41 protein-coding genes (2 of these 41 cut by a window edge) are annotated in these 57671 nt (G+C 71.2%); 26 read left to right on the top strand and 15 right to left on the bottom strand.

Going from position 1 to position 57671, the window contains the following annotated elements; translation table 11 throughout:
• From WMF22_RS40560 to WMF22_RS40505, 12 genes are all read left to right on the top strand, one after another.
• Nucleotides 1–4061: the 3' portion of an amino acid adenylation domain-containing protein gene (locus tag WMF22_RS40560; protein ID WP_438033205.1), read on the top strand. 1480 nt of this gene lie to the left of the window's left edge; 4061 of the gene's 5541 nt are visible here — the last part of the coding sequence; its start codon lies off the left edge, out of view; it ends in the stop codon at nt 4059–4061.
• Nucleotides 4058–5839 carry an ABC transporter ATP-binding protein gene (locus WMF22_RS40555; RefSeq protein WP_438033204.1) on the top strand — a complete coding sequence of 594 codons (1782 nt, stop codon included), beginning with the start codon at nt 4058–4060 and terminating at the stop codon, nt 5837–5839. The genes WMF22_RS40560 and WMF22_RS40555 overlap by 4 nt, the downstream gene beginning before the upstream one ends.
• On the top strand, nt 5836–7575 hold the full coding sequence (locus WMF22_RS40550) for an ABC transporter ATP-binding protein (RefSeq protein ID WP_437295296.1): 1740 nt from the start codon (nt 5836–5838) through the stop codon (nt 7573–7575). Before WMF22_RS40555 ends, WMF22_RS40550 begins: the two co-directional genes overlap by 4 nt.
• On the top strand, nt 7572–8681 hold the full coding sequence (locus WMF22_RS40545; RefSeq protein ID WP_438033203.1) for a saccharopine dehydrogenase NADP-binding domain-containing protein: 1110 nt from the start codon (nt 7572–7574) through the stop codon (nt 8679–8681). The genes WMF22_RS40550 and WMF22_RS40545 overlap by 4 nt, the downstream gene beginning before the upstream one ends.
• Entirely contained in the window at nt 8678–10840 is a 2163-nt protein-coding gene (locus WMF22_RS40540; protein ID WP_438033202.1) for a methyltransferase, read from the top strand. Before WMF22_RS40545 ends, WMF22_RS40540 begins: the two co-directional genes overlap by 4 nt.
• A 20-nt stretch (nt 10841–10860) precedes the next feature.
• Nucleotides 10861–13173 (top strand): methyltransferase, encoded by a 2313-nt coding sequence (locus WMF22_RS40535; protein ID WP_438033201.1) that lies wholly within the window; start codon nt 10861–10863, stop codon nt 13171–13173.
• On the top strand, nt 13170–14360 hold the full coding sequence (locus WMF22_RS40530; protein ID WP_438033200.1) for a cytochrome P450: 1191 nt from the start codon (nt 13170–13172) through the stop codon (nt 14358–14360). Before WMF22_RS40535 ends, WMF22_RS40530 begins: the two co-directional genes overlap by 4 nt.
• Nucleotides 14357–15502 (top strand): Gfo/Idh/MocA family oxidoreductase, encoded by a 1146-nt coding sequence (locus WMF22_RS40525; RefSeq protein ID WP_438033199.1) that lies wholly within the window; start codon nt 14357–14359, stop codon nt 15500–15502. The genes WMF22_RS40530 and WMF22_RS40525 overlap by 4 nt, the downstream gene beginning before the upstream one ends.
• Nucleotides 15503–15532: 30 nt before the next feature.
• Nucleotides 15533–16264, top strand: a complete 732-nt coding sequence (locus WMF22_RS40520; RefSeq protein ID WP_438033198.1) for a VOC family protein — start codon at nt 15533–15535, stop codon at nt 16262–16264.
• Nucleotides 16265–16300: 36 nt separating this feature from the next.
• Complete coding sequence (locus WMF22_RS40515; protein WP_438033197.1) at nt 16301–17917, top strand: (2,3-dihydroxybenzoyl)adenylate synthase; 1617 nt, start codon at nt 16301–16303, stop codon at nt 17915–17917.
• A 287-nt stretch (nt 17918–18204) separates the two neighbouring features.
• Nucleotides 18205–18981 carry a thioesterase II family protein gene (locus WMF22_RS40510; RefSeq protein ID WP_438033196.1) on the top strand — a complete coding sequence of 259 codons (777 nt, stop codon included), beginning with the start codon at nt 18205–18207 and terminating at the stop codon, nt 18979–18981.
• A gap of 72 nt (nt 18982–19053) precedes the next feature.
• Entirely contained in the window at nt 19054–19743 is a 690-nt protein-coding gene (locus WMF22_RS40505; protein WP_437295287.1) for a tRNA-uridine aminocarboxypropyltransferase, read from the top strand.
• Nucleotides 19744–19768: 25 nt separating this feature from the next.
• Here the strand turns inward: WMF22_RS40505 and WMF22_RS40500 are convergent, their stop codons facing one another.
• The 3 genes from WMF22_RS40500 to WMF22_RS40490 form a co-directional block, all read right to left on the bottom strand.
• Nucleotides 19769–20671, bottom strand: a complete 903-nt coding sequence (locus WMF22_RS40500) for a CAP domain-containing protein (protein ID WP_438033195.1) — start codon at nt 20669–20671, stop codon at nt 19769–19771.
• Between the two features lie 600 nt (nt 20672–21271).
• Nucleotides 21272–21796, bottom strand: a complete 525-nt coding sequence (locus WMF22_RS40495) for a hemerythrin domain-containing protein (RefSeq protein WP_437295284.1) — start codon at nt 21794–21796, stop codon at nt 21272–21274.
• Nucleotides 21797–21979: 183 nt separating this feature from the next.
• Complete coding sequence (locus tag WMF22_RS40490) at nt 21980–22207, bottom strand: hypothetical protein (protein ID WP_437295283.1); 228 nt, start codon at nt 22205–22207, stop codon at nt 21980–21982.
• A 282-nt stretch (nt 22208–22489) separates the two neighbouring features.
• Between WMF22_RS40490 and WMF22_RS40485 the strand changes: the two genes are divergently transcribed.
• Nucleotides 22490–23773, top strand: coding sequence for a hypothetical protein (locus tag WMF22_RS40485; RefSeq protein WP_438033194.1), 1284 nt, complete (start codon nt 22490–22492; stop codon nt 23771–23773).
• Nucleotides 23774–23791: 18 nt separating this feature from the next.
• Here the strand turns inward: WMF22_RS40485 and WMF22_RS40480 are convergent, their stop codons facing one another.
• From WMF22_RS40480 to WMF22_RS40465, 4 genes are all read right to left on the bottom strand, one after another.
• On the bottom strand, nt 23792–24685 hold the full coding sequence (locus WMF22_RS40480) for a class I SAM-dependent methyltransferase (RefSeq protein ID WP_438033193.1): 894 nt from the start codon (nt 24683–24685) through the stop codon (nt 23792–23794).
• Between the two features lie 192 nt (nt 24686–24877).
• Nucleotides 24878–26431 carry an AAA family ATPase gene (locus tag WMF22_RS40475; RefSeq protein ID WP_438033192.1) on the bottom strand — a complete coding sequence of 518 codons (1554 nt, stop codon included), beginning with the start codon at nt 26429–26431 and terminating at the stop codon, nt 24878–24880.
• A gap of 137 nt (nt 26432–26568) precedes the next feature.
• Nucleotides 26569–27078: an AAA family ATPase gene (locus WMF22_RS40470; RefSeq protein WP_437295279.1), complete on the bottom strand. Its 510-nt coding sequence runs from the start codon at nt 27076–27078 to the stop codon at nt 26569–26571.
• Between the two features lie 229 nt (nt 27079–27307).
• A complete protein-coding gene (locus WMF22_RS40465) occupies nt 27308–28015 on the bottom strand; it encodes a TVP38/TMEM64 family protein (RefSeq protein ID WP_438033191.1) in 708 nt (235 codons plus the stop codon).
• 62 nt (nt 28016–28077) lie between these two features.
• Here WMF22_RS40465 and WMF22_RS40460 point away from each other — a divergent pair, with 62 nt between their 5' ends.
• The gene (locus WMF22_RS40460; protein WP_438033190.1) at nt 28078–28836 is read left to right on the top strand and encodes a TetR/AcrR family transcriptional regulator; all 759 of its coding nucleotides are present in this window, start codon (nt 28078–28080) and stop codon (nt 28834–28836) included.
• Nucleotides 28837–28875: 39 nt separating this feature from the next.
• Here WMF22_RS40460 and WMF22_RS40455 read toward each other — a convergent pair whose 3' ends face one another.
• Nucleotides 28876–29148: a DUF2277 domain-containing protein gene (locus WMF22_RS40455; RefSeq protein WP_437295277.1), complete on the bottom strand. Its 273-nt coding sequence runs from the start codon at nt 29146–29148 to the stop codon at nt 28876–28878.
• A gap of 387 nt (nt 29149–29535) precedes the next feature.
• Between WMF22_RS40455 and WMF22_RS40450 the strand changes: the two genes are divergently transcribed.
• Nucleotides 29536–32313 carry a hypothetical protein gene (locus WMF22_RS40450; protein WP_438033189.1) on the top strand — a complete coding sequence of 926 codons (2778 nt, stop codon included), beginning with the start codon at nt 29536–29538 and terminating at the stop codon, nt 32311–32313.
• A 112-nt stretch (nt 32314–32425) separates the two neighbouring features.
• Here WMF22_RS40450 and WMF22_RS40445 read toward each other — a convergent pair whose 3' ends face one another.
• Entirely contained in the window at nt 32426–33865 is a 1440-nt protein-coding gene (locus WMF22_RS40445; protein ID WP_438033188.1) for a PAS domain-containing protein, read from the bottom strand.
• Nucleotides 33866–34026: 161 nt separating this feature from the next.
• On the opposite strand from WMF22_RS40445, the gene WMF22_RS40440 reads away from it, so the two are divergent.
• The 11 genes from WMF22_RS40440 to WMF22_RS40390 all read left to right on the top strand — a co-directional run bounded on the left by WMF22_RS40440 (nt 34027) and on the right by WMF22_RS40390 (nt 45601).
• Entirely contained in the window at nt 34027–35604 is a 1578-nt protein-coding gene (locus WMF22_RS40440) for an ATP-binding protein (RefSeq protein ID WP_437295274.1), read from the top strand.
• Nucleotides 35605–35974: 370 nt separating this feature from the next.
• Nucleotides 35975–37534 (top strand): cation:proton antiporter, encoded by a 1560-nt coding sequence (locus WMF22_RS40435; protein ID WP_438033187.1) that lies wholly within the window; start codon nt 35975–35977, stop codon nt 37532–37534.
• Between the two features lies 1 nt (nt 37535).
• Nucleotides 37536–38240, top strand: coding sequence for a potassium channel family protein (locus tag WMF22_RS40430; RefSeq protein ID WP_438033186.1), 705 nt, complete (start codon nt 37536–37538; stop codon nt 38238–38240).
• 17 nt (nt 38241–38257) lie between these two features.
• Entirely contained in the window at nt 38258–39583 is a 1326-nt protein-coding gene (locus tag WMF22_RS40425; RefSeq protein ID WP_438033185.1) for a monooxygenase, read from the top strand.
• Between the two features lie 82 nt (nt 39584–39665).
• A complete protein-coding gene (locus tag WMF22_RS40420) occupies nt 39666–40655 on the top strand; it encodes a DUF2169 family type VI secretion system accessory protein (protein ID WP_438033184.1) in 990 nt (329 codons plus the stop codon).
• Nucleotides 40648–41913 carry a hypothetical protein gene (locus tag WMF22_RS40415; protein WP_438033183.1) on the top strand — a complete coding sequence of 422 codons (1266 nt, stop codon included), beginning with the start codon at nt 40648–40650 and terminating at the stop codon, nt 41911–41913. Before WMF22_RS40420 ends, WMF22_RS40415 begins: the two co-directional genes overlap by 8 nt.
• Nucleotides 41914–41942: 29 nt before the next feature.
• A complete protein-coding gene (locus WMF22_RS40410) occupies nt 41943–42488 on the top strand; it encodes a hypothetical protein (RefSeq protein ID WP_438033182.1) in 546 nt (181 codons plus the stop codon).
• Between the two features lie 64 nt (nt 42489–42552).
• On the top strand, nt 42553–42987 hold the full coding sequence (locus WMF22_RS40405; RefSeq protein ID WP_438033181.1) for a hypothetical protein: 435 nt from the start codon (nt 42553–42555) through the stop codon (nt 42985–42987).
• A gap of 29 nt (nt 42988–43016) precedes the next feature.
• Nucleotides 43017–43334, top strand: coding sequence for a hypothetical protein (locus tag WMF22_RS40400; RefSeq protein ID WP_438033180.1), 318 nt, complete (start codon nt 43017–43019; stop codon nt 43332–43334).
• A 22-nt stretch (nt 43335–43356) separates the two neighbouring features.
• Nucleotides 43357–44349 (top strand): hypothetical protein, encoded by a 993-nt coding sequence (locus tag WMF22_RS40395; RefSeq protein WP_438033179.1) that lies wholly within the window; start codon nt 43357–43359, stop codon nt 44347–44349.
• Nucleotides 44350–44557: 208 nt separating this feature from the next.
• Nucleotides 44558–45601, top strand: coding sequence for a hypothetical protein (locus tag WMF22_RS40390; RefSeq protein WP_437295266.1), 1044 nt, complete (start codon nt 44558–44560; stop codon nt 45599–45601).
• Nucleotides 45602–45664: 63 nt separating this feature from the next.
• On the opposite strand, the gene WMF22_RS40385 is transcribed toward WMF22_RS40390, so the two are convergent.
• The 6 genes from WMF22_RS40385 to WMF22_RS40360 form a co-directional block, all read right to left on the bottom strand.
• Nucleotides 45665–49513 carry a DUF6531 domain-containing protein gene (locus WMF22_RS40385; RefSeq protein ID WP_438033178.1) on the bottom strand — a complete coding sequence of 1283 codons (3849 nt, stop codon included), beginning with the start codon at nt 49511–49513 and terminating at the stop codon, nt 45665–45667.
• A gap of 244 nt (nt 49514–49757) precedes the next feature.
• A complete protein-coding gene (locus WMF22_RS40380) occupies nt 49758–52229 on the bottom strand; it encodes a hypothetical protein (RefSeq protein WP_438033177.1) in 2472 nt (823 codons plus the stop codon).
• On the bottom strand, nt 52226–54766 hold the full coding sequence (locus tag WMF22_RS40375) for a type VI secretion system Vgr family protein (RefSeq protein ID WP_438033176.1): 2541 nt from the start codon (nt 54764–54766) through the stop codon (nt 52226–52228). Before WMF22_RS40375 ends, WMF22_RS40380 begins: the two co-directional genes overlap by 4 nt.
• A complete protein-coding gene (locus tag WMF22_RS40370; protein ID WP_438033175.1) occupies nt 54763–55266 on the bottom strand; it encodes a hypothetical protein in 504 nt (167 codons plus the stop codon). The genes WMF22_RS40375 and WMF22_RS40370 overlap by 4 nt, the downstream gene beginning before the upstream one ends.
• Entirely contained in the window at nt 55259–57442 is a 2184-nt protein-coding gene (locus tag WMF22_RS40365) for a type VI secretion system Vgr family protein (protein WP_438033174.1), read from the bottom strand. The genes WMF22_RS40370 and WMF22_RS40365 overlap by 8 nt, the downstream gene beginning before the upstream one ends.
• Nucleotides 57439–57671 carry the end of a type VI secretion system Vgr family protein gene (locus tag WMF22_RS40360; RefSeq protein ID WP_438033173.1) on the bottom strand. Its footprint extends 1972 nt past the window's final position, so the window shows 233 of its 2205 coding nt (coding positions 1973–2205); its start codon lies off the right edge, out of view — the gene reads right to left on this strand; the stop codon is at nt 57439–57441. Before WMF22_RS40360 ends, WMF22_RS40365 begins: the two co-directional genes overlap by 4 nt.

Raw genomic sequence — 57671 nt, 5'->3', positions numbered from 1 at the left:
ACGCCGTCGAGCCGGTCGCGTTGCCCGGATGGCAGGCGCAGGAGCGCGAGCGGGTCAATCAGACAGGCTGTCCGCTGCCGGACTCCCTCTTGCACCGAGGGTTTTGGGAGCAGGCCGCCCGCGACCCCGGCGCGGTGGCGGTGATCGGCCACGCGGGCAGCTTGACGTACCGCGACCTCGCGCTGAGGGCGGCCTCGGTCGCAGAGGCGCTGCGAGACGGCGGCTGTACCGCGGGCGACCGCGTCGCCGTCGTCATGACCAAGGGGATCGAGCAGATCGTCGCGGTGCTGGGCGTGCTGCTCGCGGGCGCGGCCTATCTGCCGCTGGACGCCACGCAGCCACGGCTGCGCATCGAGAAGGTGCTGTCGAACGCGGCGGTGCGACAGGTCCTGACCCAGTCGTGGATCTCCGCGGCGGCCAAGCTGCCGGACGGCCTGCGGGTGATCGACGTGGACACGCAGGCGCCTGCGCAGGCCTTCCCCGAAGCGCCGGTGGGCGACCCCGACGCGCTGGCGTACGTGATCTACACCTCCGGCTCCACGGGTGATCCGAAGGGGGTCATGATCACCCACCGGGCGGCGCTGAACACCATCGACGACATCCACCGTCGCTTCGGGGTGACCGGATCGGACCGGGTGCTGGGCCTCGCCCAGCTCGGCTTCGACCTGTCCGTGTACGACATCTTCGGCACGCTCGCCCTCGGCGGGACGCTCGTGCTCCCGGATCCCGACCGCGGCGCCGATCCCTCCCACTGGGCGGATCTCCTCGTGAAGCATGAGGTGACCCTGTGGAACTCCGTGCCTGCGCAGCTCCAGATGCTGGCGAGCTACCTGCAGACAGAGCCTGTCGCGGTTCGCTCGTTGCGCATGGCGCTGCTGTCCGGCGACTGGATCCCGGTCACGCTGCCCGACCAGATCCGCCGGTTCATTCCTGACCTGACGCTCATCGGGCTCGGGGGCGCGACCGAGGCGGCCATCTGGTCGAATTACCATCGCATCGAGCGCGTCGACCCGGCGTGGACGAGCATCCCCTACGGGGTGCCGCTCGCCAACCAGGGCTTCCGCGTCCTCGACGCGTCGCTCCGCGACGCGCCGGTGTGGGTCCCTGGAGAGCTGTACATCACCGGGCACGGCCTTGCGGCGGGGTACCTGGGCGATCCGGAGCTCACGGCAGCGCGCTTCTTCGACCATCCCGTCGATGGACAGCGCCTTTACAGGACCGGAGATCTCGGGCGCTATCTCCCCGGCGGATCCATCGAGTTCCTCGGACGCGAGGACAGCCAGGTCAAGATCCGCGGGCACCGGATCGAGCTCGGCGAGATCGAGGCCGCGCTGCTCGCGCATCCGGCGGTCGGCGCCGCCGCGGCCGTGGTGGCCGGCAAGGACCCCACGGATCGCACGCTGCTCGGCTTCGTCGAGCTCGCGCGGCGCGGCGCGCCTGCGGACGAGGATCTGGCCACGTCGCAGGCTCGCCTCGTGTCTGCGGCGCGGCAGTTCGCCGACAAGGAGGTCAGCGGCGTGACCGCGGCCCAGGTGAGCGAGGCGACCCGAGCGCTGCGCGACGCCTCGTTCGCGTCCATGATGAACGCGCTTTCCGAGCGCGGGCTCTTCGCCGGTCCGCGCGACACGCACTCGGCCGAGGAGATCCTGCGCGAGGCGCGCGTCCACGACCGCCATCACTGGCTCGTTCGTCGCTGGCTGGGGCTCCTTTCAGAGGCGGGATGGCTCACGTACCACGAGGACAGCCGCCGTTACGCGCAGCGCAGGGGCGCCGGCGCGACGGCGGTCCACGACGCCTGGCGGCGGTTCGAGGAGCTTTCGTCGTCGTCCGGGCTGTGTACGCCCGAGTTCGTCCAGTACCACAGAGCGCACGTGGAGCGGCTGCACGCCTTGCTCGAGAACCAGCAGAACCCGTTCGAGCTGCTGTTCCCGCAAGGGAAGCACGACGTGGCGCTCTCGGTGTACCGCGACGACGCGATCGCGCGTTACAACAACCACGCGGTCGCGGCGCTCCTGTACCGGATCGCCGCGGCGCATACGGACGGCGCCCCCCTGCGGGTGATCGAGATCGGCGCCGGCACGGGGGCCACCACCGGCGTTGTCCTCCCGATGCTCGACGGCCATGACGTCGACTACCTGTTCACGGACCTGACGGCGTTCTTCCTGGCCGACGCGCGCGAGCGGTTCCGGGAGCGCCCGTGGGTCCGGTTCGGGCAGCTCGATCTGAACGAGGATTACCGCGCCCAGGGCTTGCTGCCGAGCTCCGCGGACGTCGTGCTGTGCGCCGGAATGCTGAACAGCACCCGCAACGTCGAAGCCGCGGTGGCGGCGGCGGTGGAGCTGCTCGGGCCGTCGGGGTGGCTCGTGTTCACCGAGCCTACCGCCGATCACCCGCACGTCCTGCTCACCCAGGGCTTCATGATGGACCCCTCGGGCGCGGACCGGGAGCGCGGCACCACCAAGTTCCTGTCCACCGAGCAGTGGCAAGGCCTGATCGCGAAGAGCGGCGGTGAGCTGGTGCTCCGCCTGCCGGACGACGACCATCCGATGGCGGCCTGTGGCATGCACATGTTCGCTGCGCGCTTCAAGACCGACCGGGCCCGGGTCGGGACCGACGAGCTCACGAGCTTCCTCGGGCAGCGGCTGCCAGCGCACATGGTGCCTGCGCATCTGCAGGTCGTCGACCGGCTGCCGCTCACGGCGAACGGCAAAGTCGACCGCAAGGCGCTCGCCGCCCTGCGGCCCGCGGCGTTCATCGACAGCGCCGGGAAGGAGGCCGATGCGACGCTGGACGAGCTGGAGAGCCGGCTGTGTGCGCTCTGGGCGAGCGCGCTCGGCATCGCGCGGATCGGCAAGGGCGAGAACTTCTACGACCGCGGCGCCGACTCGCTGATCCTCGCCAGGGTGGCAGGGCGACTGCGCGAGGAGGTGCCGGAAGCCGCGCCGTTCGCCTACGACACGCTCCTGCGGCAGATGCTCAACGAGCCGACCGTCGACGCGCTTGCGCGCGCGCTGCGCAGGCAAGACGGCGCCGCGCACGCGCCGAGCGGCGCTGGGCCGGGCGCGGAGGCTTCCTCCAGCGGCGGCAAGACCGCGCAGGTCGCGCAGCGCCGGGAGGGCAGCAATTCGTTGATCCTCTCGTTCGGCGGCGGGGACGGGCCGGCGCGGGTGATGTTCCACGCGGCGCTGGGCACCATGGATTACTTCCAGCACCTGGGGCGGGCGCTCGCCGCCCAGAACCTGGGGCCCGTCCTGGGCTTCGCTGTCGCCGACCCCGAGCTGTACCTCGCCATTCCCCCGAAGGAGCTCGTCGCGCGCGTGTCCGACGATTACGCGCAGCGGCTCATCGATGAAGGCTTCACGCGGTTTCAGCTCATCGGCTACTGCCTCGGCGGGCTGCTCGCCACCGAGGTGGCCCGGCGGCTGCTCGAGCGCGGGATGTCGGTGGACCTGGCGCTCGTCGACAGCATCCCCATGTTCATCGAGACCGACGAAGAGCTCGCGTTCGAGGCGATCTTCGCGCCGAATCTGAACCTGGATCCGGTGAAGGCCGTCTTCGGCGACGACGTCGACAGCGCCGACGTGTACCGCGCCATCGAGAAGCTGATGGTCGAGTACGATCGCAAGATTCCGGCCGGCGCAATGGCCAGGCTCGGCGGAGACCCCGGGCTGGAATCGGTCGCCGCCGCCGTGCGCAGGCAGTCCGCGCGCAGTCAGGACGAGCGCCTGGCCAGCTATGCGAAGGCGGCGGCCGCCCAGGCCGGGGTGCCCGTCGGACCCGAGCTCATCCCGGCGCTGTTCCGGACCTGCAGGCACAGCATGCGCGCCGCGCGGTTCGATCCCGAGCCGTACGTCGGCGATATGACGTTCTTGCGGTGCGACGAGGAGCAATCCTTCGGCATCACCGCGGGCGTCGGGCACCTGACGGCGCCGTTCTGGGAAGGCGTCTGCCTCGGCGAGTTCAAGCTGATCGACGTGCCCGGCAACCATTTCAGCGTCATCGAGCCGCCGCATGTGAATGTCGTGGCCGAGCACCTCGCGGTATCGTTGCGCCACACATGAGAGAGCATCGAGAGAATCGGCAGAAGGACGGGGCGCTCCGCGAGCTGCGCCGCCCGATAGCAGGGCTGACGCGGCTCGGGATCTTCCTGGGCGGCGTCGGGGCGCTGACGACCCTCGTCCCGTTCATCGGTATCGCCGAGCTCGCGCGGATCCTGGTCGCGTCAGGCCCGATCGACAGCGCGAAGGTGGCCTCTGTCGCGCTGATCATCGTTGTCGGCCTCGGCGTCGGATGGACATGCACCGGAACGGCGCTGTGGGTGACCCACCTGGCCGACCATCGGCTTCAGGCCATCCTGCGGCGCGCGCTGGTGCGCAAGCTGGGCGAGGTGCCGCTGGGGTGGTATTCCGACAAGACGTCAGGGGTGGTCCGCAAAGCGGTCCAGGACGACCTGGAGGACCTGCACCATCTCGTCGCGCACCACGATGTCGAGCTCGTCTCGGCCATCGTCCTTCCGCTCGGCGGCCTCCTGTACCTGTTCTGGCTGGACGTTCGGCTGGCGCTGCTCGCGATCGCCACGCTGCCCATCTACATCGTCGCTTACGCATGGATGATGCGGGGCTTCGCCGAGAAGATGATGCAGCTCGACGCGAGCTTCGCCAGGGTGAGCGCCGCGATCGTCGAGTTCGTGCACGGCATCGCGGTCGTGAAGGCGTTCGGCCAGACGGGCCGCGCTCACCAGAGCTACCAGCGCGCCGTCAGCGATTTCAGCGACCGGTACGCCGGCTGGGTGCGGCCGCTGCTCCGGCTCGAGGCGCTGACCTCGATGGCCCTGTCGGTGCCCGTGATCATGCTGGTGAGCCTGACGGTCGGCGCCTGGTTCATCCGGGAGGGCTGGGTGAGCCCCATCGACCTGCTCGCCGAGACCCTTGTCGCCGTGGTCATCCCGCAGACGGTGCTCACGCTGAACCAGGGGCTCACGGCCCAGCGCAAGGCCGTGGCGGCGGCGGAGCGCGTGGCCTCGCTGCTCGACGAGCCGTCATTGCCCATCACGACGACGCCAGAGGCGCCGCGCGGGGCGGGGGTGCAGTTCGATCACGTCTCGTTCAGCTACGACGGCTCGAGGAGCGTGCTCTCCGACGTGAGCTTCGCTTGCAGGCCTGGCACGGTGACCGCGCTGGTCGGGACCTCGGGCGCGGGGAAGTCCACGCTGGCAAAGCTGGTGCCCCGGTTTTATGACGTGACCGGCGGCGCTGTCCTGCTCGGCGGCGTCGATATACGGAACATCGCGCCGGACGTGCTGTACCGGAACGTCGGCTTCGTTCTGCAGGACGTCCAGCTGGTCCATGGAACGGTCGCCGACAACCTGCGCCTCGGCCGGCCCGAGGCCAGCGACGCAGAGGTCGTCGCCGCCGCGCGCGCCGCGCAGATCCACGACCGGCTCGTCGCGCTTCCCAGGGGATATCGGTCGGTGATCGGCGAGGACGCCATCCTGTCCGGCGGCGAGGCGCAGCGGCTGTCCATCGCGCGCACGCTGCTCGCGGACACCGCGGTGCTGATCCTGGACGAGGCGACGGCGCACGCGGATCCGGAGTCAGAAGCGCAGATCCAGGACGCGCTGTCCGCGGTCGCGCGCGGGCGCACCGTGATCGTCATCGCCCACCGGCTGGCGACGATCACCGGCGTCGACCAGATCGTCGTTCTCGACGAGGGCCGCGTGCGCGAGCGCGGCACGCACTCCGCGCTGCTCGCCGCGGACGGGCTCTACGCCAGGATGTGGCGCGCTCACGCCGAGGGCGACATGGCGGCTGCCGCTGCAGCGGTGGGTGAAGCCTCATGATCCGGCAGCTGACCAAGATCCTGGGACCGCAGCACGCAAGGGCGCTGCACGTCTATTTCGGCTGGCTCATCGTCTACTCCGTCGTTCAGGGGGTGGCGATGGCGTTCCTCGTCCCGGTCCTCAAGGCGCTGCTCGGCGGGGACCTGGGCGAGGCGCTGCGCTGGCTGCTCCTCCTTGCCGCGGTCGTCGCGGTGACGTGCGTGGCCCGTTACCAGCAGACGATGAAGGGCTTCGCGCTCGCGCTGGTCGTCCTGACCACGCTGCACGACCGGCTCGGCAACCACGTCGCCCGCCTGCCGATCGGCTGGTTCTCCTCGGAGAAGGTCGGCCGTCTCTCACGGAGCGCGACGGGCGGCACCATGATGGTCACCAACGTGTTCGCCCACCTCCTGACCCCGGTGGTGAGCGGCATCCTGACGCCCGCGACGATCGCGGTCGCCATGCTGTTCTTCGACTGGCAGCTCGGGTTGACGGCCATCGCTTGCACGCCGCTGATCTACCTGACGCACCGCTGGTCGTCGGCGTGGATCGGCCGAACCGAGGAGCAGGTCGACGCCGCGGGGGCGCTCGCCAGCAACCGGGTCGTCGAGTTCGCGCGCAACCAGCAGGTGCTTCGCGCCTTCGGCCGGGCCACGGGGGGTTATGCGCCGCTCGAGGAGGCGATCGATGGGCAGCGCGCCGCGGGCGGGTCGATGCTGCGCCAGACCTTCCCCAGGTTGCTCGCGGGCGGTCTGTCGGTGCAGCTCGCGTTCGCCGCGCTGATCGCTGTCGGCGTGGTGCGCGCGCTCGATCGGTCGATCGATCCGATCGAGCTCGTCGCGCTGCTGGCGCTGGCCGCCAGGTTCGTGGGGCCGCTGGCCGAGGCCGCGGGGCGGAGCGGGCTCTTGCGGATGGCGGGCAACGATCTGGAGCGGCTGTCCGCCATCTTCGACGAGGCGCCGCTGCCCGAGCCGGAGCGCTCCAGGCCCGTCGCGGCGCCGGGGGAGATCGAGCTCTGCGATGCCGTGTTCGGCTATCAGCCGGGCGCTCCCGTGCTCCGTGACGTGTCCTTCCGGATAGCGCCGAGGACGATGACGGCGATCATCGGGGCATCCGGCTCGGGGAAGACCACGATAACACGGCTGATCGCGCGCTTCTTCGATGTCGACGCGGGCTCGGTGCGGGTGGGCGGCGTGGATGTCCGCGAGCTCTCCACGGAAGACCTGATGGCGCAGCTGTCGCTGGTCATGCAGGACGTCTATCTGTTCGATGACACGCTGGAGGCGAACATCCGGGTGGGCCGGCTGGACGCCACGGACGCGGAGGTGCGCGAGGCCGCCCGCCTGGCCGGCGTGGAAGAGATCATCGGGCGCCTGCCGCAGGGCCTGAAGACCCGGGTCGGCGAGGGCGGAGCGTCGCTGTCCGGCGGGGAGCGCCAGCGGGTGTCGGTCGCCCGAGCCGTGCTCAAGGACGCTCCCATCGTGCTGCTGGACGAGGCGACGGCGGCGCTCGACCCGGAGAACGAGCGTTACATCCAGAGCGCGATGCGGACGCTGATGCACCGGTCGACCCTGCTGGTCATCGCGCACCGGCTGCCGACCATCGTGTCCGCGGATCAGATCCTCGTGCTCGACGGCGGCCGCATCGTCGAGGCGGGAACGCATCAGGAGCTCCTGGCGCGCAACGGGCGGTACACGGCGTTCTGGAACGAGCGCCGCCGCGCCCACGGATGGCGGCTGGTGGAGGCTGCGGGATGACGATCGGCATCTTGGGAGGTTATGGCGACGTCGGCGCGCAAGCGGTCCGGCGGCTCGCGTCGCTCGGCGTCGGGCCGCTGCGGATCGGCGGGCGAAACCTCGATGCGGCCCGTCGCTTCGCGAAGGAGCTGTCCGTGGGAGCGGTCGAGCACCAGGCGGTCGATTTCCGGGACGACGCGTCGTTGCGCCGCTTCGTCGGTGGTTGTCGGATCGTGCTCAACTGCGCAGGTCCATCTCACGCCATCGCGGACCGCGCGGCGAGGGCAGCCGTGGAAGCAGGCGCCGACTACGTGGACGCCGCCGGCGATGATGCGCTGTACGCGCTCCTGGACGACGAGGCGTACCGCACGCGCGGGCGCGTGGCCGTGCTCTCTGCGGGGCTGCAGCCTGGCCTCACGGCGCTCTTGCCGCGATGGGCGGCGCAGCGGGCTTTCAGCCAGGTCCACGGCATGCGCAGCTATTTCGGCGTGCTGGACCGCTTCACCGAGGTCGCCGCGGACGACTACCTCCAGGCGGCCACGGACGGGGTGAGCGAGCCGCTCGCGGCATGGCGAGAGGGACGTCGCTCCGGGGTGCTGACCCGGGCGCGCAACGTGGAAGTCCCGTTCTTCCCCGGTCCGGCGACCTTGCTGCCTTACCTCAACACCGAAGGGGAGCGGCTCGCGGCGTCGCTCCGGCTCGTTCGAGGAGAGTGGTATACGGTCATCACAGGCCAGCACATCCTCACGGCCTTCGACCGCGCGCGCAGCCTCGAACGCCGCGAGGCGGTCGCGGCGTTATGCCGGGCCAGCTTGCTCGACCTCGCTGGACGCGAGCCTCACGTCCTCCTCGTCGCGCAGCTCGACGGCCTGCGAGACGGCGCCCCGGTCACGCGCACGCTGGTCATGCGCGGGCGGCGCAACGCCGAGCTCACAGGGACCCTGGCCGCGCTCGCCACGCTGGCGGTGGACCAGGGCCAGGTGCCCGCAGGGCGCCACTTCGCCGCGGCGGCGCTCGAGCCCCTGTCGACGGTCGGTCGCCTTCGCGAGAGCGGCGCGGTGACAGCGCTCGATCTGCTGGATACGTCGATCGACGCGCTCGGCGCTACCGAGGAGGGCTCCCTGTGACCGCCGGGATGCCTCTCGTGCTGTGCGGCGCCGGGTTCGGTCCTCTGCACCTGGCCGCGCTCCAGCGGCTGAACGGGCGCTTCCGCCTCATCGGCCAGCTCGCCGACGATGGCGAGGGCGCCCGGAGGTTCGCCGATCAGGCCAGGATACCGCTGTGGACCCGGCCGGATCAGGCGCCCCTCGGCGCCGGCGTGAGCTGCTGGGTAGCGTCGACCGGGCACGGGGTGCCGGTGACCGAGCGCGCCGTCGACCTCCTGGGGCGGGGCAGCGCCGTGCTGGCGGAGGCGCCGCTCGAGCACGATGAGCTCGCGACGTGCCTGCGGCAAGCGCGCCTCTCCCGAGCTGCCTTCCGGGTGGCAGCGGTCGCCTCTGCCACGCCGGCATCCCGGCGGCTCCTCGGCGCAGCGCAGGTGTTGCGCGCGCGCACGCCGGTCAGGTACGTCGCGGCGACCTGCACGAGAGCGTCGATCCAGGCGCTGCTCCGCCTCCTGGGAGACGCGCTCGGCGCCCTGCGCCCCTGGCAGATCCGTGAGCCGGCGCCGCTCGGGAGCGGGCTTGTCGTGCTCGGAGGCAGCCTCGCGGGGGTTCCCATCGTCCTGCGCGTGCGCAACGAGGTGTCGTCAGAGGCGCAGATGCTCGTCGAGCTCGCCCTGGGCAGCGACGCCGGCGAGCTGAGGTTGACCGGGGTTCACGGCGACGTCCTCTGGACCGCACACGCCACGGGGTCTGGCGTGCTGCTCGGCGGAACGGACGCGCCGGCCGAGCGCGAGACCCTGAGCTGGCTGCGCGCGACCCGCGGCGAGCTGACGGCGTTTGCCAATGCCATCGAGAGCCCAGGCGCAGCCGCCAGCGAGGCTCAGGTTCAGCTCACGTTGTGCCGCCTCCGGCACGACATCCTCGCCGCGCTCGGCTCGGCGCTGGCGCGCGCCGACGCGGAGGCCGTCCCCGCCGCGGATCTGGCCGCCGCGGCCGTGGAGGCCGCCGCCGACGACGCCGGCGGTGAGGCGCCCGGCGTTCCGTCGGCCGGCGAGACACACGAGGCGGGCCTGAGGCTCACTCGGCTGCTGGAGCCCGCGCCGGGGAGGGACGCCCTGGCGCACCTCCCGGGGGCGATGCAGCGACTCGAGGCGATCAGCCTGCGGGCCATCGGGGAGCTGCTCGTAGCGAGCGGCGCCGTGCATCCCGGAGGCGAAGCGCGCACCGCGGAGGAGATCGTCTCGGCGCTGGGCGCGGCGCCGCGGCACGCATGGCTCGTCCGGCGGTGGCTCGCCGCGCTGCGCGACCACGGTGTGCTCAGCAACGTGGCGGATAAGTACGCGTGGCGACGGGCCCTGCGGGACGCCGGCGCGGCCGCCGACCTGCCCGACGCGTATGCCGCGCTCGGCTTCCCGCCCGCGATGGCGGAAGTCCATAAGGCCGCGCTGCTCCGCCTGCACGCGCTCGTGCGCGACGATCTCTCGATTCAGCAGCTCTTGTTTCGCGAGCGGCAGGACCTCTCCGACCTCGCCGCCTACCAGGACAACGTCTTCACCGCTTACCTGAGCGCCGCAGGCGCTCACCTCGTGCGCCGCTGCGCGGAGCTGCGGCACCGGCCGCTGCGCGTGCTCGAGCTCGGCGGAGGCGCCGGGCTCACCACGACAGCCGCGCTGCGGGCCCTCGACGGCGCGCCGATCGACTACCTGTTCACCGACATCGCGCGCGCGTTCACGGCCGCGGCGCAGGAGCGGTTCGGCCGCCATCGCGGGGTGCGCGCTGCCGTGCTCGACATCAACATCGATTTCACGGCGCAGGGGGTGGAGCCGCACGCGGCGGACGTCGTGCTCGCGGGCAATGTCCTCCACAACGCCGCGCATACGGGCCGGACGCTGCGCCGCATCCGCCGCGCGCTCGCCCCCGGCGGGTGGCTCGTCTTCACGGACTCCACACGAGAGAACTGCGCGATCCTGACGGCGATGCAGTTCCTGCTGTCTCCTGCGGCCGGCTCGCCGCCGCTCGGCAGCGAGGACCGGCGCGCCGGGACCGATCAGGTGTTCATCGACGCGCCCGGCTGGAATGAGGAGCTCCTGGCCGCGGCCTTCGTGCCGCGGTTCGTCCTTCCTTCGCTCGAATTACCCCTGGCCGTGGCAGGCCAGCACCTGTTCTTCGCCACCGCCTGCTGACGACCACCCGAGGAGGTGCCATGACCGTGAGACAGATCATCGATGGGCTGGAGCGCCTCGGGAGCCGGGCGGCGCTGGTGTCGAGCGGGCGCGAGTGGACAGGAGCAGCGGTGCTCGACGCGACGTACCGCGCTGTCACGGCGCTGCGCCAGCGCGGGGCCGCCGCGGGCCGCACGCTGAGCTGGAGCGCCGGAGACAGGCCTCAGGCCCTGTCGGTCCGGCTGGCCGCCATGCTGCTCGGCGCGCGGTTCTCCGCCGAGCCGCTGGCGAGCGACGGCGGCGATGTCCTGAAGATCACGGACGCCGACCTGTCCTCGCTCGACGGGGCGAGCGCCTGCGAGCCCCGCCTGGCGGACGACGCGCCGTTCTCCGTGGTTCGCGGATCGTTCGTGTGGTCGAGAGCGGTGTTCTGCGAATCGGTGGCTGCCCTGCGCGACGCGATCGGCCCTTCGCCTGCGCGCACGGCGGTGCTCTCGCCGCTGGCCGGGTTCGGCGGGGATGCGGTGTTCGCGAGCTGGAGCGCCGGCGCCGCCGTCCACCATCACGCGGTCGACGTGAGCGCCGCGAGCGCCGCGAGCCCGGCCAAGGCCCTCTCGTTCCTCGAGCGAGCGGCCCCGGACTGCGCGATCGTGTCAGCGACGCTGCTGCGCAGCCTCCTGGCCCACCCGGCGGCCGCGCTCGCCGACCTCGGGGCGCTGCGGCGCATCGTGTACGACGCCGGCGCTGGCGCCGGTGGAGCGCTCTCCGCCGAGTCGTCCGCGGCCGTGCGGCGCGTCTTCGGCGCAGAGCTCGTGGACAGGATCGCCGGGGAAGCCGGGCTCGTGCCCGTGGAGCGCGAGCTGCGCAGAGCCGAGCAAGAAGCGGCGCGCATCGCGGAGCTCGTGATGAGCCATCCGGGCGTGGCGGCGGCGGCGGTGATCCCCTCCGACGGCGGCGGCTGGGCGATCTTTGCCGTCCCCGCGAAGCGTGCCAGCGACGATGCCGACGGGGACGCGAGCGGACAGCGCCTGATCGCCAAGGCGACCGCCGCGCTGGACGCCGAGCTCGCCAAGACCGACCTGAACCGGGCGATCGCGGCCGTGGAGCGGCTGGGGCAGACAGCGCTGCTGTCGATGCTCAACGCGCTTGGCCGCAGCGGCCTTTTTACCGACACGGCCGCCGCCCACACCGTGGACGAGGTGCTCGCGCGGGCGCGGGTCGCCGCCGCGCACCGGCCGCTCATCCGCCGCTGGCTCAGGGTGCTCACGGAGCAGAAGCTGCTGCGCCGGGACGGAGATCGGCTGAGCGCCGTGGGCCCGGTCTGCGTCTTCTCGGACGCCGCGCTGGCGCGCGCATGGGACGAGCTGAAGGGAGAATGGCTGGCCACGGTCGGCGCGGCCGGCACGATCGACTACGCGGTCCGCAACGCCGACCGATTGCCCGACCTGATCTCCGGCGCGGTGCGGGCCGTCCACCTGTTGTTCCCGGAAGGGCGCACCGACCTCGCCAGGGCCTTGTATCGCGAGAGCATCGCCGCCCGGTACCAGCACCGCGCCGTCGGTCTCCTCGTGAGCAGGATTGCCAGGGAATGGCCCGGGCAGCGGCCGATACGGCTGCTCGAGGTCGGCGCCGGCACGGGGGCGACCTCCGAGTCGCTCCTGCCGGAGCTCTCGGGCGCCGAGGTCGACTACCTCTACACCGACGTCTCCAGGTACTTCCTCGATCAGGCCGCCCCGCGGCTCACGGGGCACCGGTGCGTGCGCTTCGGCCTCTACGACATCAACGTCGCGCCGAGAGAACAGGGCTTCGTCCCGAGCTCGTTCGACGTGATCATCGGCGGGGGCGTGCTCAACGCCGCGCGGAACACGGATGCCTCCCTCCGCTGGCTCAACGAGCTGCTCGGCCCCGGCGGCTGGCTCGTCCTGACCGAGCCCACGGTCGAGGAGTTCTGGGTCATGGCCTCCCAGGCCTTCATGCTGGACGACGCCAGCGACGGCAGGGCCGAGACGGAGTCGACGTTCCTCACGCTGCCTCAGTGGAACGCGGCGCTGGACGGCGCTGGCCTCCAGCGCGTCCTCGGGCTGCCCCGGGACGGCCACCCGCTGGAGCGGCTCGGCCATCGTGTGTTCGCGGCCCGGACCAAGATGGATCGGGCGCTGCTGACCTCGGAGCGCCTCTCCGAGCATCTCGGCGAGCGCCTGGGCGCCTTCGCCAGCATCGAGATCGTGGATGAGCTGCCGCTCGCCGCAGGCGGCGCCCTCGACCGCGAGCGGCTGCGGGACTGGGCCGCGCGCCGCCGGCGCTTCGATTCCCGCCCGCTTTCCACGGCGGCATCACAAGGACGAACGCAATGACCACCGCGACGAATCCCCCCATCCAGTATCCGTTCAATCTCTTCGACGGCATCGCGCTCGCCTCTGCGTACTCCCGCGCTCAGCAAACGCCGGGGCTGCTCAAGGTCAAGCTGCCTTACGGCGAGCCGGCGTGGCTCGCGACCCGCTACGAGGACGTCCGCTTCGTGCTGTCCGACCGGCGGTTCAGCCGCGAGGAGGCCACGAAGCGCGCGGACGCCCCGAGGGCGCTCCCGCGCATCGCCGGCGGGATCGTCATGATGGACCCGCCCGAGCTGACCCGCATCCGCAACCTGGTCACCCAGGCGTTCACCAACCGGCGCGTGGAGCAGCTGCGCCCGCACGTCCGCGACCTCGCCAACGAGCTGATCGACAGGATGGTGGCCAAAGGCCCCCCTGCCGATCTCGTGCGGGACTACGCGCTGCCGATCCCGATGTCCGTGATCTGCGAGCTCCTGGGCGTTCCGGTGGCGGATCAGTCCAGGTTCAAGGAGTGGAACGACTCTCTGCTCTCGACCAACACGCAGACCGCGGAGCAGACGCAGCGGAACCTCGGCGAACTATCCCAGTACATCATGGGGCTGATCCGCCTACGCCGGGCCGAGCCGGGCGACGACCTGATGAGCGCGCTCATCGAGGCCCACGACGTGGACGACCGCCTGAACGAGCGCGAGCTGGTCCAGCTCTGCATCGCCATCCTGATCGCGGGATACGAGGCCACGTCCTCGCAGATCCCGAACTTCATCCACACGCTCCTGACCCATCAGGAGCAGCTCGCGCGCCTCAGGTCGGATCCCGGCCTCGTGGCGCAGGCGGTCGAGGAGCTGCTCCGCTTCGTGCCGGTCGCGTCCGCCGCGATGTTTCCGCACTACGCCGCCGAGGACGTCCAGGTGGGCGACACGCTGGTGCGCGCGGGTGAGCCCGTGTTTGCGTCGGTCGGCGCGGCCAACCACGACCCCCGCAAGTTCTCCGATCCACACCGGCTCGACTTCGATCGGGACGCGCGGGCGCATTTCGCGTTCGGTTGTGGGATGCATTATTGCATCGGCGCGTCGCTGGCCCGGGTCGAGCTCCAGGAAGCGCTGAGAGCGCTCGTGACCCGCTTGCCGGATCTGCGCCTCCACGCCGACGTCCAGTGGAAGACCGCGACGTTCTTCCGCGGCCCGCTGACGATGCAGGTGACCTGGTGAGCGCCGGCGGCGGCAAGAAGAAGCGCGTCGTCGTCGCCGGCACCGCCTTCGGGCGCATCTACCTCGATGCGGTCGCGTCGGCGCAGGAGTCATTCACGCTCGCCGGCGTGCTCGGGCGCGGCAGCGAGTTCTCCAGGAAGTGCGCCGAGCGCCACGGAGCGCCGCTCTACACCAGGGTGGAGGACATCCCCGGCGACATCGACATCGCCTGCGTGGTGGTGCGCTCGGGGGCGACCGGCGGCCCAGGCTCGGATCTGGCCACGGCGCTGCTCGAGCGCGGGATCCACGTGCTGCAGGAGCATCCCGTGCACGCCGCGGAGATCACCGCGTGCCTGAAGGCCGCGAAGCGGGGGGGCGCGGCGTATGCGGTCAACACGCTGTACCCGAACGTGCGCCCGATCCGGCAGTTTCTCGCCGCGGCGGAGTACATCAGGAAGCGCCAGCGCATCCAGTTCATCGACGCCGCTTGCAACAGCCAGGTCGCCTATCCGTTGCTCGACGTGATCGGCCGCGCCGCAGGCGACTTGCGCCCGTGGTCGTTCTCCGAATGCGCGCCGCGCGGAGGCCGGCCGTCGCCGGTCGCGGGCCAGCCGTTCCAGAGCCTGGGCGCGACCCTCGGCGGCGTGCCCGTGACCCTCCGCGTGCAGAACCAGGTCCACCCCGAGGATCCCGACAATCACTCCCTGCTCATGCACCGGATCTCGCTGGGATGCGACGCCGGCGTGCTGACCCTGGCCGACACCCACGGACCCGTCCTCTGGAATCCGCGCTTGCACTCGCCGCGCGACCCGACCGGGCGCCTGATCATGAGCGGCCCCGGCACCGACCGCCTCGCCGTGGAGAGCACGTCGATCCTGGGCGACCAGCACACGCGCAGCTATCACGACGTGTTTGCGCGGACGTGGCCCGACGCGGTCGTGGTCGCCTTGCAGGACCTGTGCGGCGACATCGCCGACCCGGCCCGCCGTATTCGCAGCGGCCAGTGGGCCCTGGGCGTGTCGCTCGCGTGGCGTGATCTGACGGAGCGGATCGGGATGCCCGAGCTCATCCGTCCGGAGACCCCGGAGCCGCTCCCTCTCGACGAGCTGCGTGCGGCGGCGCGCGCTGCGGCCGTCGATGCGGCCGGGAGCGGCGCGCGTTGATCGAGCGCCTGGCGCTCGGGAGAAATGAACATGGCGACTTCTTGCAGCCACGTCCTGGTATGGGTGCGCGACATTCATCGAGCCGTGCGCGACTACAGAGAGCTCGGGTTCAAGGTGGACTACGCGACACCCGAGCGAAAGGCCCAGCACGCGCACATCTGGTTCACGGAAGGCCCCATCGTCGAGCTGCTCACGACGCCGCGCAGCGCGCGGTGGTTCAAGTGGCCGATCGAGCTGATGGCCGGGCGCGGCTCGGGCCGGCGGATGATCCGCTGGTCCGAGCACGGTGAGGGCTTCTGCGACGTGGCGGTCGTGGTGGACACGCACGCTCTCGACCGTGAGCTCGCCGCGCTGCGGGAGGCAGGGGTCCCCGTCGGCAGAGCCATCGGGTGGCGGCGGACGAAGCCCGATGGCCAGGAGATCCGCTTCAAGTTTGCCTATCCGGCGAACGATCGTCTCCCGTTCATCGTGACCCCCTACGATCCACCTCAACATCCGGGAGAGAACCGCCATCCGAACGGGGCCAGGAGGCTCAGCCGGGTGCGCATGGGGGTCCGCGCCGAGCATCGAGAGGCGGTGCGCCGGATCGTCGGTGACGACCCGACGTTCGCGCTCGAGCCCGCCGAGGTCACGGGGGTCCGCGCCATCGAGATCGCCGGCCTGACCGCCGATCTCGACCCGACCCTCCTGCACGGCGCGGCCGTGCTGCCCGCCCGCCCGGACGCCGACCCGGGCCGCGCGCATCGAAGCGCAGGACAGTGAGCGCCGACGAACGTCGGTGAAAGCGAGGGAGCTCCCATGTTGAGTGGATGTGTCGATTGGCCCGCCGAGTTCGTGGATCGTTATCGGGAAGCGGGGTACTGGCGAGGCGAGCGCCTGGGCGAGATGCTGCGCACGCGGGCCCGAGCGACGCCGGCGCGCGTGGCCGTCGTCGACGGAGCGCGTCGCTGGACGTACCAGGAGCTCGACGAGCGCGCGGATCGCATGGCCGCCGGGCTGCGCCGGCTCGGCATCGCGCAGGAGCAGCGCGTCCTGGTCCAGCTGCCCAACATCGCCGAGTTTCTGCCCCTGTGCTTCGCGCTGTTCCGGATCGGGGCCATCCCGGTGCTGGCGCTGCCGGCGCATCGAGAGACGGAGATCGTGCATCTGGCAGAGCTCTCCCAGCCGGTCGCCTATGTGATCGCCGACCTGCATGTCGGCTTCGATTACCGGTCGCTCGCCCGCTCGGTGTGCAAGCGGGTGGCCAGCCTCCGGCATGTGCTCGTGGCGGGCGACGCAGAGGAGTTCGTGCCGCTCTCCGAGGTGGACGCGCCGCCGGAGATCATGGCCGGGCCGGACGCGCGCGATGTCGCCCTGCTCTTGCTGTCGGGCGGCACGACCGGCGCTCCCAAGCTGATCCCGCGCACCCACGACGACTATGTTTGCAACGTCCGCCTCAGCGCCGATGTGACGGGCCTGGACGCGAGCACCCGGTACCTGGTGAGCCTCCCCATCGCGCACAACTTCGCGCTAGGGTGCCCAGGCGCCCTCGGCGCCCTGTACGCCGGCGGAACCGTTGTGTTCTGCAAGGACCCGAGCCCCGAGGCGGCGTTTCGGCTGATCGAGCAGGAGAAGATCACCGTGACAGCCCTCATCCCGCCGCTCGTCCTGCTGTGGCTCGAGGCGGCGGAGTGGGTGCGGGCCGATCTGAGCAGCTTGCGGTGGATCCAGGCGGGAGGCGCTCGCCTCAAGGCCGAGACGGCGGCGCGGGTCCGACCCGTCCTCGGCTGCGGGCTGCAGCAGGTCTACGGCATGGCGGAAGGGCTGCTCAACTTCACGCGGCTCGACGACCCCGAGCCCGCCGTGATCGACACGCAAGGCCGGCCGGTCGCCGAGGACGACGAGGTGAGGATCGTCGACGCCTCGGATGTCGAGGTGGCGGACGGCGAGGTCGGTGAGCTGCAGGTCCGCGGTCCCTATACAATCCGCGGATATTATCGCGCGGAGGAGTACAATCGCCGGGCGTTCACCGCCGACGGCTTCTACCGGAGCGGGGATCTTGTGCGGCGGCTCGCCAGCGGGCATCTGGTGGTGGAGGGCCGGAGCAAGGACGTGATCAACCGGGGAGGGGAGAAGGTCCCGGTCGAGGAGCTCGAGAACCATCTCCTGGCTCACCCGGCGATCCGTGACGTCGCCATCGTCGGCATCCCGGACGCCACGATGGGGGAGCGCACCTGCGCCTGCATCATCGCGCGCGGCGAGGCGCCCACGCTCGCCGAGGTGAACGCCTACCTCAGCCGCCTGGGGGTGGCTGCGTTCAAGCTGCCCGATCGCTTGAAGGTCCTGGAGAGCTTTCCGCAGACGAGCGTGGGAAAGGTCAACAAGCGGGCCCTGGCGAAGCAGGTCTGTGGCGCCTCGCCGGCCATGCGCACCTAGAACAGCGATCAGCTTGGAAACGCGAGAAATGAGACGCCAGGACGCCAGAAGACGCCCAAAGACGCCAGAAGACGCCAGAAGACGCCAAAAAAACAATAAATATTGGCGTCTTCTGGCGTCTCTGGGCGTCTTCTGGCGTCCCAACTTCTCGCTGTTTGCGTGCGGCTTCAACCCGTTTGTCACTCTAGTGGACGGCTTGACCTCGATTCAGACGCCGATCGTTCCTCGAGACATCCACACCGACCCGAGAACCCATGAACAGATCTGCCCGAAGTTTGCGCCGCATCGTGAGCGCGTCTGCCCCGTCCAGCCCGCACCTGATCGTGTGCCCTTTCGGTGGTGGGAGCCATAGCGCCTTCCGCAGCTGGAAGGCGCTGTCGCAGGTGGACGTCTCGGCGTCCCTCGTGACCTACCCGGGGCGCGACCATCGTCTGCACGAGTCCGGCATGCAGAGCGTTCAGCACAGCGCGTCCGAGCTGGCGCACGAGCTGTGCGCGGAGCCACCCGGCGGCCAGTGGCTCTTGATAGGCCACAGCGTGGGGGCGCAGATCGCTTTCGAAGCCTGCCGCTTGCTCGAGCCGTGGGGCCGTGCGCCAGCCGGCCTCGTCCTGTCCGCATGCCACGCTCCCCATCTGATCCCACGCCGCATGCTCAGCCCGCTCGATGATGACGGGTTCGTCGAGGCGCTGATCCGCCTGGGAGGGTGTCCCGCGGAGTTCCGCGCCGACGCGCAGCTCAGAGAGGTGTTCCTGCCGATGCTGCGCGGCGATTTCCTCGCCTCGGAGAGCTACCGCCTCGCGCTGGACCGCTGTACCAGGCGTCTCCGGACGCCGACCCTCCTGCTCCACGGATCCGCCGACGATGAGGCCCGCCAGGACGAGGTGGAGGCGTGGAAGCACTGGCTGGAAGGGCAGGTCGAGCTGCGCGTGATGGCTGGCGATCACTTCTACATCACGCAGGATCCAGGGGCGTTCGTCTCGGAGGTGCTGCGCGTGTTCCGGCTCCCTTCGAGGTCGACGGCTCCCCTCGGACAGGCGCAGATGCCCTGGAGTTATTTCCCCTGAGATCCCACACTCCGGTGCGGGGCCGTTTGACCGGGGCGGCCTGCGCGTGGGAGAACGCCCGGCCCGGACGCGATGACGTTTCTCCCGCTGCAGCCGCCCGATCTGCCCCCCATCCGCGCGCGCGGGACGCCGCGCTGCCGCGGCTGCGGCTTGCCGCAGGCGATGTGCCTCTGCGGCGCGCTGCCCCGGCTCGCCGTGCGCACGCGCGTCGTGCTGCTCACCCACCGGATCGAGCGCACGCGGAGCACCAACACGGGCCGGCTCGTCGCGCGCCTGCTCGAGGGCGCGGAGGTGCGCGTGCGCGGCGAGATCGCGCCGCGGCCGCGCCCGCCGCTGCCGGAGGGCCGCCGGCTCGTGCTCTTCCCGTCGCCCGAGGCGCGCGCCCTCACGCCCGACGACGCGAGCGGCGAGCCGGTGGTGCTGCTCGTCCCTGACGGCAACTGGAACCAGGCGCGCCGTGCGGTCCACCGGGACGCCGACGCGCGCGGCGCCGAGCCGGTCACGCTGCCCGAGGGCGCGCCGAGCCGCTATGGCTTGCGCCGCGCGCCGCACGAGGGCGCCCTGTCGACGCTGGAGGCCGTCGCGCGCGCGCTCGGCCTGCTCGAGGGCGCGGCCATCGAGCGGCGCATGATGGAGGCGTTCGACGTGTGGGTGCACCGCGCGACGCGCGTGCGGCTCACCGGCAAGCTCGAGGAGGGCGCGGCGGTCCTGGGAGAAGATGAGTCCGCCGGCGCCCGCGGGGGCACGGCGCCCGACGGATGAGATCCGTGAGCGCTCGCCGCGCCCGTCACCGGAAGTTCTGCACCGCCCAGACGCTGCCGTCCGGGAAGGTGTGGAACCCGCAAGCCACCTTCGTGTAGCGGGTGCTGCTCATGTTGATGTAGTGGCCGTGCTTCTCGAAATCCTCGCCCGGCCCCTCGTCCCACATGAGCTGCAAACACGGGACGATCATCTCGTCCGGCGGGCCTCCCCACCCGGGGCACTCGTTCTGGGCGCTCTCCTTGCAAAGGCCGAACGCGCCGTGAAACTCGCCGGTGTTCCCGTCGGACTCGGCCTCTTCATCGGAGCACGACTCCGCCTCGACCCAGCGCGCGAGGGGCGGCAAGCCGAGCGTGGCGCGGTGCTGGTTGATCGTATCGACGCACAGCTGCGCCGCGCCCGTGGCGCCGCCCGAGCCGCCTGCGCCGCTCCCGGAGCCCTCGCCGCTCGAGCCTCCGGTGCCGGCCGTGGTCGAGGCCGTGGCCGAGCCCCCAGCGCCCTGCGTGGAGGAGCCGCCGGCGCCCTCGGCAGACGAGCCGCCAGCGCCCGCCGTGGCCGAGCCGCCAGCGCCGCCGGCGCCGCCGGCGCCCTGCGCAGACGAGCTGCTGGCGCCGCCGGCGCCCTCGCCGCTCGAGCCGCCTGCGCCTGCCGTCGCCGAGCCACCCGTGCCCTGGGCAGACGAGCCGCCGGCGCCGCCGGTCGCCGCGCCGGACGAGCCGCCGGTGCCCGCCGCGGCCGAGCCGCTGCTGCTGGTGCTCGGCCCGCTGCCGGAGTCTCCCGGGTGGATCACGACGCCGGCGCCGCTCGACGGCCCGCCGCCTTCGCCATCGAGCGACCCGTCGCCCACCTCACCGACGCAGCCCGACAGCACAGCACCGATGAACGTCGCGGCGAGCGCGACGGCGCATGAAGGAGTCCGAGGGTTAAGCATCCGTCGATTCTATGGGGCATTCGACGCATGCTCAACATCGACCGATCCTGCTTCACTTTTGCATGCTTGATCGGTTCAGGCCCGATTGGCGGGCTTCCCGCGTGTCTGTGCGGAGAGAAGCGCGCGTGTCGCACGAATATGTGTTCGTTTGCTTCGAATTCCACTCGTGCGAGATAAGACAGCCAGCGCACCACGACCGGCTCTCAGAGGTCGCCCCCGCGGGCCCGCGGCCCGTGGGAACTTGAACGCTCGCCGGGGCCTGGCCTCGTCTTCCGCCGATTCCGCCGGCCGAGGCGCGCGGCGCCTCCGCTGGAGATAGACGATCGTCGCGCCGGCGAGCGCGTTCGCGACCATGAGCGAGTTCGTCGCCACGAAGACCCAGCTCTCGAGCATCCAGCTGTAGAGGACGAATCCGAACGACGCGGCCAGCTGGCCGACGAAGAGCCACCTCGAGATGCCCTGGCTCGTCTTGCTCCTCCACTGCTTGTAGACCTGATTGCCGATGGTCAGCACGAGGATGGCAGAGCTGACCCAGCCGATCGCGTCTTTCATGTCTCACCGCCGGACCGCCGCGCGACCTCTCTCCTCGAGCGGGCCTCGTCAGGCCCGGGCCGCGCCGTTCGCGTGGCCCTCGTGGATCGCGTGGCTCGCCTGGTCCGCGGACGTCTTCTTGTAGCCCGCCGGCAGGAGCGTCTCGTAGCCCTCGGCCAGCCGCTGCTCGAACTCCGCCTTCATCGACCTGCCGAGCTCGCTGAGGCGCTTCTCGTCCACGGCCTTCTCGACCGCCGGGAAGAGCTCCTTCTCCTCCTCCTCGACGTGGTGCTGGATGAGCTCCTTCAGCGTCGTCACGCGCGCCTTGAACGAGAGATCGTCCGGGGAGGTCGAGAGCAGCCGCTTCAGCGCGAGCTCGGCGATGGCGTGCTCCTCGAAGCTCTCGAGGATCACGTCCTCCTTGATCTGCTGCACCGCGGGATAGAACGTCTCCTGCTCGATCGCCATGTGCGCGGCGAGCTCGTTGGCGAGCTCGGCGAGCACGAGCGCCGGATCCGATCTGCCGCTCTCGAGCTGCTTGAAGAGGGACTCCACCTTGCGATGCTGCTTCTCGAGCAATGACGTCGCCTTCATCTTCCTGCCTCCAGGGTGCGCCGCGCCTCGGCGCGGCCGGGGTTGTTCGGGGTTCATCGCCGGCCGGGGCGATCTCGCGCGCGAGGCGCTCCGGCCAGCCTTGCTACGGTTCGAGGCGCAGCGAGGGGCGAGCGCACCGGCTCGCCCCTCGCTGCGCGAACGGCCCGAGATCGCTCGTGGCCGCTAGTCGGTCTTCTCCTCGACTTTGTCACCCGCCTTCTCGGCCGCGTCGCCCGTCGACTCCGCGGCGTCCTTGGCCTCGTCCTTGACGTCGCGCGCGGCGTCGTCCACGGCCTCGCCCGCCTTCTCGGCAGGTCCCTCCGGCTGAGGCTTGCTGCCTCCGCAACCGATCACACCGACGCAACCGATGACCATGCTGCCCAGGAGCAGCGATCGAATCCCTGTTTTCACGGTATCCTCTCCTCCGCGCTCGACCATGTCAGCAATGCCCGGGCCAAACCGCGCCGAGCGCGCGCGCGTGCTCCTCGTCATCACACCCTCGGATCCAGGGGATCGCGCCCCTGAGACACATCGCCTCGACCGTGGCGTCCTGCGACGCGCCATGGCCGCCCGCCCAGGATCCGGGAGGCGGGCGCTCTTGGCGCAGGGGCAGGGGAGGCCCCGCACCGCAACGCGGGCGCCTCCGCTTGGCCTCCGCGGCGATCGGAGCAAGACTCCGCCCGGAACCGCGACATGACCCACGACTTCGCCAGCGCGCTCAGCGCCATCTTCACGGGCGAGCGAGCCCGCCTGCTGCACGTGATCGTGCCGGCACACGTCCACGGCCACACGCTGGCGCTGCTGCGGGCGCTCGGTGAAGCAGGCCCGGCGCCCCGTCCCGTCTGGGTCCTGGCCGATCCGGTCTACGGGCCCAGCCGCGGCTGGGCGGCCCGAGAGCGCTCGCTGTCGCGCGAGCTCGGCGCCCCGGCGGCGCTCGCGACGCCCGAGGACGGCCCGCTGCGCGAGCCGCTCGACGCCTTCGCCAGCGCCCTCGCGGCGCACGTCGCTGCCAGCGCCCCGGACGGGACCGCGGTCGTCGTGCTGGCGCCGCAGCACATCGACGACCCGCGCGCCTATGCCCGCGACCTCTTCTGGCTCGCGCACTGCCCCGACCTCGCGCTCGTGCGCTGGGTCCTCGTCGATCCTGCCCACTCGAGCGTCGGCGATCTGCTCGTGCGCCTCGGCGAGGGCGCGTCCCGCGTCGTGTGGCCGGAGGCCGACGGCGCGGCCATCGCCGATCTCGAGCGCGTGATCACCGATCTCTCGGCGCGCGGGCGGCGCCTGCCCGCCGATCTGGAGCTGCGCATCGCCGCCGGGTCGCCCCTCCGCGCCCCGGAGCTGCTCCCCGCGCGGCGCCTCCTGCACGAGGCGGACACGTGTTTTCACGCGGGGCGGCACGCCGACGCCGCGCAGCTCCAGCAGCAAGCCGAGGAGATGCTTGCGAGCCGGGGGCTGGGCGAGGAGGCCCTCCACATCGCCATGCAGCGCGCGCGCTCGCTGATCGCGGCGGGCGTTGTCGAGGAGGGGCATCGGGTGTTCGTCGCCGCGCTGAAGGAGGCGGAGCGGCGCGGCCTGTTCGCGATCGTGCCCGAGGCCTACGCCTCGCTCGGCAGCCTGCACAGCAAGCAGCGCCGCTTCCTGGACGCGTCGGAGGCGTACGCGCGCGCGGGAGAGCTCGCGGACCGCCGAGGGAGCCACGAGTTCGCGGCGGACATGCACCGCTGCTCCGGCCACGCGGCGCTCAACGCCGACATGCCGGACGCCGCGGCGACGGCGTGGCGGCGGGCGTTCGAGCTGCTCGGCTCCGTGGCCCCGACCGTCGGCGCGCTGGAGAAGCCCCAGCAGATCGTCGTGCTCGGGCTCTCCCTTGCCGACGTCTTCGAGGAGCACGGCAACCTCCCTGCCGCGCGCGGGCTGCGGGGGCACGCCGAGGCCATCGAGACCCGCCACCCGCGGCGCTCCGCGACGTGGAGCTGAGGCGCGGCGCCGGCCGGGTCAGGCCGCCGGGCGCGCGGGCGGCGGGCCAGCGCCCGGGCCGGGCCGCTCGGCGACGAGGAGCCGGGTGTTCGTGGCCGGGTTGGACGGCGCGAACGGGGCTCCAAGCTGCCGTGCCCAGTCCGCTACGCCCGTGTCGCGCAGCGCCTGGAACCCGGCCCGCTCGACCTCCGCGAGCATCACCTCGCGCCGGCGCAGGCCGATGAGCGGCTCGCTCCAGAGCCACGTGAGCAGGCGGATGATGCGCTGCGCCCGGCGCGGTTCGGGCGGTTCCATGTAGTACACGAGGAGGACGCTGCCCGGCGCCGAGGCGTCGGCGAGCGCCCGCAGCGCCGACCGCAGCGCCTCGTCCGACAGGTACATCACCACCCCCTCCCAGACCCACGCGGTCGGCTCGTCGGATCGATGGCCGGCCGCCGAGAGGCACGCGGCGAGCGCGTCGCGCTCGAAGTCGACGGGCACGTAGGTCAGCTGCTCCACGAGCGGCGGCAGCCCCGCCGCCTTGCGCCGCTTGAAGGCCTGCGTCGCCGGGTGATCGATCTCGAAGAACCGGGTCGCCGAGAGCGCCTTCATCCGGAAAGCGCGCGTGTCGAGCCCCGCCCCCAGGCTCGCGACCTGGCGGCACCCGAGCGCCACCGCGCGCTCGAGCTCGATGTCGATGGCCATCACGCGCAGCGGGACCGCGGAGAGCCGGCCGAGGGCGCGCGCGCGCTTCGCGGGGTCCAGGCGCCGGAGCCGGCGCGCGAACAGCGCCAGCGCGGCGCTCCACCCGCGCGACAAGAGCCGGTGGACGACCGGATCCTCGAAGCCCGGGACATCGGTCAGGCCCTGGTCCGCGAGCGCTCGGATGAGGGCGACGATGGATGCCGTCTGGCTGGGGCGACGCTCACGCATGCCTCGTGCATAGCCTCCGGCGGCGGGCTTTCAAAGCGCGAGGGCCCGGGCAGCGGCCCCGCGGCGCGGTGACGCGAGGAAATTTCGTCGATTCCGGTTCATCGATCCCGACCCGGCTGCTCCGAGCGGCGCGTCGCCGTCCAGGCCGGACACGCAGCGGAGCGGCGCGGTGGTCATCGCCCCGGCGATGCCTCAACACCCCACGAGGCGGACCGTCTTTCCCTCGTGCGCCACCTCGCGCACGAACAGCTTCTCTGCCCACGATCGCTCCTTGCGCAGGTCGAACATCACGAGCCACCCCTCGCCGAGCCCCGCGTGCTCCAGGTACCGCGCCACCTGATCGAGCGCCTCGGCCTCCGTCTCGGTGTCGCGGCGGACCTTCACCTCGATGGCGTGGCGCTCCTCGCGCCAGCAGATCATCAGGTCGAGCGCCCCGCGCCCGAGCCCGTACTCGCGCTCCACCCGTCCACCGCCGTTCACGACCCGCTGCAAGAAGGCCATCAGCATCAGGTGCGGCCCGGCCTCGCGGTAGCCGAACCCCTCGGCGGCGAGGTGGCCGTCCTTGCGCCAGAACGCTTGCCAGTCGGTGAAGAGCTTGTCCATGTCGAGCGAGCCGTCCGGGCGGACGTAAGCGGCGGGCTCGGCCGGGATCTGCGCCTGGCGAATGAACGTGAGCGCCCGAGGGACGACCTCGCGATAGATCGGATTCGCGATCTCGAAGCGCCCGCCGTGGAAGCGGATCAGGCCCAGGCCGAGGACGTAGGAGAAATCGTCATCGAGCACATCGCTGTCCGTTTGCGTGCCAGCCAGCATGGGATCGAGCACGCGCCGCACCCGGGGCTCGCGCAGCCGGGCGATGAGCGAGTCGATGTGCGAGCGGCGCTCCAGGATGAGCGTCTCCTTGGCCGCCTCGACGTGGGTTGTCGTGATCGGGACGGCGCGGTCCTCCACGTCGCGGCGGACGATCTGGTCGGCCATCGCGCTGGTCAGCCACGGGTGGCCCTGTCCCAGCTCCCAGATCCGCCGCACCGCCTCGGGCTCGAAGCGCTGTCCGGTCGCGGCGGTGTGCTGCGCGAGCAGCTCGGCGACCTCGGCCTCGGTGAAGGGGCCGAGCGTCGTCGCCTCGGCGGTGATGTTGAACGGCGAGGTCGTGCCCAGCCACGCGACCGCGCGCCGCTCCTCCAGGGCGAGCGCGTAGTCGCGCACCTGGCGCTGGCCGATGAGGGCCACGCTGGAGGGGAACGGGATCCGGCTCCGGTCGAGGTAACCCTGCCGGAGCTGGGTCAGGAACGAGACCATCGCCGCCCCCACGAGCCCGTCCGCCTCGTCGAAGAGCACGACAAGCGGCCTGTCGCTGCGCGCCGCGAGATCGCGCAGGTAGCGCAGGACGAAGGTGCTCGCCGGATCGACGCGGCGGACGTCGTCCGCGGGGCGGCCGAGGTCGGGCAGGTCGCGGTCGACCGCGGTGTCGAGCGCGTAGAGGACGGCCTCGAAGGCCTTCGCCGGATCGGGCTCTTCGCGGGCGATCTGGACGTCGACCCAGACGGCGCCGAGGTCGCCTTCGTGGTTCAGGTGCTCGACGAGCCAGCGGGCGCTGGTGGTCTTGCCCGTCTGGCGGCCGGCGTGGAGCGTGAAGTACCTGCGTTCCTCGATCGCATCGAGCACCGGCCCCAGCCGGCGCTCGGGCGGCAGCATGTAGTGCTCGCCGGGGATGCAGGGGCCAGCGATGTTGAACGAGAGCTTCACGGGCGAAAGCTACCACGCGAGGGGCGGCCCGGCGGTCGGGCCGCTGGGCCGAGCGCGGGTCGGTTGCGCCGATCGCGCCGGTCGCGCCGCCGCCCTCGCTCGCGCCGTCCGTGGCGGCCGGGACTCCCGTGCTCGGATCAGCCGCCCGTGGTGTCGATGAACCGCATGTCGCGCCCGCTGCGCTCGGGCTCCTCGGGCGGCTCCCACATGTCGCTCGCCAGCTCGAACATGTCCGGTGGAACCACCATGGAGAACGTCTCGCCCTTCTCGCGGTTGCGCTGCTCGACCCGCTCGCGACGCAGCTCGCGGGGCGCGTCGAGCACGTAGACGGTGAGCTCGTACCCCGCGGTGTCCACCCGCTTGTACAGCCGCTCGCGGTCGCGCCGGCGGATCAGGCCGATCTCCAGCACGACGTTCGTGCCCACGTCGATCGCGCTCCTCGTCAGGCTCCAGATCTGCTCGATGCAGCGCGCGGTGCGCTCGTGATACCATTCCATGATCCCCGTCTCGGGCCGATCGGGGCGGAACAGCCGCGCCATCCATTCATCCAGGTTCAACCGGAGGGCGGCGTGATCCCGGTAGAGCCGCTGTGCGAACGTCGATTTCCCTGCGCCCACGGGACCGATGATCAGGTGGATTCGCGCCATGCCCCGACGCTATCCTGCGGTGCTGCCGGCGAGCAAGCGGCGCGCACGTTCCGCCCATCGCAGGCGCCAGCATCTTCATGAGGGGACGCTGAAGCATCCCGTCGAGCTTTTCGGGAAGATTCACAGGGAGGCGGGGAGACGGGGAGAATAAATCCCATGAATCTCCCCGTCTCCCCGCCTCCCTGTTCAATTTTTTTCTTCTCTGAAATGCCGGCAAAGGAGGGATTTGTCAGGAGGGGACGACGCCGCTCCTGGAGCAGCGCCTGGCCAGCCATGAAAGGACCATGACGGCCGCCGCGGCGGCGCCCATTCCGGCCCACGCCGACGGGGGCGCGTCGCGCAGGGCGTCGAAGACCCGTTGACCGAAATAGGCAGTCGCCAGGAGCGGCAGGGTGTACCCGGCCAGCGAGCCCCAGAAATGCGTCCAGAAGCGCACCCCGGAGACGCCGAAGAAGACGTGGAGCATGGGCGGCATCCAGAGCACAAGGCGGAGCACGAACACCGTCAGGAACGCCCGCCGCTTCAGGGCCTCGTCGTAGGCGCGGAAGCGCGCCGGCACCCGCGCGGCGACCCAGTCGCGGGCGACGAAGCGCGCGAACGAGAAGCCCACGACGCTCGCCGCCATGGTGCCCGCCATCGAGAGCGCGAACGCCACCGGCCAGGGCCAGATGAGCGGCGCCGCCAGGATGAACACCGTGCCCGGCACGCCGAACGGCTGGAGCGCGGCGTACGCCAGGACGAACGCGACATACCCCCACGGCCCGAGCGAGAGGAGCGCCAGCTTGATGCGCGCCGGCTCGCCGAAGACCTCGAACAGCCCCGTGCGCTGCGCGACGACGAGGAGCGCGGCGGCCGCGGCGACCACGCCGATCTTCACCCCCCGGCGGGCGCGGGAGGGGGTGAGCGCGGGATCGGCCGGAGAGGCGGGCTGGCGCACCCGACGTTCCTGACAGCCCACCTGCGCACCGTCAAGGCGCCTGTTGACAATTTGGTCTATTCTTGTCAACGTTGACCATCGTGAACGAGGGCGGCCCGAGCTCCACCGACAGACCCGCCGAGGATCTGCGCCGCCGCAAGCTGATGGACGCGGCGTTCACGGTGTTCCTGCGCTTCGGCTTCCGGAAGACGTCGATGGACGAGGTCGCGCGCGCGGCGGGCGTCTCGCGGCAGGGCCTCTACCTCCACTTCGCCACGAAGGAGGAGCTCTTCCGCGCGTCCGTGGGGTACTTCCTTAACACCGCGCTCGCCGCGGCCGCGGCCGCGCTCGGCGACGCGGAGCGCCCCCTGGAGGAGCGGCTCGTGGCCGCGTTCGACGCGTGGATCGGCCGGTTCGTCGGCGCGCTCGGGGCCGACGCGGCGGATCTCTCGACCGCCGCGAGCGAGCTCGTCGGCCCCCTCGTCGCCGAGCACGAGGGGCGGTTCGTCGAGGCCGTGGCCGAGGCCTTGCGCGCCTCCGGGCTCGCGGCCGCCTACGAGCCCGCGGGGGTCACCGGGCGCCAGCTCGCGGACACCCTGGTCTCCTCGGCGCGCGGCCTGAAGCACGGCGCCGCGACGCGCGAGGCCTTCGTCGAGGGCATGGCCATCGCCGCGCGCGTCGTGTGCTTGCCGGAGCGGCGCGCCCGGGAGGCGAGGGCGGGGCAATCCCCGCAATCCCCGCAGGCCTTGCCATCACGGCAAGGAGAGCCGTCCGCGCCGGGCCCTCGCCGCGAGGGCAAGGGGCGCGGCGCGGCGCGCAAGCCGCGCGGCACGGCGCGATAGCCGGAGGGCCACCCGAGCTCGGCGCGGCGGCCCCGCGCCTCAGCCCCGGCTGAAGCGCAGCCGCGAGCGCTCGCGCGCCTTGGTCGCCTCGACCTCGCGGTCCCGCGGCGCGGCGGTCGTGGACAGCGACGCCATCAGCACGCGCGCCGCGGCCGCGACGTCCTCCACGGCCTGCGCGAACGCCGCTTCGTTGGCCTGCGACGGCCGGTTGAAGCCGCTCAGCTTCCGCACGAACTGCAGCGACGCCGCCCGGATCTCCTCCTCCGTCGCCGGGGGCTCGAAGTTGAACAGCGTCCTGATGTTCCGGCACATGGCGATCTCCCGAGGCTCGATGTGTACGGGGGACGATCCTAGTCTCGAGCCACGCCGGCGGTCCAGGCGCTCTCGCGGCGCGTCAGCGCCTCTGCTGGCGCTGGCGCGCCGCGACAGTCGTTGACGCGGCCACCGTGTAGGCAATTCGCGCATACACGCGGCGAGACACACGACGAAACACACGACGAGATCGCGGCGAGACACGTAGGCGAGACACGTAACAGACACGTACCAAACGCGACACGGCCGCATCACGACATCACCCTTGTTGGCTGCCCAACAGGGAGCACACCAATGGCATCAGGAAGTTCTTGATTCCTCAAGGATAACCGTGCACTTCTACACTGAGGAGTCCTTTTGCCAAAGCCCCCTGGCAAGGAGGTCGGTATGCCCCCACATCGTGCACTGCGCTCCCAGAATCGCCTGCTCTCCACCGCCGCCACGCTCGTTTGCCTCGCTGTCGGAGCAAGCGCGGAGGCGGCTCCGTCGTACACCCTCTTCGAGAGCGGTCAGGTCCGACCGCTCGCGCTCTCACCAAGCCGAAACCTGCTCTTCGCGGCCAATACACCCGACAACCGTCTGGAGATCTTCTACGTCTCGTTGGGTGGTCTGACACACATTTCATCCGTGACCGTCGGCCTGGAGCCCGTCGCTGTCGCCGCGCGCAACGACGGCGAGGTGTGGGTCGTCAATCACCTCTCCGATAGCGTCAGCGTCGTCGACGTCTCGTTCCCCTTGCGGCCGCGGGTCGTGCGCACGCTGCTCGTCGGGGACGAGCCGCGGGACATCGTCTTCGGCGGTCCCGGGCGGTCGCGCGCGTTCATCACCGCCGCCCACCGCGGCCAGAACGCGCCGTTCGATCCGCAGCTGACGACGCCCGGGGTCGGCCGCGCCGACGTGTGGGTGTTCAACGCGAGCGCCATCGCGACCCAGCCATCGCTCGGAGGCACGCCCCTCACGATCCTCTCCTTCTTCACCGACACGCCGAGGGCGCTCGCCGTCAGCCCGGACGGGACCTCGGTGTACGCCGCCGGCTTCCACACCGGCAACCGCACGACCGCCGTGCACCGCGCGATCGTGGAGGACGAGGGCGGGATGCTGCCGCCGTTCACCAATTACCTCGGGGTGCCGCAGCTGACGACGTCGCTCATCGTCCAGCACGACGGCGCCAACTGGCTCGACGCCGGGGGCAACGCCTGGGACGCCTCGGTCATGTTCTCGCTGCCCGACAAGGACGTCTTCGTCATCGACGCCACGGCCAATCCCCCTGTCCAGCGGCCCGGCAGCGCCGGCTACTTCACCGGCGTCGGGACCGTCCTCTACAACATGGTCGTCAACCCGGCGAACGGGAAGGTCTATGTCTCCAACACCGAGGCGTTCAACCTCGATCGCTTCGAGGGCCCGGGCACCTTCGCCGGCACGAGCGTCCGGGGACACCTGCACGAGAGCCGGATCTCCGTGCTCGGCAGCGGCGGCTCGGTCCTGCCGCGGCACCTGAACAAACACATCGATTACTCGACGTGCTGCGCTCCGGTGCCCAACGCCGAGAACGCGAAGAGCCTGGCCACGCCGGTCGACATGGCGGTGACGAGCGACGGATCGAAGCTCTACGTCGCGGCGTTCGGGTCGAGCAAGGTCGGCGTCTTCCAGACGGCCCAGATCGAGAATGACACCTTCACGCCGAGCCTCGCGAGCCAGATCCAGGTCACCGGCGGCGGGCCGAGCGGCCTCGCGCTCGATCAGCCGCGCGGACGCCTGTACGTGCTCACGCGCTTCGACAACTCCATCTCGATCGTCAACACGTCCACGAACGCCGAGACGGCGCACATCGCCCTCCACAACCCCGAGCCGGAGAGCGTGGTCCGCGGGCGGAGGTTCCTCCATGACGCGAGCTTCTCGTCGGCCCACGGCGACTCGTCGTGCGCGACCTGCCACGTCTTCGGCGACGTCGACAGCCTGGCATGGGATCTCGGCAACCCCGACGGGGACACCGTGACGAACCCTGGGCCGTTCACGAACATCAACCCGCCGTTCCCCGCCGACACCTCGCTGAAGCCCATGAAAGGGCCGATGACGACCCAGAGCCTGCGCGGCATGGCCAACCACGGCCCGATGCACTGGCGCGGCGACCGCACGGGCGGCAACGACGCGTCCACCGCGCAGCCGGACAGCGGGGCCTTCGACGAGCGCGCGGCGTTCGAGAAATTCCAGGGCGGCTTCACCAACCTGCTCGGCCGGCACGCGCCCATCCCCGACGAGGACATGGAGGCGTTCACGGACTTCATCCTCCAGCTCTCGTATCCGCCGAACCCGATCCGGAACCTGGACAACTCGCTGAACGCCGATCAACAGGCCGGGCGCGATCACTTCTTCCGCGAAGGCGGCGCCGGGACCTTCTCGTGCAATTCCTGCCATACCCTGGACCCGGACGGGAACGCCGGTACCAGCGAGCCTTTCCCTGGCTTCTTCGGGACGGACGGCGCGAGCATCGGCCAGGAGAACGGCCAGAGCTTCAAGATCCCCCACCTGCGCAACATGTACCAGAAGGTCGGCATGTTCGGCATGGCTCCCGTCCCGAGCCTCTTCCACCTGGGAGACAACGACTTCAAGGGCGACCAGATCCGCGGCTTCGGGTTCATGCACGACGGGGTGATGGACACGCTCTTCCGCTTCCACCAGGCGATCGGGTTCGAGCAGAGCGAGTTCTCGCCGAACGGCTTCCCGCCCGGCGCGCCCGGCGAGCTCCTCCGCGAGCAGGCCGTGGAGTACATGCTCGCGTTCGACACGAACCTCGCCCCCATCGTCGGGCAGCAGGTCACGCTCGGCTCGCACAACGCCACGGCGGCGTGGCCGCGCATCGACCTGCTCCGCCAGCGCGCCGAGGTCGGGGAGTGCGACCTCGTGGCGAAGCTCCCGTTCCTCCTCGAGGAGACCGGCCTCCTCTATATCGGAGGTGGCCAGTTCACCTCGGCGCGGGCCGCGGCCCCGCCCTTGAGCGATCTCGTCCTGCGCTCGCTCGCCGCGCTCACCGGGCACCCGGTGACGTACACCTGCGTGCCGCCGGGCTCGGGCACGCGCATCGGCATCGACCGCGACGGCGACGGGTTCCTCGACGGTGATGAGTGCGACGCGGGCACGGATCCCGCGGATCCGACGAGCCACTGAGTCGCCACTGCGTCGTTACCGAGTCGAGCCAGCGCCGCGCCGCACCGCGCTCCACGCAGCGCGGCCGGCGCGGCGCCTCAGCCGCGCTCCAGGCGGCGGCCGGCGCGGCGCCTCAGCGGCGGCGCGCGCCCATGCACCAGCGCAGCGCTTCCTTCAGGCTGCGCAGCGTCTTGACCTGCGAGAGATCGAAGCCGAGGCCGACCATCGTCTGCGCGACGGGCGGGCGGATGCCGGTGACCACGCCCTTGCAGCCGAGCAGCGTCAATCCATTGATGATCTTGATGAGGTGCTGCGCCGTCGTCGTGTCGACCGAATCGAGCCCGGTGAGGTCGAGGATGGCGAAGGCGGATTGCTTCTCCACCACGCTCGCGAGCAGCGACTCCATCACCATCGCCGCGCGATCCGCGTCGACCGAGCCGATCAAGGGGACGATGAGCACGTCCTGCCAGACCTCGATGATGGGGCTCGACAGCCGCGCGATCGACTCCTGCTGATCCTGCGTCAACCGCAGCTGCTCCCGCAGCTGCTGCTCGACGCGGAGCTGCTGCGTGATGTCCTCGCAGATGGCGCCGACGCCGGTCGTCTCCCCGAGGACGTCCTTCTGGGGAACGAACCTCGTCCGCCAGATCCTGTCTCGCCGGATCTGCTCGACCTGCGCGATCTCCCCGGAGAGGGCGTGCTCGAAGGCCGCGCGCACGTCCTCGGTGTCGCCGCACAGCTCGCGCATGTGCTTGCCCAGCTCGCCTCGCTCCGTACAACCGATCTGCGCGAGCGCCCCGCCCTGCGCGATCACGCAGAGGCCCGCCCTGTCGAACGCCAGGATGGCGATGGGCATGCTGTCGATGCACGCGCGGAGCAGCTCCCCCTTCACGGCGAGCCTGACATCGTCGGCCAGGTTGATGCCGAACGTCTGGACGCCCACGATCTCGCCGTCATCGTCCCGGCGGGGCGCGTAGTGCACGATCCAGTGCACGCCCCCGGCCACGGTGTCCGTGCGGACCGGCTCCCCCTCGAGGACGCGCTTGCACAGGCCCATGACGTCCGCGTCCGCGCCGTAGAGATCGAACATGTTCATCCCGACGAGCTGATGGCGTTTGAGCCCCATGCTCTCGAGCCCGTTGCCGTCGGAGACATAGATTGTGCCCGCCCGATCGCACCACCAGACGATCGCATCCATCGTCTGGAACACGTCGACGAGGATGCGCGCCTGGGCCTCCCACTCCCTGCGATCGGGCTTCACGGCGGCCCAGAGCGCCGTGTCGTCGGCTCGCCACAGCGTCCAGTGCAGCGGGACGCTCTCCCCGCGGGCGCCGACGACGCGCGCCGCGGTGGAGACGATGCCCGCGGCGGCGCGCGCGCCAGTGATCCGGGCTGACAGCTCGCCCCGATCGTCCTCGTGAACGCGCTCGAGGAGTCGCCCGGACGGGCCAACGCAGCGCTCCCAGGCCGCGTTGCAGGCCACCACCTCCCCCGCGCTGGAGAGCAACGCCAGCGGTGTGGGTGTGCCGTCGAGCAGTGTCTTACACGAGAGCGAAGCGAGCCTGTCGTCCATTGAATCCTTGCAGGAGGCCAGAAGCGACGACCCTCGGCGTGCCAGCCCCGGGCCTCTCACGGTGGGTGAACAAACGCGCTGTGGGCGCCGTCACGACACCGGGTGCGAAGAGGTGGGATGCTGCTCGGATTCTCGGCGCTTGGGTCATCGAGCCTGGCACCATGGCGAACCGTAACGCGGTGATATCATTTGAGGGCGCCGAGACGCCAGCCTCATCGCTAGACGCGCCGCGGCGGATCGAGGCTCGGGGGGGCGCGCGTGCATCCGCCGAGAGGTCGGCCTGGAGCTCGCCGCGTGGAGAGGGAGAGCGGCCGCCGCTGCACGGCCGCCGAGCGCGAGGCGGGCGCGCGGACACTGGCGGTGACGTGCGCTGGCGGACGTCGTTTAACGCGTCGCGCTCGCCTTGGCGTGCGCGCCAGCGCGCATTAGAGACCTGCCGAATGGAACCCGAGGCCCACGAGAGATTCGCTGACTCGGACCCGAGTTTCCGACAACTCCATCCTTGCGAGCGCCTCATCAGCGTCGTGCAGGACCTCTCGCTGGCCCGTGACCTCCAGGCGATCATGCAGATTGTCGATCGGGCCGCCCGCGACCTCACGGGCGCAGACGGCGCTTCCTTCGTGCTCCGCGACGGCGACCTCTGTTACTACGCGCAGGAAGACTCGATCGCCCCGCTCTGGCAGGGGAAGCGGTTTCCGATGTCGGCGTGCGTCAGCGGCTGGGTGATGCTGAATCGGAGGCCGGCGGTCATCGGCGACATCACGCGCGACGCCCGCGTCCCTATCGACGCCTATCGACCCACCTACGTGCGGAGCATGGCCATGGTGCCGATCCGCGCGCGCGCTCCGCTCGGGGCGATCGGGACCTACTGGAGATCCATACGAGAGATCCCGCAGAGCGAGGTGTCGCTGCTCCAGGCGCTCGCCGGCAGCGCCGCCGTGGCCCTGGAGAACGTCGCGCTCCACGACGGCCTGGAGAAGGGTAAGGCGCGGGCGCGCGAGGTCGAGGCGGCGAACCGCGATCTCGCGGAGAGGCAAAAGGCCCTGGAGGAGCTCCACCGGCAGAACGAGGCGCTGAGCGAGTTCCTCGCGCACGATCTCAGGAGCCCCGCCGCCGGCATCATCCTCGCCGCGCAGGCGCGCCTGAAAAAGCAGGATCTCCCGGAGCCGGAGCGGCGCCGATGGAATGCCGTCCTCACCTCGGCCGAGGTCATCCAGCGCACCGCGCTGAACCTGCTCGACGTCGCGAGCCGCCAGCACGGGATGTTCGTGCTGCGGCCCGCCGAGCTCGATCCGGCGTCGCTGTTCGAAGGTGTGGCCGAGATCCTGGCGCCGCTCGCCGCGTCGCGCGGGCAGCGAATCGAGCTCTGCCCCGCCATGCCGAGCTGCCTTCTCCGCGCCGATGAGGAGCTCGTGCGGCGCGTCCTGCTGAACCTCGTCGACAATGCGCTCCGTCATAGCCCGCCCCACGGCGCGGTGCGCCTGGAGGCGCGGTGGCTCGACCCGGGCTGGGTCGAGCTCAACGTGTGCGATGAGGGCCTGGGGATCCCGGCCCACCTGCGCGACCGCATCTTCGACAAGTACGCGCGGCTCGCCGACGGGGGCGCGATCTCTGCGGCCGGCCGCGGCCTCGGGCTGACGTTCTGCCGGCTGGTCGTCGAGGCGCACGGCGGCACGATCGACGTGAGGGACAACGAGGGGCGGGGGAGCCGATTCTGCGTTCAGCTGCCGGCAGCCTGACAGAAGAGCGTCGCGAGCGCCGAGAGCGGGTGTCGCTCGGATTCCCGCCAAAGAGGCCAGCGAGATGAGGGGGTTGCCGGGGATCGCCCCACGACGACGAAGCGATGACGTCGTCGATGTCGTGTCATGTGATCTATCGATTCTCGCGCCGCTCTCCGGGCGGCCGAGCGAGAGGCGCGCAGCCTCGCGTGCGGCGCGCCCGCGCGCCTCTTGCTCGGCCGCCCGGCGATGCCTCTCGCGTCTTGCGATTCCGGAGGCGATCAGGTAGCGCAGGATCCACGGTGAGCTCTCCCGCGGACCCCGTGCACATCGCGACGCGCCCGCCGCGGGCGCCCTCCCTCGGGCTCGCGCCGCGGCCGCGGGGTGCCTCATGAGGGAGCGGCTCGAGAGCCTGCTCCTCGTCCTGGCCGTCGGCTCGGCGGTCGCGATCGGGGCGAAGCGCGTCGCGATTCCCTACAACGTCGCGCTCGTGCTCGTGGGGCTGCTGCTCGTCGTCGTCGACGTGCTCCCGAAGGCGCCGATGGACCCGGAGGTCATCCTCATCGCGTTCCTCCCGGTGCTCGTGTTCGAGGGCGCCCTGTTCGCCGACGCGGACAGCCTGAGGGGCGCGAGCCGGCCGATCCTCGCGCTCGCCGTGCCGGGCGTGCTCATCTCGCTGCTCGGCACCGCCGCGGTGGCGACGCAGCTGCTCGCGCTCCCGTTCGCGGCGGCGCTCCTCCTCGGCGCGCTGCTCTCGATCACCGACACCGTGAGCGTGCTGCTCGCCTTCCGCAGCGTCCGCGTGCCGCACCGGCTCGCGGCCATCATGGAAGGCGAGAGCCTCTTCAACGACGGCACGGCGCTCGTGCTCGTTGTGCTCGCGTCGCAGGTCCTCGCGAGCGGCACCTTCGACGGCGCCGAGACCTTCCGCGCGCTCGCCCTGGCCATGGTCGGCGGCGCGGCCGTCGGGGGCGCGTTCGGCGCCGTCGGCGCGTCCCTCCTCCGCCGCACGCCGGATCACCTGACCGCGATCCTCGCCTCCATCGTGCTCGTCTTCGCCACGGCCCTGCTCGCCGAGCGGCTCCACGCCTCGCCGGTCATCGCCGTCGTGGTCCTCGGGGTGATCGTCGGCAAGGCCGCGCGCCGCATCCTCGAGCCCTCGCGCGTGCTCGCGCTCCAGGGCTTCTGGGAGACGAGCGGCTTCTGCCTCAACGTGGTGCTCTTCGAGCTCGTCGGCATGCAGATCCAGGCGGACATGCTCGTGCGCGAGGCGGCGTCCATCGGCCTCGCGCTGATCGCCCTGCACGGGGGCAGGGCGGTGGCCGTCTACGGCTGCTTCGGCGCGCTCCGGGCGCTCACGGGCGAGGCCGTGCCCTTCCGCTGGCAGCACGTGATGCTGGTCGGCAACATCAAGGGCGCGCTGTCGATGGCGGCTGTCCTCAGCCTCCCGAGCGGCCTGCCGTACCGCGACCGCCTGATCACGATCGTCTTCGGCGTGACCTTCGTCACGCTGGTCGCGCAGGCGCTGCCGTTCGCGCGGCTGCTCAAGTTCCTGCGGGTCGCGATCCCGGCGGCGGACAGCGCGCTCGACGCTGCGAAGGCCACGCTCATCGCGGCGCGGCGCGGCCAGTCCGAGCTCGACGATCTGCTCGCGTCGGGCCTCGTGTCCCGCAAGGAGCACGCCGAGCGCCGCGCCGCGTTCCAGCGGCAGGTCATCCACGCGGAGGTGGCGCTCCAGACGCCGCAGGGCGAGGTGGTCCGCGACCACCTCACCGATCTCGCCCTGCTTGCGGCGCAGAAGGCGGCGGTGCTCGACGCGTCGAGGCGCGGCCTCATCGCCGCCGACACCGCGCACGCCCACGTGAACCGGATCGACAGGGCCATGGTGGAGCTCCCCGGCGGACACGCGGCGCCCGGCGCGAACCCTCACGAGCACGAAGGAGAGAGCTGACATGCGCGTTCTCATCGCGGGCGCCGGGCGCGCAGGGCTCAGCGTCGCGGTCCACCTCGCGAAGATGGGCCACGACGTGACGACCGTCGATCGCGACGAGTCGATCGCCAACAGCGCGTTCGAGCGGCACGGCCTCGTCTCGCTCGTGGGCGACGCGACCGACGCCGGGCTCCTCCAGGAGGCCGAGGTGGCGCGCGCCGACGTGGTGGTGGCGATGCTCCGCCGCGACGCCGACAACCTCGCCGTGGCGCTCCTCGCGCAGGCCGGGGGGGCCAAGCGCGTCATGGTGCGCATGCGGGACCCCGCCTACCGGAGCGTGTACGTCCGCGCGGGCGTGGACCAGATCCTCTCCGAGATCGACGTCTTCATCGGCGCGATGGCCACCGCCATCGAGCACCCGGGCGTCCGCCACGCCATGGTGCTCGGCGCCGGCGAGTCGGTCGCGTTCGAGCTCGACGTCCCGGTCGACTCGGTGATCGCGGGCCGCACGGTGAGCACCATCGCGGGCAGCGCCAGCTTCCCTTCGTCGTGCGTCTTCGCCGGCGTCTACCGCCAGGATGGCCGCGTCGAGGCGCCGCGCGGCTCGTCCGTCGTCGCGGGGGGCGCCACGGTGCTCCTCGTGGCCGCGCGCGACGAGCTCACCGAGGTCATCGCGTTCTTCCTCCGGCGCGAGCCCGCGAGCGGCGGGGGCAACGAGCGCCGCTGACACGAGGCAGGTGTTCTATGACGAGGTGCGTGGGGACCACGGGCTCATGGGCACGGCTTGCGGCGGCGCTGGCCGTCCTCTCTGCCTGCGGCGGCGATGACGCCGGGGCCGCGGCGGGCGGCGGCGTCATCGCCGCCGTCTCGTACTACCGGGACGTCAAACCCATCTTCGACGCGCGGTGCGCGGGGTGCCACAGCGACGGCGGCGTCGCGCCGTTCTCGCTCGAGGGCCACGAGACCGCGGCGTCCTGGGCCGCGCCCATCAAGCGGGCCGTCGTCGAGCGCACGATGCCCCCCTGGCCGGCCGACAACACCTGCGCCGAGTACGTGGGCGACCGCTCCCTGTCCGAGCAGCAGATCCAGACCATCGCCGCGTGGGTCGACGGCGGCGCGGCCGTGGGCGATCCGGCGGACGAGGGCCCGCCGATCGACCCGCCGGCGAGCGCCGCGCTCGCTCGTGTGGACCGGACGCTCGAGATGCCGGTCGAGTACACCCCGCAGACGGGGCCCGACGAGTACCGCTGCTTCGTGATCGACTGGCCGGAGGAGGCCGTGCGGTACGTCACCGGCTTTGGGATCAGGCCCGGCGAGCAGCGCGTCGTCCACCACGTGATCGCCTTCATCGCGGCGCCGGACCAGCTCGCCGAGCTCGACGCCCTCGACGCGGCCGACCCGGGCCCGGGTTATCCCTGCTACGGCGGCCCTGGGCTCAAGCCGCGCTGGCTCGGCGGCTGGGTGCCCGGCGGCGGGAGCATGATCTTCCCGCCGGGCGCGGGCACCCGGATCGAGCCTGGCTCCAGGCTGATCATGCAGGTCCACTACAACACGCTGACGGCGGGCAAGCTGGCGGATCGCACCGCGATCGACGTGACGCTGGAGAGCTCGGTCGAGCGGGAGGGCACGATGCAGCCGTGGGCGAACCCGGCCTGGCTCACCGGCGACTCCATGCTGATCCCTGCCCTGGAGAGCGACGTCGTCCACCGCTGGGGAGCCGATCCCTCGCGGGCGCTCGCGGGCAGCGAGCCGATCGAGATCCACTGGGTGGGCCTCCACATGCACACGCTCGGCACGCGCGCGCGCCTCGAGATCGAGCGCGCGGGCGGCGGCTCGGAGTGTGTGCTCGATATCCCGCGCTGGGACTTCCACTGGCAGGGAAACTACAAGCTCGCCGAGCCCAAGGTGCTCGAGCCGGGCGACAAGCTGTCGATCGAGTGCCACTGGGACAACACGCCCGAGAAGCAGCCGATCATCGACGGACAGCCGCGGGTCCCCGGGGATGTCGTCTGGGGAGAGGGCACGACCGACGAGATGTGCCTCGGCACGTTCTACATGACCGGGCGCTGAGCGCGGGCTTGCCTGAAGCGATCTTCGGGGATCGCGGCGTGCCTGCGTATAGGATGCAAGACCAACCGTTGGATCTTCGTCCGTGAGCATCGCGAACCAGACCCCCTTCGCCGTCCAGCCCGTGCCGCTCCTCGATCGCGAGGGCAACGATGTCCTGGTCGCCATCGTCAAGGGCACGTTCGTCGTCGATAGGAGCGGGGGCGCGCGGCTCGCCGACGACCCCGCGCCGGTCCGTGTCGCCGACGAGCCCTGGGAGCCCGAGAGTCCGCGGAGCAGCCTCCGCTTCCCGTCGGATCTCGGCGTCGCCAAGCTGGGCACGGACGTGGTGGTGACCGGCGACGCGATCGCCCCCGAGAAGGTGAGGGTGCTCGACGTCGCGGTGCGGGTCAGGCAGCGGCTGACGCCCCTGCGCGTCCACGGGCAGCGCTTCTTCTTCAAGGGCGTCCTCGGCGTCGGGCTCGGGCCTGCTGCGCCGTTCGAGCGTGTGCCGATCGTCTACGAGCGGGCGTATGGCGGCATGTCGGAGGACCTCTCGGTGGTCGATCTCCGGAACCCGTCCGGCGTCGGCGCGGCGAGGAGCGCGGCGGACCTCGTGGACACGCAAGCTCCGCAGATCGAGCACCCGGAGCGGCCCCACGCGTCTGCGTCGGATCGCCATGCGCCGGTGGGCTTCGGCGCGATCATGATGCACTGGTCGCCGCGCCTCGAGCACGCTGGCACGTTCGACGAGCGGTGGAAGGCGACGCGGATGCCGCTCCCGCCGGAGGATCAGGACATCCGCTTTGGCAACGTCGCCCACCCTTCGCTCCAGTTCGAGGAGCACCTCGCGCCCGGGGATCCGGTGGGCATCGTCGGCATGTCGCTCGAGCCGGTCGTCTTCGCGCTACCGGGGTTTCCCGTGGTGGCGAGCGCGCGTTACGACACGGGGGAGCGCGTCGTCGTGCGGCCGCCGATCGACACGGTGCTGATCCAGCCCGAGGCGCGGCGCGTGGAGCTCGTGGCGCGCGCCGTCTTCCCGATAGGCAGGGGCCGGCGGGTGCTGCGCGAGGTCGTGGTGCGCGGCGATGGGTGACGCGGCGATGGGTGACGCGGCGGGTGGCGCTGGGGAGCCTGTGGATCCCGAGATCGCGGGCGTGCCGCTCTCGGCCTATGCGGCGGTGCTGGCGTACACGGCCGAGGGCGTCTCGCTCGAGGCGAGCCTGGAGCACGCCGCGATCGCCGCCGGAGCCTGGCCGCCGGCGGAGGAGGCCTGGTCGGAGCGCCTCGCCGGGAGCGCGATGGGGGACGGGGCGCTGCTCGCGGCGTGCGACGAGCACCGCCTCGCGGCGCAGGCGCACGTGGAGCGCAAGGTGCCTCCGCTCGACACGGACCTGCGCGCCTGGCTCGATTTCTTCCGCGCGTTCACGGCGTCGGAGGATCCGCTCGGGTTCCTCGAGGCGCGCGGGCTCGGCGAGGGCGACGTGTTCCGGCTGCTGGACGCCTGGCAGGGGCGGATCGTGGCGGAGGGGGGCGTGCGCGCCGAGGCGACGGCGATCCTCGCCGCCGCGCCCGGGCCGGTGCCGGAGGTGCGGCCGGAGGCGCCCGTGCTGAGGGCGTCGACGCGGAGGCTGCGTGGCGGCGGGGCGGCGGCCGTGAAGAAGGCGCGGGCGGTGGTGGGGATGCCGCTCGAGACGGCGGATCTGCCGCGGGATCTATCGAAGCTGATCTTGCCGTTCGTGAAGCAGCCGGGGGGCGCGGAGAGGGCGGAGCCGCCTGCGCCGGCGGCGAGGTCGGGGCCCGGGCTTTTGCCGTCGGTGGCCGCGCAGGAACTCCCGAAGCCGGTGCTCGCGCAGAAGGAGATCGCCGAGACGGCGCCGGTGTTCCCGGCGCCGAGCCGGCCGGCGCTGCCGTTTGGGTCGCGCGTGGGGGAGCGGGACGCGCCGCGCTCCGGGCCGCCGGCTGTGGGGCTGCCGCCGTTGCGTGAAGGGGCATTCGAGGAGTCGATTGCCGGGCCGCCCGGCGTCGGGACGGCGCCTGTGATGTTCGAGGCCGCGAAGCCGGCGCTTCCGTTCGCCGGGTCACCGGACGCTCCATCGTCGGGCGGCGGCGCGCGCTCGCCTGTTGCCCAGGGGCCCCGGCTCTCGCTGGAGGACTACGCTGCGATGCTCGCCGAGATCGCGGCGAGCCCGGCGACGGCGACGGCGACGATCGCGCGTTACGGGCTCACCCGCGAGGCGAAGAGCGCCGAGGACGCGGCGTGGCAGGCGAGGTTCGCGACGGAGCCCGGGCTGCGGATGAAGTGGATGCGGGCGCTGGTCGAGGCGGGAGAGCGGGTTCGCGCGAAGCGGTGAGGGAGCGAGGAGGAGGAGTCGAGCACGGTATGTTCAGGGCCATCGCATCATCGCCGCAGCCCATCCGGTTGCACAGGCTGCATGGGGCGATCCTCGCCTCTACCGGGTTTCACGTCGCGCGGGCCCAGGACGGCCAGCTCCACGAGATGCGGAAGCTGGAGTTGCCCGGTGCCCCGGACGCTCAGCCGCTGCTCGCGCGGCATGTCCCGCCGCAGATTACCAGCATGGTGGGCCGGTGGCCTGACCAGGTCTGGGCTCTTGTCTATGCAGGGCCGGGGATGCGCGCCGTCGAGGGGCCGATGCCTGGTGCCACGCTCTGGACCCAAGTCAGCAGGAATGTGGTGGTTCGTTGGGACGACGCCTCTGGTGGTTGGGTGGAACACCCCGAGAACGAGTGGGTTGGTGAGTGGGCTGATGGGGTGCTCGTCACGGGATCCGACGGCAGGTTCAGATGGACGGACGGCGCGGACACGCCGATCGATCCCGTGCTCACTCAGGGTATTTTTTGCCTACAATCCTTATGTGACCAGGGCTGGCGAGGTCATCATCCGCGTCGTGAAATCCCCTCAGTATGAGCCTGGCTGGTGGATCTTTCGGCGAGGAGAGCGCGAGCCGGAGCGGTTCGAGTGGCCACCCGGAGTGGATGAGCAGAGCGCGGAGATTTTCATCGACTATCGGTCGAACGGGCTCTTCGCCTCAGGTATGCGGACGTCAGCGGAGAATTTTATTGCACATCGTGTTCAGGGGGAATGGAAGTGGCTGCCGCCCTTTCGAGAGAACTACGAAGTGCAGGGCATCTTGACCACATCCTCGGGGCAAGTATTTCTGTGCGCACAGGCGCACTCCATGCCAGTGCGCATTTACCGCCTGGCGGCGGGAGGGGACTGGGAGAGTGTCTCAGTGCCGTTTCATGCGAGGTGCAGCGGAACTTCTCTGTTTCATCTTATTGCTACGAGGTTCGGTGGCTGTCCTCCGTATCAGCTCGTGGCCAGCGAGAACGATGAGCTGTGGCTCGCCGCCGACTTCGGCGAATCAGACATGCATCGCGCCGTCCTCTACCATGCGTATGTCTAGCTCACGGGGTGTTGAGTTGACCCTTCGACATGTCCGCGAACGAGCTCCGCGACACCTGTGATCTGGTCCGCGGAGCGTCCCGTCGTACTCGCGCGGCAGCGCGCTCGCCGGCGGCCGATGGTCCCCGGCTCTCGCTGGAGGACTACGCTGCGATGCTCGCGGAGATCGCGGCGAGCCCCGCGACGATCGCACGCTACGGGCTCACCCGCGTGGCGAAGCGCGCTGAGGACGCGGCGTGGCAGGCGAGGTTCGTGGCAGAGCCGGGGCTGCGGATGAAGTGGATGCGGGAGAGCTGGTCGAGGCGGGCGAGCGGAGCCGCGGGAAGCGGTGAGAGCGCGCGCTACTGAGGGAGGAGGAGTCGAGCACGGTATGTTCACGGCCATCGCGCACTCGCCGCAGCCCATCCAGTTGCATCAGCTCCAGGGAACGATCCTCGCATCTACCGGGCCCTACATCGCGCGGGCCCAGGACGGGCAGCTGCTTGATCAGCGGAAGACGGAGGTCGTCAGGCCGCCGAACGCCCAGGGAGAGTACTCGTCGCCGCTCGCTACAGAGTATCTTCGATCCATCGATGGGCGGTGGCCAGACTCCGCCTGGACTTCGACTCAGGTGGGATGGGCATTATCGCGCAAAACGCCCTATCCGAGAGAAGGCATGGTCCGCTGGAACGAGGAGCGTGGTCAATGGGTCGAGCAGCCGGACATCGCGTGGGCCCGTGGTTGGGGGGACGGGGTGCTCGCCGGGAGCGTCGACGGTGAGCTCAGATGGGTGGATGGCTCGGACCGACCCATCCCTCCAGCGCTCGCCGAGGGCCTCATCCCGGACTTCTTGAGCGTGTCCCGGTGTCGGGTAACGAAGGCCGGCGACGTTCTTCTCGAGATCCAGCGGTCCCCCCATTTGGCGCCTGGATGGTGGATATTCCCGCGCGGAGAGTGCAAGCCGGAGAGGGTCGTGTTGCCGCCCGATATGGACGAGACACAGGTCTCGCTGGCGTTCGGTCATTCACCCTGCGAGCTCGTCGTCGAGGGTAGAATGAAATCCGGGGAGCCGTTCTACGCCTATCGCGACCAGGGGGTGTGGCATCCGCTGCCACCACTGCCAACCGATTCTGGATGGACTAGGTTGATGAACACGCCTTCGGGCGATTTCACCATCATCTCATTGGATCATTCGTCCTTGTTCTCCATGTATCGACTGGTGCGACAAGAGGTCTGGGAGCCCATGCCGATCTTCTTCTATGCAAATCGGTGTTTCCCTTCCATGTATGAATTCGAGATCGGTGAGGGGGGTGATCTGTGGCTCGCTCTCGAGTTCAGTATCTCCGGTATGCACGACGGAATGCTCTATCATGCGCGCATCTAGCAATATTGCGGGAGGTTGCCCCGGATCGGCAGATAAACCGCAATGCCGCGAGGCGAAGGGCGCCGAGGACGCGACGTGGCAAAAGAGGTTCGCGGCGGAGCCAGGGCTGCGGATGAAGTGGATGCGGGAGCTGATCGAGGCGGGAGAGTGGGTCCGCGCGAAGCGGTGAGGGAGCGCGCGACCGAGAGGAGAAGGGGTTGAGCACGGTATGTTCACGGCCATCGCGTCATCACAGCAGCCCATCCGCCTGCATCGGCTGCAGGGAGCAATCATCGCTTCTACTGGGCCTTACATTGCGCGGGCCCAGGGCGGGCAGCTCCACGAGCAGCGGAAGACGGAAGTGGTGAGGGCACCCGACGCCCAGGGTGTGGTTCCGGAGCCGATCGCTCCGGACGAGATTGTTGGCATGGCCGGTCGATGGCCTGACTGCGTCTGGGCTTCGGCCATCGGTGTGGGCTGGACGTTCCGCATGGGATCCCGGCGGCTGCATCCGCTGGAGGCGATTGCACTGGCGGAAGAGCTGAAGAAGCCGAGGAGCGCGGTGGTCCGGTGGGACGAGCGCCACGGGCGGTGGGTGGAGCATCCCGACCTCGTATGGGTCCTGGAGTGGGCGGGCGGGGTTCTCGGCTTGGAAGTCGACCGCACCCTCAAGTGGTTGGACGATTCGGATAAGCCGATCCCTCCCATGCTTGCCAAGAAGATCGTCTGGGACGGCTGGTACCCACCTGCGCATTTCCACAGAACGAATGCAGGCGACGTCGCTGTCCACATCGCGCGATCCCCCCATCATGAGCCTGGATGGTGGATGTTTCCGCGAGGAGCGGAAAAGGGAGAGAAGTTCGAATGGCCGCCGGGGGTGAATGAGAGGAGCGTCGAGCTGTATGCCGGGTATCCACCCTATGAGTCCATAGCCAATGGCAAACTGGATTCTGGGGAGCCCTTCCTTGCGTACCGTGCCCAGGGGAGGTGGCTCCCGTTGCCGCCCATTTCACAGGAGTCTCGTGTGATGAGCCTGGCGGCTACGCCTCGGGGCGAGCTTTTTGTCTTTTCAGAGAATGCCTCGGCCGCGCTTTATATCCACAGGTTGATGCGAGGTGTGGACTGGGAGCGCATTCCCATTTCATTCCATACGACCCTGCAAGTGGGGCACGAGCGTAGCTTTGTAGCCAGCGAGGAGGACGAGCTGTGGCTTGTCATTGACTTCGGCAATTCGACCCAGCATGAAGCCGTTCTTTATCACGCCTGTAACTGACCGGATGCGTCCCGCGAGGCCGATGAGCGAACGCCTGTGGAATGCTGGTTTAGCTCGAAGGGCTCACCCGAAGGGCCGCGGATCCCTCGGCGGCCGCACATCGATAGGTTGCGTCTTGGTGAGCGGCGTTTCCTGGTATACGTTCTGTTTGGCCACGTGTGGTTTACCATCCCTGAAGTAGTTCCATTGTCCGGGGCGGGTCAGATCGGGCCTGGCATTGCTCAATTCGACGGGAGTAGGCGCCCAGGTCGCGCTGTTGCCGACGCCTTCGGGAGGGGCGATGTACTGGCCATTCCCCCAGACGAGATCGTTCGGGGCGCGGACGTCGCGGTTGGGAAAGGAGCCGGAGACGGCCCGCGCCACGCCATGTTCGATGCGGCCCGTATTGCACGAGTTGAGGGTGATGAGCGGCGCGTTATTATAGTTCGCAGCGGTGCCGATCATTTGAAGTAGCTGGTCTGGCGTATGCATGGTGCTCATGCCGTTCACGTCCGATGATGTGACGTGCTGGGGCTCGCCGTGGATCATAATACGATAATTGTTCGGATCTGGTCTTACATGCCGTATGCAATATCGGACGAGGCTGTCGTGCAGCGGGTTGCCGATGATGAGGCAGGAAAGGCCTAGCGGATCCGCATGGGTGGTGGGGCTGCCGTCGAATGCGAACAGGTTGCGGCTGCCGAACAGCTCAAGCGGATCTGGGCTCAAGAAGCGAGCCGTCTTCGGATCGAAGTAGCGGTAGCGTACGTAGCAGAGATCGGTCTCCTCGTCGTGGTACTGTCCGAGAAGCCGGAATGGCGACGCCACAAGCGGGCCGCTTTCGGGCCGTGTGGTCTCGATGATGATGCCGAAGGCTGAGTGACGCGCTGACCACGCGACCTCACCCTCCGGGCCGATGAGCTCGGTGGGAGTGCCGAGGTGATCTGTAATCACCGCGTAGATGGTGGCGTCGTCCTGCTGGAGGAGTGGGGTCATCGTTCCCGGCTCGTGCACGAAGACGCGCGTGCCTCGCTCGGAGTCGATCTCGGCGGCAAGGCAGAGGCCGTCCCATAAGTACTCGACGATCCGGGGCTTCCGCGTCTCTGGCAGACCGAGGGCGCCCGGGGCGGAGGGCGGAACGATCTCCTTCCTGATCCGACGGCTAAAAGCATCGTAAGCGAAGAGCACGCGGGTGCCATCGGGACGCGAAACCTCGCGGAGTTGGCCGCGGCAGTCCCACAGGTACTCCGTCTCGCCATCGGACCGTGTCTCGCGCGTGCGTCGGCTCGCGTTATCGTAGGCATACGAGGCGTCATCGGTGCGGAGCAAGAGGCCGCCCGGCGCCGTCTCCCAGGCCGAGCCCGCGGGCTTCAGCGATCCCCCCGCGTCGTACACGAAGAACTCGCGCCCTTTCGAGCTGCTCGCCTCGAGCAACATCCCGAGCCCATCGTAGCGGTAGCGGGTGACACCCCAGCGTAGGTCGTTGCGCTCGACGAGCGCGCCGGAGGCATCGTGGGTGTAGTGACGATCCACGAGCGTGCGCCCAGCGGCGCCGACCCAGTCGTAGGTGGGGCGCGCCATCGGGTCGACCTTGCGGCGCGCCTCCACACCCGCGCTCACAAAGACCTTGCGGACCACAGAGCCGGCGAGATCGCGCTGGATCTCCACGCGGTAGCCGCCGTGATCGAGCGATGAGACGTTGCCCTCCTCGTCGTAGGCATACCGGGTCACGTGTCCTGTCGAGAGATGGCGCGCGATACGGCGGTTCTGAGCGTCGTACTCGTAGCGGATGGTTCGGCCGTTCTGCGTCTCGCTCACCACGCGGCCGAGCGGATCGCGCTCCACGCGTAGGCGAACCTCGCCGGCGGGATCTTCGCAGATGTAGTCGACGACGCGATCGTCGGGCGTCTCGACCCTGACGGCGCCGTGTGGCGTTTCCTCGGAGAGGATCCTTCCCGCCCCGTCATGACGGATTGCGCGGAACGTGCCGTCGGCGTTCTCCACGCGCGTCAGGAGGCCGTTCTTCCCGTGTCGGGCACGGACGACGCGGCCGTCATACGAGCGGTACTCGCGGAGGTTGCCTGCGCGGTCATAGCGGAGATCGAAGGTCTCTCCCTTCGGGTTCTTCACCTGCTGTAGGCGCTCGTTGAGATCGAACGACAACGACCAGATGGAACCGTCGGGTTGGGTCACCTCGATCGGAGATTTCAGTCCGGCGTAGCGGAATGTCTCGACACGCCCCAGCGCGTCGGTGCGGCCAATGAGGCGTCCGAGCGCGTCGTGCTCGAACCGCAGCGAGGTCCCATCGGGCAAGTGGAGCGCGACCGGCCGACCGAGCGCGTCAAGCTCGCGGCGCGTCACTCCGCCGAGGGGGTCGACGTACACTACGGGCCTCCCGAGCGCGTCGTGGCGCCAGCGACGCACCCCGCCGCGAGGCGTGTGCTCCTCGATGGCGTTGTTCTGCTCGTCGTAAACGAAGCCGCTGCAGAGTCCATCCGGCCCATGCACCGCGGCCAGGCGTCCCTGCTCATCGTGTGTCAGCGTGAGGAAGGCACCGGACGGGTATCTAATCGAGGTGAGCCGGCTCCGGTGGTCGTAGCCGTAGTGGGTGGTCAGGCCATCGGCGCGGCGCCGCACCAGGAGATCGTCCGAGTACTCGAGCTCGACCGTTCGGCCGAGCGGATCGGTGATGCGCGTAACGTTTCCTCGCCCGTCGCGGGTGAACGTCAGGGGTTCTCCCGCCGCGTTCTTCGTCTTGAGGAGCAGTCCGTCGGCGTCGAGTTCGAGATCGCGCACGAAGAGGCCGTCGGTCGATGCCTCGCGCACCACGGAGCCGTCGTCGGGCCGCCACTTGAAGACGCGGGGCTCCGGGGTGCCGGTGAGGTGGGTGATGCCCTGCTGTAGATCGTAGGTGAGATCGCCGGCGTGGAGATCGCCGTCTCCCCAGGAGCGGACGCACCGGCCAGACTCGGGATCATATAGATAGTGGAACGAGAGGCCGGTTGGCAGTATCTTGCGATTGAGGCGGCGCTGCTCGTCGTAGCCGTACGTTTCCGCGAGGCCGAGCGGATTGGTCACCCGCACAAGCTCGCTGCCGTCGCTGTACGCGAACGAGACGGTGTGCACTGGAGCGCGCCCCTCGGCATAGGGAGGGAAAACATGGAGGCGCACGATGTGGCCGTCGTCATCATGGGTGAGGGCGATCGTGCGGCGCGCGGTGTCAATGATCCGCGTGAGCCGTTCCCCGTCATACTCTAGGACGACCTTGTGCCCGGACTCATTGGTGATCTCGCGGAGGAACGCGCGGCCGCTACCGGCAGGAACGAAGGTGCGGGTGAGGCGCGTGTCGAGTGAGAACACGGCGGCGCCGCCGTGGCCGTCACGGGTGATCACGAGGCGCTTGCCGCGGTGAAACGTCGGCTCGCGCGGCTTCGCATGGTGCATAGTGATGGTTGCGCCGTCCGCATCGCGGAGGCGCAGCACATCGCCGTTGATCTCAACCCATTGGTGGTACGAGTGCGTCCAACCGCCGCGCCCGAGCGGGGTGTGGTCTCGTGTGCTTGCGGAACTATAGAGGCGCTTCCACTCGATGGGGATGAGGCCGGGGATCGATAGATCCATGGTCTCGTCGACCATGGCTCCGGATGCGACGGAGATCGGATCGAGCACCACCGTCATATTCACGATGGTGTTATCGACCGTGGCGGTTTGGACGATGCCCGCCGCCAACAGCACCCCGCCGATCTGGGCGACCTGCGCGGCACTTTTGGAGGTGTTGAGAATCACGTAGTCGCCGGTGCAGGCGAGCCCGCGGTCGCCGGACAGGATCGTGGCCGACGCGCTCTTTACAAAGCACGCTTTGTTCACGACGAGCGTCACCACGTCGCCCCCGGTCCCCTGGCAAGGCATGTTGCCTGGCTTCTCGACATCCATCGAGCTGCCCTCCAGGAGCACCGGCGCGCCGCCAATCTCGATCCGCTCGCCTGTATCCGTCGCACTCGACGAGAGCGCAATATACGCAAACGGACTTGGCACAGGCCCGGTCGGAGGCGGCGGCGGCGCTGTGCTGACGGCCGGAAGCGGGCCAGGACAGAAATGATTGCTCCGCGTCGTTGCAATGAATCTGTAATTGATCGTCGCCACAGCGATCCCTCTCTCTCCCGCCCGCCCCCAGCGCTCAGCCCCGGCTCCGCGCCACCTTCAGAAACGCCACCAGGTTCGCTTCCGCCCTCACCCAGAACCCGCTCATGTCGACCGCATCCGGCAGCCGCAGTCGAGCACGCAGCTCGTCGACGCGCGCCTCCACCGCGAGGCGCGACAGCCTCCCCGACGCGCACTCCTCCACCGCCCCCGCGATCGAGAACGCGCGCCCCCCGCGGTACCTCGCCCTCGGATCGAGCCGCAGCGCCGCAATGGCCTCCCGCCACGCCCCGGCCTCGAGCTCCCGCGCCTCCTCGACGACCGGCCCGAACAGCGTGCGCAGCGCCTCCGCCGCGTCATCCGCGAGCGCCTCGTCGTCGAGCCGCTGGATCATCCAGCCGGCGCTCGCGGAGCAGCCGAAGCGCGCCACCGCGGAGAGCGCCGCGCGTGTCGGCCGGTGGCGGCCGAGCAGCCCCTCGAGCCGGGGCCAGTCGCCCGGCTCCCCCGCCAGCGCGAACAGCTCCGCTGCGCGCAACCCGACCCGCGCGCTCAGCGCCTCGTCGCGCACGAGATCCACCTCGCCGCCGATCACCAGCACCCTCGCCGCCGACCAGGCCACGTCGGGGGAGGCCGCGCCGCAGAGCTCCCGCAAGCGCTCGACGAAGCGCGCGCGCTGCGCCGCGGGCAGCCGCTCACAGCCGCAGATCCCGGCGCGCACCACCGCGTCGTGCTCGTCGGCGAGCGCGGCGCCGATCCCTTCGATCGGCAGCTCGCCGCGCATCGAGCGCAGGTTCACGCCGGCAGCCCGCGCGATCGGGTGCGCCGACGCCGACAGCGCCCGCGCCAGCCCCGCGAGCCCAGGTCGCTCGACCAGCGCGAGCGCCTCCGCGACCGCGATCGCATGGTCCTCGACGTCCTGCGGGAGCAGGTGCGCCGCCCGGTGGATCGCGGCGAGCGCGTCGTCCCCCGCGAAGGCAGCGAGCGAGATCGCGCCCGCGAACGACTTCCACGGGTCGTCCATCCAGCGCTCCCAGAAGGCCGCGACCTCGATCAGCGCCCGCGGCCCCGCGGCCACGATGGCGTCGACCTGCCGGAGCATCCGCGCCTCCGTCTCCGGCAGCCACGAGCGCCGCCCCTCGACGCGGTCGCGAGCGAGCGCGGCCACGAGCTCCGCGCAATGATCGACGACCGACGCATAGAACCCCGCCAGCGTGACCTCGGTCACGCGCCCCGCGTCGAGCCGCACCAGCGGCGCGGGGGCGCTCTCGCGCGGCAGCTGCGGGAGCGCCGGCGCCACATCGTTCGCCGCCGCGATGCTCGTCGCAGCGATGGCCGCCGCCGCGCCCGCCTCCCCGGCGCTCTCCTCGAGCCACGCCTCGTCTCCCGGCTCCTCCGCCTCGACCGGCGGCGGGACGAACGCCTCGCGCTCCACCCGCCGCGCGATCACCGCCCCCGAGAGCGGCGTCATCACCGGAAGCGCCCCCTCCGCTCCCGCCGCGACCTTGCCCGCTCCCGTGCTGGCCGCGGCGCCGAGCGCGATCCCGCGGGTGCCATCGCGGGAGATCGCCCAGGCCACGAACGACCTCCCGGCCTCGGCCGGCGCCGCGCCGTGCCGGAGCGTCGCGAACGCGCACGCGAGGCCCATCACGCCCGCCGCGGCGCCGAGCTCGCCGATCTCCGCCTCGAGGCAGCGATCGAAATAGCTTGGCGAGAGCCGCTCCGCGCACCGCGCCGTCGTGAACTGCCACTCTCGGCACCGGAGCGCGCCAGCGCGCCCCTGCCCGAAGACGGCCTGGATCGGCCCGGCAGCGGCGGGCAGGCTGCGGAGGAGCGCGGTCATCGCCGCCGCGTCGACGGGCTCGTCGTCCTCGTCGGTCGCGCGCCCCGGCGCGTGCCGGCTCGCGACGATCTCTCCCACGGCCGCCACCCCCCACCGCGACGCCTGCTCCGCGGAGGCCACGAGCAGCGCCCCCGCGCCCTCGGACGGCGGCGGCGGCGCGAGCAGCCACGGGCTCTCCGGCCTCCGCCGCCGCTCGGCGAGCGCGTCCACCCCGGCGTGCGAGTCGACGCCGACGAGGAGCGCTGCGCCGCCCGCGCCGCCCGCGAGCAGCTCCGCGATCCGCGCCAGCGCCGCGAACGCGCCCGCCGCCCCGGTGAAGCGCTGCGCCGCGGGGCCGAGCGCGCGGGCCAGCTCCGAGAGCGATGCCTCGGGCAACCCCGGCCGTGGCGCCGGCGTCACGACGAAGCGCGGGATCCCCGCGGCGTCGACCCCCGGCAGCGCCGCGAGGGCCTCGGCGACGGCGCCCCGGGCGAGCGCGAGGAGGCGGCCCGCGTCGGCCTGCGAGGGCCTGATCCACGGGCAGTAGCGCGCGTCGATCCGGCGCCCGTCGGGCCCGATGAACGGCGACGGCGGGGGCGGCGGCGCCCCGGCGCGCGGGAAGAAGACGTGATCGCGCGCCGAGGCGCCGGCGGGCGAGATCAGGCCGAGGCCGAGCACGGTGAGCTTCATCGGTGCGTGAGCGAGCCCGACTGCTTCGAGCTCCCGGTGATGGTGATCGAGGGGGACTTGATCGTGACGCCCGCCGGCGTCGCCGAGATCTCGGACGCGCCGCACCGGAAGGTGATCGGGCTGCCGTCGAGCTTCAGGTTCCCGCTCACCTCGAGCGTCAGCGCGCTCTTCGCGGTGAGCGTGTACGAGCCGCCCGCGCTGATCTTCAGCGCGCCCTTCACGTCCGAGGTCATGGCCCCCGCGACGCTCCGGGTGATCGCCCCCCGGCTGCCGATGTTCAGCGAGCCGAGCCACTCGCCGAGGCCGCCGCCCACCGTGAGGCCGGCGCTCGCCGCGCTGCTCGTGTGGCTCCCGTTGATCACGGTCGTCGCGGGGCCGGCGGTCACCCACGACACGGGGCCCGGCGTGGTCAGCGCGTAGAGGGCGCCCACCGCCTCGGTGTACGAGCCGCTCGCGACGACGCTGCGGTGGCCCGGGCCGGGGCCCGCCGGCCCGCCGCCCGCGCCGCTCGCCCCCGCGGCCCCGCCGCCCGGCGCCGCCTCGCCCTGCGCGGGCCGGCCGTGATCCCACGGCATCGGGCTCGACGACCCCTTCACCGCCGCCAGGATCGCCTCGCCCCCCGGCAGCAGCGACATCGCGCTGCCCGCCGCGCTGTCCTTGATCGCGGCGAGCGCGCCCTCCGCGCCCTTCGCCTGGTAGCCCTCGTAGGCCGCGCGCGACGCGCCCATCGCCGACGCCGCGATCTGCCCGGCGGCGCCCCGCGCGCTCACCTTCGACAGCAGCGCGGACGCGGCGAGGTTGGCCGCGCCCTTCACGGGGTTGCCGGCCTGCTCCACGAGCATGCCCCCCACCACGGCCGTCTCGGCGCCGACCTCGCTCACGAAGTTGCCCCCCGCGCTCTGGCGCTGCGCGGCGCCCACCGTCACGCTGCGGGAGCCGTAGCCGCCGATGTACCCGAGGTGCACCGAGGTCGACTCGTCGCCCCCGACCTCGGCCTGCAGGGCGGCGCCGACCTGGAGATCCTCGTTCTTCAGCGTCTGCGCCTCGTGATCGCCCCCGACCGTCGTCTCCTTGGCGAAGGGCGCGTGCACGAGGACGTGCTCGCGGCCGGCCGCGTCGTCCATCTGGATCGCCGTCCGCGCCCCCCCGCCAGGCGAGCTGTCGGTCGCGATCGACGTCACCGTCTTGTTCGCGGGCAGCGCGAGGGGCGGCCGCTGCTTCTCGTTGTACGAGCGCCCGAGCACGACGGGGCGATCCGGATCGCCGTCCTCGAACATCACGAAGACCTCCCAGCCCACGCGCGGCAGGAGCATCGGATCCGGCAGGTGCGGCTGCGCCACCCGAACAGGCAAGCTGCTCCGCTGGTCGCCCTCGCCGTGCAGATCCCAGTGGAAGCGGAGGTGGACGCGGCCGAGCGCGTCGGGGTGGATCTCCTGCCCGCGCTCCCCCGTGACCCAGGCCGACTGCACGCCCGCGATGCGCGGCCTCGGCGTGACCTTCGGCAGGCGGAACGGCACGCTGGCCGGGATCGCCCCGACGCTTTCGCGGAGGACCCCGTCGCTCGCGTCCCAGCGCAGCGCGACGTCGGTCACCACGCAGTCGCCCGCCGCCCGCACGACGCCGTTGTGGTCCGGCGCCTCCACGAGGCGGCAGCGCGCGCCGGGCGAGAGCGCCAGCGCGTTGCTGTCGAACGACAGGCGCGCGGCCTCGGCGCGCAGCGACTCGAGCCGGATCCGCGCGCGCGCCGCGCCCTCGGCCGGCGAGGCGAAGCCGCCGGGCGCCTCGTAGACCTCCACGTCCCGCTCCGCCTCGGCGCCCCCCGAGGCCTCGGCCTCGAGCGAGAGCCGGGGCTGATCGGGGCTGTGATCGCGCAGGACGACCTTGCCGGCCGCGCGCCGGAGCCGCCGCGCCGCGTCCACCGCGACGGGCCCCGGCTCGTCCAGCGTGCTGCGGGTGACCAGCGCGACGCCGCCCGGGTAGGCGTCCTCGGCGGAGGCGGAGTCGTCCTCGAGGACGAACACCTCACCCTCGCCGTCGTCCTCGAACCGGAAATACAGCCCGTGCTCCTCGCAGATCCGCCGGACGAACGCCGCGTCGCTCTCCTGGTACTGCACGACGTAGCGGCGCTTCGGGTAGGACGCCGCGAGCCGCTTGCGCACGGTCCTGTAGCCGCCCCCTCGCGCCACCTGCTCGACGATCTCCGGCGCCGTCATCTCCTGGAACGTGCGCGCCCTCCGGGTGAGCCCGAGCAGGGCGAAGCGCGACGCGAGCGTGAGCCGGTAAGCCCGCAGGTGCTCGTGATCGCTCGCGATCACGGCGAACCGGGTGACGACGCCGAGGAACGTCCTGCTCCCCGTGGGGGCGTCCAGGGCGAGCCGCCCCGCCTTGCGGAGCACGCTCCCGGGCGCGACGAGCGCGTCCCTCGGGCCGTGGAGATCGATCTCGAACGCCGAGGCCTCCCCGAGCCGCTCCGCGCCGCGGACGCGCGACGGCGAGAGATCCGGATCGCCCTCGATCGTCAGCGCGACGCCGCTCACGGCAGCTCCACCCGCGCCGAGAAGATCCGCACGAGCGCCGCCATGTCGATCACCAGCCGGTCGCCCTCGATCCGCACCGCGCCGCCGGGCTCGATCCGGAGGCTCGATCCCGGCACCTCGAGCTCCAGCGTCTCCCTGGCGCGCAGCCGGAGGTGGCGGGCGTCGAGCGCCAGCGTCCCGTGCGCGTCCGGCGCCGGCGCCGAGGCCGTCTGGAGCGCGCCCAGGATGGCGACGCCCCCGGGCGCGTCCGCCAGCACGACGGTGCGGCCCTCGCGCATGCACTCCTCGATGAACGCGGGCGAGACGCCGGCGGCGAGCGTCGCGAGGAGCCGGCGCCCGTCGCTCGGGCGCACCTGGAACGCGGGGCGCGCGTCGCTCTTCTCCTCGCCGCGCGCGACGATCATCTCCACGACCCCCGGATGGAGCCCGGGGCCGAGGGGCTTCGCCTCGCCCCGCGCGGGGCGGGCGGTCGATTGCTGGACCGTGCGCGACCTAGCCATAGTGATGAACCCCTTCCTCCACGCTCGACGTCGGACCCTCGAGCTTGCCCGAGATGGTGATGGAGCCGGGGGTCATGGTGATCGTCACCCCCTGCGCCTTGATCGTGAGCTTCGCGGCCGCCTCGACGGCGATCTCGGCGCCGGCGATGTCGGCGGCGCCCCGCGAGGTGGTCGTGACCTTGCCGAAGCTCTCCGCGACGTCGCCTCCCGCGGCGACGCTGCGCGAGCCGAAGCTCTCGGCGTAGAGCCCCCGCACGGTGAGGCCGTAGGAGCCGGCGTCGATGGTCTGCGCGCCCGAGACCTTCACGATCGCCGCGCCGGCCACGCCCACCGACTCCGACGGGCCGGCGGTGGTGCTCACCGAGCCGCCGACGAGCAGCGTCGAGGCGCCCTTGGCGAACACGCTCTGGTGCTCGACGCCGACCTCCTGCTTCGCGCCGCCCACCATCCGGACGAAGCTCGGCGTCACGGTGAGGTAGTCGCCGCCGGCGCGGATCACGCGGGCGCCCCCCACGGTGATCGCCTCGGAGGCCGCCTTCAGCCCGTAGTTCGAGTCGACCGCCACCTTGCGCTCGCCGCCCACCTCGAGCGACAGCGCGCCCGCCACCTTCTCGACCCGCCGCTCCTTGATCTCGAGCGTCCGGGCGCCGCCGACGACGCGCTCGGATCGCCCGGCGATCTCGGTCCGCTTGTCGTTCTCGGTCCGCTCCCGGTAGTCGCCCGACGTGTCGAGCCCGAGGCGCTCGTTCCCGGCCTCGTCGCTGATCCCGACGCCGCTGCCGCCCGAGCCGCCGGGGGTCGCCCGCGTGCCGAGGCGGGTCTCGACCTTCTTCGCGGGCAGCGCGGCGGGCGGCGCCTGGACGGCGTTGTACAACCGGCCGAGGATCACCGGGATCTCCCCGCCCCGGTCGCTGAAGCCGACGAGCTCCTCCCAGCCGACCCGCGGGTTCAGCATCGCGCCCGAGAGCTGCGGCTGGGTCACGCGGGCGAAGCCGGAGCTCCGGTGGTCTGACGGGTCGCGCGTGTCGCCCGTGTCCAACGTGCCCTGGCGATCCCAGCGGAGCCGGAGGCGGCTGCGGCCGTGCTCGTCGAGGGCGATCTCCTTGCCCGGCGGCCCGGTGACCACCGCGGTCCCGGCGCCGCCGCGAGGCTCGGGGGTCCGGCGCGCCGGGCGGAAGCCGTCGCGCGCCGGGACCGCCTCGAAGCGAGCGCGGTAAGCGAGCTCCTCCGGACCCGCCTCCGCCCTCGCCTCGTGCACGACAGCGAGCACGAGCCAGCGCGCGTCGCCGAGATCCTCGGGCGGGTCGGTCACCTCGACGATCTCGCCGGCGCGGAGCTCCGGCGCCGTGGCCTCGCCCTCGAGCGAGGTCGCCCCGGCCCGGCGCTCGGCGAGGCGGATCACCGCGAGCTCGCGGCCCGCGCCCGGATCGTCGAGGCCGCCCGGGACCTCGTACCACTCGAGCGCGCCCTCGCCCGAGGCGCCGCTCAGATCGAGCATCGGCCGCGTGAAATCGTACGCCTTGAGCGCGACCTTCTCGACCGCCACCCGCCTGCGGATCCGCGCCGCGCACAGGGCTCGCCCGGGGACGAGCCCCGCCTCGTCGCGCCACGGGATCGCCGCGCCCGCGTCGAGGAACGTCTCGGGCGCGTCGGCGACGTGGAGGAGCGCGGGATCGCCGTCGTCCGGGAACCAGCTCATGCCCTCCTCGGCGAGGAGGCGGGCGCAGAAGCCGAGGTCGCTCTCGAAGACCTGCGCGCAGTGGGGCCGCTTCGCCGCCGCGCGGCGGGCGCGGAGGTCGAGGCGGACGCCGTGATCGCCGAGGACGCGCGCCGCGATCTCGGTGGCGCTCTCGTCGACGAAGACCCGGTAGTCGCGCGTCTCGTCGAGCCGGGCGACCGGCGAGGCGAGGGTCACGCGCGCGTGGGCGTCGCGCTCCTCGACGGCCTCCACCGCGAGCGCGAAGCGCCGCTCGACGCCGTGGAAGCGCAGCGTGAGCGTCGCGGCGCGGCCGATCAGATCGAGCGCCGCGAGCTCGGCGGGCTCGCCGCCCACGAAGGCGGCGCAGCGCGCGTGGGCCACCGTCGGGGCGCAGGCGCGCTCCTCGACCTGGCACGCGTGGACGCGGAGCTCGGCGTCCACGCCGGGGATCTCGAGCAGGATGGGTCGCTCGCTCACTTGCCCGCCTTTCCGCTGGCGCGCCGGGTCGTGCCGCCGTCCACGTGGGTGACGCCGCCGGTCGTCTTCAGCTTGCCGCCGCCCAGCGTCATCGTGCCCGCCGCGATGCTGCCGCTGGCCTGGATCGTCACCACCGGCGCGCTGATCGACACCTTCCCGCCCGCGCCGATCGACACCTTCCCGGCCGAGATCGCGCCCGTCGACGCCTTGACGCCGACGTTCCCCGCGG

Origin of the sequence: Sorangium sp. So ce204 (assembly GCF_051526795.1) — a bacterium.
Classification (GTDB): Bacteria; Myxococcota_A; Polyangia; order Polyangiales; family Polyangiaceae; genus Sorangium; species Sorangium cellulosum_B.
This window is presented reverse-complemented; position numbering and strand designations above follow the sequence as displayed.

Excerpts from the sequence above, each read along its gene's own strand:
- WMF22_RS40555 (WP_438033204.1), top strand. The coding sequence starts at position 4,058 with ATGAGAGAGCATCGAGAGAATCGGCAGAAGGACGGGGCGCTCCGCGAG.
- WMF22_RS40550 (WP_437295296.1), top strand. The coding sequence starts at position 5,836 with ATGATCCGGCAGCTGACCAAGATCCTGGGACCGCAGCACGCAAGGGCG.
- WMF22_RS40545 (WP_438033203.1), top strand. The coding sequence starts at position 7,572 with ATGACGATCGGCATCTTGGGAGGTTATGGCGACGTCGGCGCGCAAGCG.
- WMF22_RS40535 (WP_438033201.1), top strand. The coding sequence starts at position 10,861 with ATGACCGTGAGACAGATCATCGATGGGCTGGAGCGCCTCGGGAGCCGG.
- WMF22_RS40530 (WP_438033200.1), top strand. The coding sequence starts at position 13,170 with ATGACCACCGCGACGAATCCCCCCATCCAGTATCCGTTCAATCTCTTC.
- WMF22_RS40520 (WP_438033198.1), top strand. The coding sequence starts at position 15,533 with ATGGCGACTTCTTGCAGCCACGTCCTGGTATGGGTGCGCGACATTCAT.
- WMF22_RS40515 (WP_438033197.1), top strand. The coding sequence starts at position 16,301 with ATGTTGAGTGGATGTGTCGATTGGCCCGCCGAGTTCGTGGATCGTTAT.
- WMF22_RS40505 (WP_437295287.1), top strand. The coding sequence starts at position 19,054 with ATGACGTTTCTCCCGCTGCAGCCGCCCGATCTGCCCCCCATCCGCGCG.
- WMF22_RS40500 (WP_438033195.1), bottom strand. The coding sequence starts at position 20,671 with ATGCTTAACCCTCGGACTCCTTCATGCGCCGTCGCGCTCGCCGCGACG.
- WMF22_RS40495 (WP_437295284.1), bottom strand. The coding sequence starts at position 21,796 with ATGAAGGCGACGTCATTGCTCGAGAAGCAGCATCGCAAGGTGGAGTCC.
- WMF22_RS40485 (WP_438033194.1), top strand. The coding sequence starts at position 22,490 with ATGACCCACGACTTCGCCAGCGCGCTCAGCGCCATCTTCACGGGCGAG.
- WMF22_RS40480 (WP_438033193.1), bottom strand. The coding sequence starts at position 24,685 with ATGCGTGAGCGTCGCCCCAGCCAGACGGCATCCATCGTCGCCCTCATC.
- WMF22_RS40470 (WP_437295279.1), bottom strand. The coding sequence starts at position 27,078 with ATGGCGCGAATCCACCTGATCATCGGTCCCGTGGGCGCAGGGAAATCG.
- WMF22_RS40455 (WP_437295277.1), bottom strand. The coding sequence starts at position 29,148 with ATGTGCCGGAACATCAGGACGCTGTTCAACTTCGAGCCCCCGGCGACG.
- WMF22_RS40450 (WP_438033189.1), top strand. The coding sequence starts at position 29,536 with ATGCCCCCACATCGTGCACTGCGCTCCCAGAATCGCCTGCTCTCCACC.
- WMF22_RS40445 (WP_438033188.1), bottom strand. The coding sequence starts at position 33,865 with ATGGACGACAGGCTCGCTTCGCTCTCGTGTAAGACACTGCTCGACGGC.
- WMF22_RS40440 (WP_437295274.1), top strand. The coding sequence starts at position 34,027 with ATGGCGAACCGTAACGCGGTGATATCATTTGAGGGCGCCGAGACGCCA.
- WMF22_RS40435 (WP_438033187.1), top strand. The coding sequence starts at position 35,975 with ATGAGGGAGCGGCTCGAGAGCCTGCTCCTCGTCCTGGCCGTCGGCTCG.
- WMF22_RS40430 (WP_438033186.1), top strand. The coding sequence starts at position 37,536 with ATGCGCGTTCTCATCGCGGGCGCCGGGCGCGCAGGGCTCAGCGTCGCG.
- WMF22_RS40425 (WP_438033185.1), top strand. The coding sequence starts at position 38,258 with ATGACGAGGTGCGTGGGGACCACGGGCTCATGGGCACGGCTTGCGGCG.
- WMF22_RS40415 (WP_438033183.1), top strand. The coding sequence starts at position 40,648 with ATGGGTGACGCGGCGATGGGTGACGCGGCGGGTGGCGCTGGGGAGCCT.
- WMF22_RS40410 (WP_438033182.1), top strand. The coding sequence starts at position 41,943 with ATGTTCAGGGCCATCGCATCATCGCCGCAGCCCATCCGGTTGCACAGG.
- WMF22_RS40400 (WP_438033180.1), top strand. The coding sequence starts at position 43,017 with ATGTCCGCGAACGAGCTCCGCGACACCTGTGATCTGGTCCGCGGAGCG.
- WMF22_RS40395 (WP_438033179.1), top strand. The coding sequence starts at position 43,357 with ATGTTCACGGCCATCGCGCACTCGCCGCAGCCCATCCAGTTGCATCAG.
- WMF22_RS40390 (WP_437295266.1), top strand. The coding sequence starts at position 44,558 with ATGTTCACGGCCATCGCGTCATCACAGCAGCCCATCCGCCTGCATCGG.
- WMF22_RS40385 (WP_438033178.1), bottom strand. The coding sequence starts at position 49,513 with ATGGATGTCGAGAAGCCAGGCAACATGCCTTGCCAGGGGACCGGGGGC.
- WMF22_RS40380 (WP_438033177.1), bottom strand. The coding sequence starts at position 52,229 with ATGAAGCTCACCGTGCTCGGCCTCGGCCTGATCTCGCCCGCCGGCGCC.
- WMF22_RS40370 (WP_438033175.1), bottom strand. The coding sequence starts at position 55,266 with ATGGCTAGGTCGCGCACGGTCCAGCAATCGACCGCCCGCCCCGCGCGG.